At 73.1% G+C, this 56020-nt stretch carries 52 protein-coding genes and 2 pseudogenes (2 of these 54 only partly in view); 37 read left to right on the plus strand and 17 right to left on the minus strand.

Going from position 1 to position 56020, the window contains the following annotated elements; all coding sequences use genetic code 11:
- On the plus strand, positions 1-436 hold the 3' portion of the coding sequence (locus ACIQ6R_RS15480; RefSeq protein WP_404221649.1) for a hypothetical protein. It extends 23 nt beyond the left edge of the window; the window shows 436 of its 459 coding nt (coding positions 24-459); its start codon lies off the left edge, out of view; it ends in the stop codon at positions 434-436.
- Positions 437-448: 12 nt separating this feature from the next.
- On the opposite strand, the gene ACIQ6R_RS15485 is transcribed toward ACIQ6R_RS15480, so the two are convergent.
- Both ACIQ6R_RS15485 and ACIQ6R_RS15490 read right to left on the minus strand, forming a co-directional pair.
- The gene (locus tag ACIQ6R_RS15485; protein WP_404221651.1) at positions 449-2824 is read right to left on the minus strand and encodes a glycoside hydrolase family 65 protein; all 2376 of its coding nucleotides are present in this window, start codon (positions 2822-2824) and stop codon (positions 449-451) included.
- Positions 2821-5211: a phosphoketolase gene (locus ACIQ6R_RS15490; RefSeq protein WP_404221653.1), complete on the minus strand. Its 2391-nt coding sequence runs from the start codon at positions 5209-5211 to the stop codon at positions 2821-2823. Before ACIQ6R_RS15490 ends, ACIQ6R_RS15485 begins: the two co-directional genes overlap by 4 nt.
- A 787-nt stretch (positions 5212-5998) precedes the next feature.
- On the opposite strand from ACIQ6R_RS15490, the gene ACIQ6R_RS15495 reads away from it, so the two are divergent.
- Positions 5999-6736 (plus strand): TetR/AcrR family transcriptional regulator, encoded by a 738-nt coding sequence (locus tag ACIQ6R_RS15495; protein WP_404221655.1) that lies wholly within the window; start codon positions 5999-6001, stop codon positions 6734-6736.
- A gap of 93 nt (positions 6737-6829) precedes the next feature.
- Positions 6830-8404, plus strand: a complete 1575-nt coding sequence (locus ACIQ6R_RS15500) for an MDR family MFS transporter (protein ID WP_404222177.1) — start codon at positions 6830-6832, stop codon at positions 8402-8404.
- 125 nt (positions 8405-8529) lie between these two features.
- On the opposite strand, the gene ACIQ6R_RS15505 is transcribed toward ACIQ6R_RS15500, so the two are convergent.
- On the minus strand, positions 8530-9042 hold the full coding sequence (locus ACIQ6R_RS15505; RefSeq protein WP_404178520.1) for a GNAT family N-acetyltransferase: 513 nt from the start codon (positions 9040-9042) through the stop codon (positions 8530-8532).
- A gap of 500 nt (positions 9043-9542) precedes the next feature.
- Between ACIQ6R_RS15505 and ACIQ6R_RS15510 the strand changes: the two genes are divergently transcribed.
- From ACIQ6R_RS15510 to ACIQ6R_RS15530, 5 genes are all read left to right on the plus strand, one after another.
- Positions 9543-10127 carry a sigma-70 family RNA polymerase sigma factor gene (locus tag ACIQ6R_RS15510; protein WP_404178517.1) on the plus strand — a complete coding sequence of 195 codons (585 nt, stop codon included), beginning with the start codon at positions 9543-9545 and terminating at the stop codon, positions 10125-10127.
- Complete coding sequence (locus ACIQ6R_RS15515) at positions 10124-10882, plus strand: anti-sigma factor domain-containing protein (protein ID WP_404178514.1); 759 nt, start codon at positions 10124-10126, stop codon at positions 10880-10882. The genes ACIQ6R_RS15510 and ACIQ6R_RS15515 overlap by 4 nt, the downstream gene beginning before the upstream one ends.
- A 178-nt stretch (positions 10883-11060) precedes the next feature.
- A complete protein-coding gene (locus tag ACIQ6R_RS15520) occupies positions 11061-11219 on the plus strand; it encodes a hypothetical protein (protein ID WP_404221657.1) in 159 nt (52 codons plus the stop codon).
- A gap of 157 nt (positions 11220-11376) precedes the next feature.
- Positions 11377-11865 (plus strand): GNAT family N-acetyltransferase, encoded by a 489-nt coding sequence (locus ACIQ6R_RS15525; RefSeq protein ID WP_404221659.1) that lies wholly within the window; start codon positions 11377-11379, stop codon positions 11863-11865.
- Between the two features lie 165 nt (positions 11866-12030).
- Positions 12031-13626 carry a hypothetical protein gene (locus tag ACIQ6R_RS15530; protein ID WP_404221661.1) on the plus strand — a complete coding sequence of 532 codons (1596 nt, stop codon included), beginning with the start codon at positions 12031-12033 and terminating at the stop codon, positions 13624-13626.
- 48 nt (positions 13627-13674) lie between these two features.
- Here ACIQ6R_RS15530 and ACIQ6R_RS15535 read toward each other — a convergent pair whose 3' ends face one another.
- Positions 13675-14916, minus strand: a complete 1242-nt coding sequence (locus tag ACIQ6R_RS15535) for a phosphatidylserine/phosphatidylglycerophosphate/cardiolipin synthase family protein (protein ID WP_404221663.1) — start codon at positions 14914-14916, stop codon at positions 13675-13677.
- Between the two features lie 210 nt (positions 14917-15126).
- Between ACIQ6R_RS15535 and ACIQ6R_RS15540 the strand changes: the two genes are divergently transcribed.
- Positions 15127-15579 carry a flavodoxin family protein gene (locus ACIQ6R_RS15540; protein ID WP_404178503.1) on the plus strand — a complete coding sequence of 151 codons (453 nt, stop codon included), beginning with the start codon at positions 15127-15129 and terminating at the stop codon, positions 15577-15579.
- Positions 15580-16096: 517 nt separating this feature from the next.
- Here ACIQ6R_RS15540 and ACIQ6R_RS15545 read toward each other — a convergent pair.
- From ACIQ6R_RS15545 to ACIQ6R_RS15575, 7 genes and pseudogenes are all read right to left on the minus strand, one after another.
- Positions 16097-16756, minus strand: coding sequence for a fasciclin domain-containing protein (locus ACIQ6R_RS15545; RefSeq protein ID WP_404221665.1), 660 nt, complete (start codon positions 16754-16756; stop codon positions 16097-16099).
- Positions 16757-17169: 413 nt separating this feature from the next.
- Positions 17170-18102 carry a M56 family metallopeptidase gene (locus ACIQ6R_RS15550; protein ID WP_404221667.1) on the minus strand — a complete coding sequence of 311 codons (933 nt, stop codon included), beginning with the start codon at positions 18100-18102 and terminating at the stop codon, positions 17170-17172.
- Between the two features lie 6 nt (positions 18103-18108).
- Complete coding sequence (locus ACIQ6R_RS15555; protein ID WP_404221669.1) at positions 18109-18537, minus strand: BlaI/MecI/CopY family transcriptional regulator; 429 nt, start codon at positions 18535-18537, stop codon at positions 18109-18111.
- A 17-nt stretch (positions 18538-18554) separates the two neighbouring features.
- Positions 18555-20255, minus strand: coding sequence for a tetratricopeptide repeat protein (locus ACIQ6R_RS15560; RefSeq protein WP_404221671.1), 1701 nt, complete (start codon positions 20253-20255; stop codon positions 18555-18557).
- 120 nt (positions 20256-20375) lie between these two features.
- Positions 20376-21053 carry a lytic polysaccharide monooxygenase gene (locus ACIQ6R_RS15565; protein ID WP_404221673.1) on the minus strand — a complete coding sequence of 226 codons (678 nt, stop codon included), beginning with the start codon at positions 21051-21053 and terminating at the stop codon, positions 20376-20378.
- A 230-nt stretch (positions 21054-21283) separates the two neighbouring features.
- Positions 21284-23431, minus strand: coding sequence for a DUF1996 domain-containing protein (locus ACIQ6R_RS15570; protein WP_404221675.1), 2148 nt, complete (start codon positions 23429-23431; stop codon positions 21284-21286).
- A gap of 230 nt (positions 23432-23661) precedes the next feature.
- Positions 23662-23931 (minus strand): annotated as a pseudogene (locus tag ACIQ6R_RS15575) (ATP-binding cassette domain-containing protein); the annotation flags it as partial.
- A 408-nt stretch (positions 23932-24339) separates the two neighbouring features.
- Between ACIQ6R_RS15575 and ACIQ6R_RS15580 the strand changes: the two are divergent.
- From ACIQ6R_RS15580 to ACIQ6R_RS15680, 21 genes are all read left to right on the plus strand, one after another.
- Positions 24340-24789, plus strand: coding sequence for a hypothetical protein (locus tag ACIQ6R_RS15580; RefSeq protein WP_404178482.1), 450 nt, complete (start codon positions 24340-24342; stop codon positions 24787-24789).
- A gap of 10 nt (positions 24790-24799) precedes the next feature.
- Positions 24800-25600: an SDR family NAD(P)-dependent oxidoreductase gene (locus ACIQ6R_RS15585; protein WP_404178479.1), complete on the plus strand. Its 801-nt coding sequence runs from the start codon at positions 24800-24802 to the stop codon at positions 25598-25600.
- A gap of 99 nt (positions 25601-25699) precedes the next feature.
- Complete coding sequence (locus ACIQ6R_RS15590) at positions 25700-26407, plus strand: class I SAM-dependent methyltransferase (protein WP_404178476.1); 708 nt, start codon at positions 25700-25702, stop codon at positions 26405-26407.
- 83 nt (positions 26408-26490) lie between these two features.
- On the plus strand, positions 26491-26808 hold the full coding sequence (locus ACIQ6R_RS15595; RefSeq protein ID WP_404178473.1) for a gas vesicle protein: 318 nt from the start codon (positions 26491-26493) through the stop codon (positions 26806-26808).
- A 36-nt stretch (positions 26809-26844) separates the two neighbouring features.
- Positions 26845-27360 (plus strand): gas vesicle structural protein GvpA, encoded by a 516-nt coding sequence (locus ACIQ6R_RS15600; protein ID WP_404178470.1) that lies wholly within the window; start codon positions 26845-26847, stop codon positions 27358-27360.
- Positions 27357-28133, plus strand: a complete 777-nt coding sequence (locus tag ACIQ6R_RS15605) for a GvpL/GvpF family gas vesicle protein (RefSeq protein WP_404221677.1) — start codon at positions 27357-27359, stop codon at positions 28131-28133. The genes ACIQ6R_RS15600 and ACIQ6R_RS15605 overlap by 4 nt, the downstream gene beginning before the upstream one ends.
- A 4-nt stretch (positions 28134-28137) precedes the next feature.
- Positions 28138-28416 (plus strand): gas vesicle protein GvpG, encoded by a 279-nt coding sequence (locus ACIQ6R_RS15610; protein ID WP_404178465.1) that lies wholly within the window; start codon positions 28138-28140, stop codon positions 28414-28416.
- Positions 28413-28994 (plus strand): hypothetical protein, encoded by a 582-nt coding sequence (locus tag ACIQ6R_RS15615; RefSeq protein ID WP_404221679.1) that lies wholly within the window; start codon positions 28413-28415, stop codon positions 28992-28994. Before ACIQ6R_RS15610 ends, ACIQ6R_RS15615 begins: the two co-directional genes overlap by 4 nt.
- A complete protein-coding gene (locus tag ACIQ6R_RS15620; protein WP_404221681.1) occupies positions 28991-29926 on the plus strand; it encodes an SRPBCC family protein in 936 nt (311 codons plus the stop codon). Before ACIQ6R_RS15615 ends, ACIQ6R_RS15620 begins: the two co-directional genes overlap by 4 nt.
- Before the next feature lie 18 nt (positions 29927-29944).
- Positions 29945-30289, plus strand: a complete 345-nt coding sequence (locus ACIQ6R_RS15625) for a gas vesicle protein (RefSeq protein WP_404221683.1) — start codon at positions 29945-29947, stop codon at positions 30287-30289.
- On the plus strand, positions 30286-31323 hold the full coding sequence (locus tag ACIQ6R_RS15630; protein ID WP_404221685.1) for a GvpL/GvpF family gas vesicle protein: 1038 nt from the start codon (positions 30286-30288) through the stop codon (positions 31321-31323). The genes ACIQ6R_RS15625 and ACIQ6R_RS15630 overlap by 4 nt, the downstream gene beginning before the upstream one ends.
- Positions 31320-31568: a gas vesicle protein gene (locus ACIQ6R_RS15635; protein WP_375919495.1), complete on the plus strand. Its 249-nt coding sequence runs from the start codon at positions 31320-31322 to the stop codon at positions 31566-31568. The genes ACIQ6R_RS15630 and ACIQ6R_RS15635 overlap by 4 nt, the downstream gene beginning before the upstream one ends.
- Positions 31565-31858 (plus strand): gas vesicle protein K, encoded by a 294-nt coding sequence (locus ACIQ6R_RS15640; RefSeq protein WP_375919498.1) that lies wholly within the window; start codon positions 31565-31567, stop codon positions 31856-31858. Before ACIQ6R_RS15635 ends, ACIQ6R_RS15640 begins: the two co-directional genes overlap by 4 nt.
- A gap of 100 nt (positions 31859-31958) precedes the next feature.
- Positions 31959-33074 (plus strand): substrate-binding domain-containing protein, encoded by a 1116-nt coding sequence (locus tag ACIQ6R_RS15645; RefSeq protein ID WP_404221687.1) that lies wholly within the window; start codon positions 31959-31961, stop codon positions 33072-33074.
- Between the two features lie 126 nt (positions 33075-33200).
- Positions 33201-34532 (plus strand): ABC transporter substrate-binding protein, encoded by a 1332-nt coding sequence (locus ACIQ6R_RS15650; protein ID WP_404221689.1) that lies wholly within the window; start codon positions 33201-33203, stop codon positions 34530-34532.
- Between the two features lie 25 nt (positions 34533-34557).
- Positions 34558-35544 carry a carbohydrate ABC transporter permease gene (locus tag ACIQ6R_RS15655; RefSeq protein ID WP_404221691.1) on the plus strand — a complete coding sequence of 329 codons (987 nt, stop codon included), beginning with the start codon at positions 34558-34560 and terminating at the stop codon, positions 35542-35544.
- The gene (locus ACIQ6R_RS15660) at positions 35541-36404 is read left to right on the plus strand and encodes a carbohydrate ABC transporter permease (protein WP_404221693.1); all 864 of its coding nucleotides are present in this window, start codon (positions 35541-35543) and stop codon (positions 36402-36404) included. Before ACIQ6R_RS15655 ends, ACIQ6R_RS15660 begins: the two co-directional genes overlap by 4 nt.
- Complete coding sequence (locus tag ACIQ6R_RS15665; protein ID WP_404221695.1) at positions 36401-37432, plus strand: hydroxyacid dehydrogenase; 1032 nt, start codon at positions 36401-36403, stop codon at positions 37430-37432. The genes ACIQ6R_RS15660 and ACIQ6R_RS15665 overlap by 4 nt, the downstream gene beginning before the upstream one ends.
- Positions 37429-39324: a DUF2264 domain-containing protein gene (locus ACIQ6R_RS15670; protein WP_404221697.1), complete on the plus strand. Its 1896-nt coding sequence runs from the start codon at positions 37429-37431 to the stop codon at positions 39322-39324. Before ACIQ6R_RS15665 ends, ACIQ6R_RS15670 begins: the two co-directional genes overlap by 4 nt.
- A gap of 181 nt (positions 39325-39505) precedes the next feature.
- Positions 39506-39736, plus strand: a complete 231-nt coding sequence (locus tag ACIQ6R_RS15675; protein ID WP_404221699.1) for a hypothetical protein — start codon at positions 39506-39508, stop codon at positions 39734-39736.
- Positions 39737-39873: 137 nt separating this feature from the next.
- Positions 39874-42153 (plus strand): catalase, encoded by a 2280-nt coding sequence (locus ACIQ6R_RS15680; RefSeq protein ID WP_404221701.1) that lies wholly within the window; start codon positions 39874-39876, stop codon positions 42151-42153.
- A gap of 54 nt (positions 42154-42207) precedes the next feature.
- On the opposite strand, the gene ACIQ6R_RS15685 is transcribed toward ACIQ6R_RS15680, so the two are convergent.
- Together ACIQ6R_RS15685 and ACIQ6R_RS15690 are read right to left on the minus strand one after the other, a co-directional pair.
- The gene (locus ACIQ6R_RS15685) at positions 42208-43101 is read right to left on the minus strand and encodes a YegS/Rv2252/BmrU family lipid kinase (protein ID WP_404221703.1); all 894 of its coding nucleotides are present in this window, start codon (positions 43099-43101) and stop codon (positions 42208-42210) included.
- 72 nt (positions 43102-43173) lie between these two features.
- The gene (locus ACIQ6R_RS15690; protein WP_404221706.1) at positions 43174-44772 is read right to left on the minus strand and encodes an FAD-binding oxidoreductase; all 1599 of its coding nucleotides are present in this window, start codon (positions 44770-44772) and stop codon (positions 43174-43176) included.
- 104 nt (positions 44773-44876) lie between these two features.
- Here ACIQ6R_RS15690 and ACIQ6R_RS15695 point away from each other — a divergent pair, with 104 nt between their 5' ends.
- Positions 44877-45494, plus strand: a complete 618-nt coding sequence (locus tag ACIQ6R_RS15695) for a TetR/AcrR family transcriptional regulator (RefSeq protein ID WP_404221708.1) — start codon at positions 44877-44879, stop codon at positions 45492-45494.
- Positions 45491-47077, plus strand: a complete 1587-nt coding sequence (locus ACIQ6R_RS15700; protein WP_404221711.1) for a glycerol-3-phosphate dehydrogenase/oxidase — start codon at positions 45491-45493, stop codon at positions 47075-47077. Before ACIQ6R_RS15695 ends, ACIQ6R_RS15700 begins: the two co-directional genes overlap by 4 nt.
- A gap of 211 nt (positions 47078-47288) precedes the next feature.
- Here ACIQ6R_RS15700 and ACIQ6R_RS15705 read toward each other — a convergent pair whose 3' ends face one another.
- Entirely contained in the window at positions 47289-47543 is a 255-nt protein-coding gene (locus ACIQ6R_RS15705; RefSeq protein ID WP_404178413.1) for a hypothetical protein, read from the minus strand.
- 184 nt (positions 47544-47727) lie between these two features.
- On the opposite strand from ACIQ6R_RS15705, the gene ACIQ6R_RS15710 reads away from it, so the two are divergent.
- Positions 47728-48093 carry an STAS domain-containing protein gene (locus tag ACIQ6R_RS15710; RefSeq protein WP_404178410.1) on the plus strand — a complete coding sequence of 122 codons (366 nt, stop codon included), beginning with the start codon at positions 47728-47730 and terminating at the stop codon, positions 48091-48093.
- 6 nt (positions 48094-48099) lie between these two features.
- Here ACIQ6R_RS15710 and ACIQ6R_RS15715 read toward each other — a convergent pair whose 3' ends face one another.
- Positions 48100-48450, minus strand: coding sequence for an ATP-binding protein (locus tag ACIQ6R_RS15715; protein ID WP_404221713.1), 351 nt, complete (start codon positions 48448-48450; stop codon positions 48100-48102).
- Between the two features lie 401 nt (positions 48451-48851).
- Here ACIQ6R_RS15715 and ACIQ6R_RS15720 point away from each other — a divergent pair, with 401 nt between their 5' ends.
- From ACIQ6R_RS15720 to ACIQ6R_RS15730, 3 genes and pseudogenes are all read left to right on the plus strand, one after another.
- Positions 48852-51437, plus strand: a complete 2586-nt coding sequence (locus ACIQ6R_RS15720; protein ID WP_404221715.1) for a SpoIIE family protein phosphatase — start codon at positions 48852-48854, stop codon at positions 51435-51437.
- A gap of 232 nt (positions 51438-51669) precedes the next feature.
- Positions 51670-54276 carry a SpoIIE family protein phosphatase gene (locus ACIQ6R_RS15725; protein ID WP_404221717.1) on the plus strand — a complete coding sequence of 869 codons (2607 nt, stop codon included), beginning with the start codon at positions 51670-51672 and terminating at the stop codon, positions 54274-54276.
- A gap of 131 nt (positions 54277-54407) precedes the next feature.
- Positions 54408-55250, plus strand: a pseudogene (locus tag ACIQ6R_RS15730) (chitosanase).
- 100 nt (positions 55251-55350) lie between these two features.
- Here the strand turns inward: ACIQ6R_RS15730 and ACIQ6R_RS15735 are convergent.
- Complete coding sequence (locus tag ACIQ6R_RS15735; RefSeq protein WP_079160684.1) at positions 55351-55524, minus strand: CsbD family protein; 174 nt, start codon at positions 55522-55524, stop codon at positions 55351-55353.
- 153 nt (positions 55525-55677) lie between these two features.
- Here ACIQ6R_RS15735 and ACIQ6R_RS15740 point away from each other — a divergent pair, with 153 nt between their 5' ends.
- A complete protein-coding gene (locus ACIQ6R_RS15740) occupies positions 55678-55824 on the plus strand; it encodes a hypothetical protein (protein WP_121745416.1) in 147 nt (48 codons plus the stop codon).
- Positions 55825-55861: 37 nt separating this feature from the next.
- On the opposite strand, the gene ACIQ6R_RS15745 is transcribed toward ACIQ6R_RS15740, so the two are convergent.
- Positions 55862-56020, minus strand: the end of a protein-coding gene (locus tag ACIQ6R_RS15745; protein ID WP_404221719.1) for an MFS transporter. 1311 nt of this gene lie beyond the right edge of the window; 159 of the gene's 1470 nt are visible here — the last part of the coding sequence; its start codon lies off the right edge, out of view; it ends in the stop codon at positions 55862-55864.

Below are 56020 nucleotides of genomic sequence, written 5' to 3' on the forward strand. Positions count from 1 at the left end.
AGCGGTCACGCTCTGTGCCGCCGCCGCGCTCGCAGTACCCCTGGGCACGGCCTCCGCCGCACCGTCGACGGAACACACGACACTGACACAGCAGACGTCGGATCCCGTGCTGGTCAACTGCTCCTCGCAGCCGGAGGTGCGGCCCGAGGCGTTCCTGCTCGCCTGCGGGGACGGCAACAGCCGTCTGGTCTCGCTGCGCTGGTTCCGCTGGGACGCGAACGCCGCGGTGGGCCGGGGCAGCAACGCCATCAACGACTGCGACCCCTACTGCGCCGCGGGCACGTTCCGCTCGTATCCCGTGACCGTCCGGCTCGACCAGCCGCGGGCCTGGGAGAAGGACGCGGGCGAGCGGCACTACACCCGGATGACCCTGACCTACACCGACGGCAGGCCGGACGGAGCCCCCCGCGTCGTGAGCTACTCCCTGTGGGCCTGACGGTCCGGGCGGTCAGTCCGCGAGCGCGAGCCGGCAGGTGTCCCCCGGCTGGAGGCGCACCGCGCGATCCGGCAGCCGGACGTCGAACGGCAGGCTGCCGGACTCCGGCACGGCGATCTCCAGGCTGCTGTGCTCCAGCCGGAGCCGTACGCCCCAGTGGCCCAGGTAGCGGATGGAGAACCCGTACGACGACAACTCCGGCAGCGGCACCGGGTCCAGCCACAGGGCGCCCGCGCGGGTCTCCAGTCCGGTCAGGCCACGCTGGACGAGGTCCAGGGTGCCCGCCATGGCGCCGAGGTGGATGCCCTCGCCGGTGGTGCCGCCCTGGAGGTCGGCGACATCGCCCTTGAGCGCCTCCTGGCAGAACGCCCAGGCCTCGGCGCGGCGGGCCCGGGCCAGGATCCAGCCGTGGACGAGGCCGCTGAGGGTGGAGCCGTGGCTGGTGCGGGCCAGGTAGTAGTCGACGGTGCGCTGCCATGTCTCGTCGTCCAGGCGGTATCCCAACCGCTCGAAGAGCGAGCGGAGTTCGGCCGGGGAGAAGAGGTAGCCCAGCATCAGTACGTCGGCCTGCTTGGAGGCTTGGTAGTTGTTGACGCTGTCGTCCTCGGCCTCCAGGACGCGGTCGAGGCGCCGGATGTCGCCGTGCCGCTCGCGCAGGCCCTCCCAGTCGAGTTCGGCGAGGTCGCCGTACCCGTCGAACTGGCTGACGACGCCCTCGTGGAAGGGGACGTGGAGGGTGCGGGAGACGTCCTCCCACTGTTCGAGTTCGCCGTCGTCCAGGGCGGTGCGCTCGACGAGTTCGCGGCGGCGGGGCCCGGGCAGGTCCGCCAGGACCTCCAGGGTGCGGGTCAGGACCCAGGCGGCGGTCACGTTGGTGTACGCGTTGTCGTCGAGGCCCGGTCGCACGGCACCGGGGTAGGCCTCGTGGTACTCGTCGGGGCCGACGACGCCCCTGATGCGGTGCCTCCCCAGGTGCTCGTCCCAGGTGGCGGAGTCCGCCCAGAAGCGCGCGATCTGCAGCAGCATCTCGGCACCCTTGGTGTGCAGGAACTCCTCGTCGCCGCTCGCCTCGCAGTACTGCCACACGTTGTACGCGATCGCCGACCCCACGTGGTGCTGGAGGTGCGAGTGGTCCGGCAGCCAGCGGCCCGAGTGCGGGTTGAGGTGCAGTCGCTGGGTCTCCTCACGTCCGTCGCTGCCGCTCTGCCACGGGTACAGGGCGCCGCGCCTGCCGATCGCGCGGGCCGCGGCGCGGGCCCGTTCCAGTCGGCGGTGCCGGTAGTGGAGCAGGGCCCGGGACACCTCGGGGAAGTGCAGGTTGAGGTAGGGCAGGACGAACAGCTCGTCCCAGAAGACATGGCCGCGGTAGGCCTCCCCGTGCAGCCCGCGCGCCGGTACGCCCACGTCGAGGTCGGCGGTGTGCGGGGAGAGGGTCTGAAGTACATGGAAGAGGTGCAGGCGCAGGATGCTGCCCGCCTCGCCGGGCACGTCGAGTTCGGCGCGGCGCCACAGCTGTCCCCAGGCGGTCCGGTGCGACACCAGCAGCGCGTCGAAGCCGGGGGCGTCGGTCACCCGGTCGACGGCGGCCTGCAGCGGGTCGCTGATCGCCGGGTCGCGTGAGGTGTGCAGGGCCACGATCTTGTCGACGGTGACGGTGCGGCCCGGCTCCGCACGCAGGGTCGTGCGCTGTGTGACCCGCAGGTGCTCCCGTGCCGGTGCGACCGGCGCGTCGGCCGTCGTGCGGGCCGCCAGGCCGACCCGGATGTCCGAGGTGCGGGTGCGGCAGCGCAGCCACACCGTGCCGTCGTCGGCGCTGCCGGTGTGCACGTGGGTCAGGTGGCGGCCCTCCAGGTCCCGGTAGCGCGGCACCCCGGAATTGGTGACGCCGCCGTCGAGGGCCGCCTCCACGTCGAGGTCCGCCGTGCCCGCGTCGACCGTGAACTCCGTGCGCATCGCGGCGAGGTGGGGATCGGCCATGTGCACCAGCCGCAGCTGGCGCACGGACAGCACACGTCCCCCGCCGAGCCCGAAGTGGGTGCGGCGCTCCAGCACGCCCGAGTCAAGGTGCACGGTCTGGCGGTGGTCGAGCACGTCGGCGGTGTCCGGCGTGAGCCAGTCCCCTCCGGCGACCCGGAAGCGCAGCGGCAGCCAGTTCGGGAGGTTGACCATGTCCTCGTTCTCCACCTCTCGTCCCGCGACGGTGGAGGTGAGCCGGTTGTAGCAGCCGGCCGCATAGGTGCCCGGATAGTGCACGTCGTCCGCGGCGCACTCGGGCAGCGCGCCGCGGGTGGCGAAGTAGCCGTTGCCGAGCGTGCACAGCGACTCGCGCAGCCGCTCCTCCGCAGGGTCGTAGTGGTCGTAGTCCCAGGTCGAGGGCGTCGCGGTCACCGCGAGCCCTCCCACGACCAGTCGGCGACCTCGGGCAGGTCCACACCGTGTTCGCGGATCCAGTCGTGGTGGCGGATCCTGGTGTCCGCCATCCGCTGCCGCACGGCCGCCGCGCGCACGGCGAGACCGGGCACGCGGTCGATGACGTCCATGACCAGGCGGTAACGGTCCAGGTCGTTGCCGACCACCATGTCGAAGGGTGTGGTCGTGGTCCCGATCTCCTTGTAGCCGCGCACATGCAGATGTGCGTGGCCGGTGCGCCGGTAGGCGAGCCGATGGATCAGCCAGGGGTAGCCGTGGTAGGCGAAGACGACCGGCTTGTCGGCGGTGAACAGGCCGTCGTACTCGAAGTCGCTCATGCCGTGCGGGTGTTCCTCGCTGGGCAGCAGCCGGGCGATGTCCACGACGTTGACCACGCGTACGGCGAGATCGGGCAGGTGGCGGCGGATCAGCTGGGCGGCGGCCAGTACCTCCTGGGTCGGGACGTCGCCCGCGCAGGCGAGCACCACGTCGGGGTCGCGGCTGCTGTCCTCGGTGCCGGCCCAGTCCCAGATGCCGGCGCCGCGCGCGCAGTGCACCCGGGCCTGTTCCATGGACAGCCAGTCGAAGCAGGGCTGTTTGCCGGCGACGATCACGTTGACGTAGTCGCGGCTGCGCAGGGCGTGGTCGGCGACGGAGAGCAGGGTGTTGGCGTCCGGCGGCAGGTAGACCCGTACGGCCTCGGGGCTCTTGTTGAGGATGTGGTCGACGAAGCCGGGGTCCTGGTGGGAGAAGCCGTTGTGGTCCTGGCGCCAGACATGGGAGGTGAGCAGGTAGTTGAGGGAGGCGATGGGGGCGCGCCACGGCAGGCGGCGGGTCACGCGCAGCCATTTGACGTGCTGGTTGACCATCGAGTCGACGATGTGGACGAACGCCTCGTAGCAGGAGAACAGTCCGTGCCGGCCGGTGAGGAGGTAACCCTCCAGCCAGCCCTGGCAGGTGTGTTCGGAGAGGATCTCCATCACGCGGCCGTGCCGGTCGAGGTCCTCGTCGACGGGCAGCGTGCGGGCCTGCCATGCCTTGCCGCTGGCGCCGTAGACGGCCTGGAGGCGGTTGGATGCGGTCTCGTCCGGGCCGACGAGGCGGAAGTCGCGCCGGTCGGCGGTGGCGGCCATGACGTTCGCCAGCAGGTCGCCCAGGACCCGGGTGGGTTCGTGCGTGCTCGCGCCGGGTTCGTCGACGGGCACGGCGTACTTCTCCAGGGGCGGCAGGGGCAGCTCGCGCAGCAGCAGCCCGCCGTTGGCGAAGGGGGTGGCGCCGAGGCGGCGCGCGCCCTCGGGGACGGCGGCGAGGACGGCGGGGCGTGGCGCTCCGGCGTCGTCGAACAGTTCCTCGGGCCGGTAGGAGCGGAGCCATCGCTCCAGTTGCCTCAGGTGTTCCGGATCGGTCCGTACGGCGGGCAGGGGGACCTGGTGGGCGCGCCAGGTGTTCTCCACGGGCAGGCCGTCGACCTCGGCCGGCCCGGTCCAGCCCTTGGGGGTGCGCAGCACGATCACCGGCCAGCGGGGGCGGTCGCCGGCGCCGCCCTCGCGGGCGGCGCGCTGGATGGCGGCGATGCGGTCCAGGGCGGTGTCCATGGCGTGGGCCATCGTGCGGTGGACGGCGGCCGGTTCGTCGCCGGTGACGTGGATCGGGTCGTGGCCGTAGCCGCGCAGGAGTTCGTCGAGTTCGGCCTCGGGGAGGCGGGCGAGCACCGTCGGGTTGGCGATCTTGTAGCCGTTGAGGTGCAGGATCGGCAGGACGGCGCCGTCGTTGACCGGGTCGAGGAACTTGTTGGAGTGCCAGGAGGTCGCCAGCGGGCCGGTCTCCGCCTCGCCGTCGCCGATCACGCAGGCGACCAGCAGGCCGGGGTGGTCGAAGGCGGCGCCGTAGGCGTGCGAGAGGGCGTAGCCGAGCTCGCCGCCCTCGTGGATCGAGCCCGGCGTCTCGGGCGCGACGTGGCTCGGCACGCCGCCGGGGAACGAGAACTGCTTGAACAGCCGGCCCATTCCGCTCGCGTCCCGGGTGATGTCCGGGTAGGTCTCGGTGTACGAGCCCTCCAGCCACGAGTTGGCCAGTACGGCGGGCCCGCCGTGCCCGGGGCCCCAGACGCACAGGGCGTCGAGGTTCCGGGCCTTGATCACCCGGTTGAGGTGGGTGTGGACCAGGTTGAGGCCTGGTGAGGTGCCCCAGTGGCCGAGCAGGCGCGGCTTGACGTGCTCGGGGCGCAGCGGCTCGGTCAGGAGGGGATTGGCCATCAGGTAGATCTGGCCGACGGAGAGGTAGTTCGCGGCGCGCCAGTGGGCGTCCAGACCGGCGAGCTCGTCGTCCGTGAGCCCGGAGGGCGCCTGCTGCGTGTCACGGGACATCGGTGGTCCTTTCCGTGTCGGGACAGCGGCTCGGGCCGGGTGGGCACGAGGTGCCCCGTGCCCATCCCAACCCTGCGCGGCCCTGTCGGGTACCCGACAGGGCCGTTCGGGTCACGTCGGTTCCCGAACGGGGCCGCCGGCCGTCAGGCGCCGGCCGCGTACCCGGAGCCGCCGGACGAGCGGGCCGGCCACCGTGGTGCGGGCGAGCCGGGTCACGGAGCCTGGCCCCGCGTACGGCGCGCCCGCGCGGCTCGGCACGGGCGGCGTCTGGTCGTCGGGACGACGTACACGGCGAAGTCGTCGAGGGGCCAGGCGTCCGCCCGGGAGGACCGGTGCCACGGCGGACCACGGGCAGGGGCCGGTCCTCGTACCGGAAGGGTCGTGACGCGAACAGCGCGGCCGTCACCGGCGCCGACCCCGGTGCCGACCGCGCTTCCGCACCGCTTACCCCACCCTCTGTCTCACACACGGGGGTTGTTCGTGCCCTGGGACAGGAGCACGGGGCCGTGCGCCGCGGCTGCCCGAGGGTGGGCCGCGACGCCGCGCGCCTGCGGCCGCGCCGGCTCCCCGGCGGCGGGCCGTGTCCGGCGTCCCGCGCACTGGCTGTCCGGCGTGATCGGTGCGGGCCTGGGCTTCTCGGGGGTGACCAACACCTGCGGCCTGACCGCCGTGCCGGCCAGGCCGCCACACGACCGGCCCACCGCGGACGCCGTCCCGTCCGAGGAGACGCCGACCCGCCTGGAGAGCCGAGAACCCTAATTTTGCACGACGTGCATCTTTGCATACCATGCAACTTATGTCGGAGAAGAGTGCCGCGGGAGGCGGTCTGCGGGAGCGGAAGAAGCGGGCCACCCGGGCCGCCCTCACCGAAGCCGCGGTACGCCTCGCCGCCGAACACGGAGCGGAGAAGGTCACCGTCGAGGCCATCAGCGCCGCGGCCGGTGTGTCGGTGCGAACCTTCTTCAACTACTTCGACACCCGCGACGACGCCTTCGTCGTCATCGACGTCGACGCGGGCGTACGCCTGCGGCGCGCCGTACTCGACGCACCGGCCGGGCTCTCCCCGCTGGAAGCCCTGCGCGAGGCCATGGCGGCGGAGCTCGCCGAGGCGGAGCAGCACCACGAGCTGTGGCGGCTGCACGCCGAGGTGCTGCATGCCTCACCGCACCTCCTGGCACGCGGCGTCGGGGCGCACATGGCGGCCGAGGCGAACCTGGCGGAAGCCATCGCCGAACGCCTCCGCGGCGCCGGGGGCGATGAGGGACCCGGTTCCGGGCCCGGAGGCGGCAAGGGGCCGGGACCCGGGCCCGGAGGCGGCGGGGGGCCGGGACCCGGGCCCGGAGGCGGCGGGGGACGGCGCGCGGCGCCGGGCCTCTACCCGCGGCTGCTGGCCTCGGTGGCGAACGCCGCGGTGCGGACCAGCATGGACCACTGGTCCGCCCATCAGGAGGACGCCGCCTTCCTCGACGTGTTCCACGAGGTCTTCGCCCTCCTCGCCGCCGGACTCCCGGCACCCTCCGCGTAGTCCCCGCGCCGGAATCGCGCGACCCATCAGACCACCACCGAAAGAGATGCTGTGACCGCATCCCAGGCGCCCGCCGACGCGCCTCCCACCTCCATGACCCCACGGCAGATACTCCAGGCCATGTCCGGCCTGATGGCCGGCATGTTCGTCGCCATCCTGGCCGGCACCGTCGTCTCCAACGCGTTGCCCACGATCATCGCCGACCTGCACGCCAGCCAGTCCTCCTACACCTGGGTCGTCACCTCCGAACTGCTGGCGATGACCGCGACGGTGCCCCTGTGGGGCAAGCTGTCCGACCTCTTCAACAAGAAGCTCCTGCTGCAGCTCTCGCTGGCCATGTTCGTGGTCGGCTCGCTGCTGGCCGGCTTCTCCCACGGTGTCGGGCTGCTGATCTTCAGCCGGGTCGTACAGGGCATCGGCGCGGGCGGTCTGACCGCCCTCGCGCAGGTCGTGATGGCCTCCGTCATCCCGCCCCGCCAACTGGGCAAGTACGCCGGCATCTTCGGTGCCGTGTTCGCGGTGGGCACCGTGGCCGGCCCGCTGATCGGCGGTGTCCTGGTGGACACCTCGTGGCTCGGCTGGCGCTGGTGCTTCTTCATCGGCGTGCCGTTCGCGCTGCTCGCCATCGCGCTGCTGCAGCGCACGCTGCGGCTGCCCACCGTGTCGCGCAAGGTCCGCATCGACTGGCTCGGCGCCTTCCTGATCGTCGCCGGTGTCTGCGCGCTGCTCATCTGGGTGTCGCTGGCCGGCAACGAGTTCGACTGGGCGTCCTGGCAGACCGGTGCGCTCGCGGGGGGTGGCGTGCTGCTGCTGGTCGCCGCGGTCCTCGTCGAAGCCCGCACGCCGGAGCCGGTCATCCCGCTCGGCATCTTCCGCAACCGCACGGTCACGCTGGCCACCGTCGCCAGCCTCCTGGTCGGTGTCGCCATGTTCGGCGGAACCGTCTTCCTCTCGCAGTACTTCCAGGTCTCCCTGGGCAAGTCGCCGACCGTCGCGGGTCTGATGAGCCTGCCCATGATCCTGGGCCTGCTGGTGTCGTCCACCGTCGCCGGGCAGGTGATCAGCCGGACGGGCAAGTGGAAGCGGTACCTGGTGGCGGGCGCGGCCCTCATGGCCGTCGGCCTCGCGCTGCTCGCCACGATCGACGCGAAGACGCACTTCGGTCTGCTCAGCCTCTACATGGCGATCCTCGGCGTCGGCGTCGGCATGCTGATGCAGAACCTGGTGCTGGCCGCGCAGAACGACGTGCCCGCCGCCGACCTGGGCGCCGCGACCTCCGTACTGTCCTTCTTCCGCAGCATGGGCGGCACCATCGGCGTCAGCGTCCTCGGCGCGATCCTCGCCAACCGGGTCGCCGGTGAGATGGCCAAGGGCCTCAGCAACGCGGGCATCACCGTGCCCGGCGGCGAGGGCTCCGGCGAAAGCAGTGTCCCGGACATGTCGACGCTGCCCGCCCCGATGCGGGCCGTCGTCGAGCACGCCTACGGTGTCGCCACGGCCGACCTGTTCCTCGTCGCCACGCCGTTCGCGCTGCTGGCGCTGGTCGCCGTGGCGTTCCTGAAGGAGAAGCCGCTGAAGACCACCAGCGGCTTGGAACGCCTCGCCGAGGAGTCCGGCGAAGCCGCCGCCGTCCCGGCCGGCAAGGGCCCGGCGGCGCCGGTCGCCTGAACCGCCGGCAGGCGGATCGAACCGGCCAGGCGCTCCCCGCCTCGTGGATGACGGGGAGAATGCCGCACGGGCGGCGGGATGAATTCCCGCCGCCCGTGCGGCGTGGTGGCCCGGACCGGTTGCCGTCAGATGCCGAACGGTGCCGCGTAGCGGACGGTGCCGGCGGGCAGCGGGTGGGCGGCGTCCAGGGTGAGGGCCATCAGGGCCTCGTCCGGGACGTCGATGGTCAGGCCGATGCCGTGGGCGGAGGCCCGGCCGAAGCCGAACCGCGGGTAGTACTCCGGGTGTCCGAGGACGACGACATGGTGCTCGCCCAGACGCTCGGCCGCGGCGAGCGCCGCCCGGACGGCCGCCGAGCCTGCGCCGCCGTTCTGCCGGTCGGGCCGGACGGCGACGGGTGCCAGGCAGAGGGCCGGGCTGTCCCCGATGTGGCAGCGGGTCAGCAGGGCGTGGCCCACGGGGCGGTCGTGGTCGTCCACCGCGACGAGGGACAGACCGTCGATCCAGGCCTCGGGGTCGGCACGCAGGGCGTCCACGAGGGCGGCCTCTTCCGGGGTGGGAAAGGCGGTGCGGACGATGTCACGGACGGCGGGGACGTCGGCGCCGGTCTCGGCGCGCGTGTTCCAGGTGTGGGACATGACGGGATGAGGATCCGTTTCCTAGGTTGCGTTCGACTGGGTCAGGCCACGGCCCGGGACGCGAGGGAGACCCGGGCGCCGCGAAGAGCGGCTTCGAGCACGGTCATCAACCCCACCTCCCTTTCGTCCTGGTCCCAACGGTCCTGATCGAACGCGAACCGGTCTCAATCTACCCCGTACGAGGACCGGCGTTACCCCGTTGTACGAGGACCGGCGTTACCCCGTTCGAGAGCCGGTGGGGTCGCCGTGCTCACTCGCTGGGGGAAGGGCTGGAGTCGTAGAGCTCCGCGTCGGGACTGCCTGGGTTGCTCCGGGACCGGCGGTCGGCGCGGTGGTCCGCATGGGAGGGTGGGGATCCGGCGTGTCGTACGGGACCCCGTGCCCGGCCCCCGGCCGAGGTGACCCGGGCCTTCGGGAGGCGTCCCGACCAATCCGCGAGCCGCGCGGCCCCGGATTACGTGGGGACATCCCCGCCCGTCGCATTCTTTTGGAGAATCTTCGTGAAGGAAGCCGTACACATCGGCAGAAATCCATCGGCCCGGCCAGACCTGCAGAAGCTCATCCATGAGGTGGCCCTGGGCGATCAGAATTCCTTCGCCGCGCTCTACGACGCCGTGGCGGGGTCCGTTCTCGGTGTCGCCCGGGCCGTGCTGCGGGACCAGGCGCAGTCGGAGGAGGTCGCGCAGGAGGTGCTGGTGGAGGTGTGGCGCACGGCGCCCCGTTACCGGCCCGAGCGCGGCACGGTGGTCAACTGGATCCTGACCCTGGCCCACCGTCGCGCCGTGGACCGGGTGCGGTCGGTCGAGGCGGCGGCGGCCCGCGACCACAAGGCCGCGCTGCTCGACCGTACGCCCGAGTACGACGAAGTGACCGAACAGGTGGAGGCACGGCTGGAACGGGAGCAGGTGCGGCGATGTCTGCGCACCCTGACCGAGATCCAGCGCCAGTCCGTCACCCTGGCCTACTACCGCGGCCTGACCTACCGGCAGGTCGCCGAGGCGCTCGCGCTACCGCTCGGCACGGTCAAGACGCGACTGCGCGACGGTCTCGTCCGGCTCCGTGACTGCCTGGGGGTGAGCGCGTGACGCGCACCGAGGACCTGCACAGCCTGACGGGCGCCTACGCCCTGCACGCGCTGCCCGACGACGAGCGGGCCGCCTTCGAGCGCCATCTGACGGACTGCGGCTCCTGCGAGCAGGAGAGCATGGAGTTCGCCGCCGCGGCGGCGCGGCTGGGGCTGGCCGCCACGGTCTCGCCCGGTCCCGTGCTCAAGGACCGGGTGCTGCACCGCATCACGACCGTGCGCCAGGTGCCGCCGGGCGGCAGCGGCACGGTGGAGCGGGCGCGTCGCGTCGTGCCCCGGGCCCGCGGCCTGGCCCGGTGGGCGCTGGCGGCGTGTGTGGCCGCGGCGGCCGGGCTCGGTGGCACGGCGGTGTGGCAGTACGAGCGGGCGCAGGACGCCGGGGACCGGGCCGCGCAGGCCCAGCAGCGGGCCGAGGAACTGGCCGGAGTGCTGGCCGCGCCCGACGCCGCCTCACGCACCGTGCGCCTGGCCGGCGGGGCGAGCGGGACACTGGTCGTCTCCGACCGTCAGGGCCGCGCCGTCTTCCTGGCCTCGGGCATGGCCGAGCCGCCGGACGGCAAGGTCTACCAGCTCTGGTTCGACGACCACGGCACCATGCGGCCGGCGGGCCTGATGGAGCCCGGTCGTGGCAGCCAGGCGGTACTGATGGAGGGGGACGTGGACGGCGCGGCGGGTGTCGGCATCACCGTGGAGCCGGCGGGTGGCTCGGAGCAGCCGACCACCACGCCGATCGCGCTGATGAGCATGCCGGCGTGAGCGAGGGTGGGAGCCCACGGGCCCCCACCCTCCGGAGAGACCCGCTACGGGTTCCGACGCGGCGGGCGCGGGAAGAAGCCGCTGGTGCGTGCGGCGTACTCCGCCCAGCCGGGGCGGCCGGCCGTGTGCCGTTCCAGCAGCCGCTTCCCGCTGCCGCCGATCAGCAGACGACCACGCCATGCTCCGCCACCACGACGGCTGGCACCGCACCGCTTCCTCGGCCGTCGCCCATCTGGTCTCCCCCGAGGCGTCGCCCTCCCCTCTTTTCACGCTCGCCACTTCGGCCGTCGAACCGCCGGTGCCGCACCGGGGCCTCGTGATCGTCGCTCGCGAGTGACCGCCTGATAAGATCATCAGAGAAGTGACGCCTTCCCGCGCTCGGACACGTATCCGCCGGGGAGGCTTTTTTCATGCCCTGGAGGGCTTGCCCGCCGCCGAGCATCGCCGACGCGAGTGCGGCCGCCCGCCACGATCAGTCCCCGCGAAGGAGTCCCATGCCAGTCGTTGTGCGTCCCGCGACCGCCGCCGACCGTCCCACGGTGGAGCGGTTGTGGCTGATGTTCCGCCATGACATGTCGGAGACGGACGGCCTGCTCCCCGGCCCGGACGGAACCTTCCGCGCCGATCGGCTCCGGGCGGCCTTCACCGACGCCGACTGGGCGCCGTACCTGTTGACGAGTGGAGACCGCCCCGCCGGTTTCGCGTTCGCGCGCGGCCTGACCGGCCGGGTCCGCGTGCTGAACAGCTTCTTCGTCGTCCGTGGAGCGCGCAGGAGAGGGATCGGGCTGCGGGCCGTCCAGGAGGTCGTGGCCGGGCACCCGGGGCGGTGGGAAGTCGCCTTCCAGGACGCCAACCTCGGCGCGGCGCGTTTCTGGCGCCACGTCGCCGCCGAGATCGCGGGCGAGGCATGGACCGAGGAGCGCAGGCCGGTACCCCATCGCCCGGAACTGCCGCCGGACGTCTGGATCTCCTTCAGTTCCTAGGGCGGCAGGCCCGCCTGCCCGGCCGGGTGGGATGCGTCGACGTCGCTCCCCAACACCCTTCTGCTTCAAGGCGGTTGGCGCGAAAAGCAAGCTTGCGTCTCGCATAAACGTTCTGCAAACCTCCGTTCGACTCGGTTGTCGCATGACTAACGGAGGGGTCCCCACATGCCCGAACGTCGAATACGCCGCGCTCTGTTCACGGCAGCCGCCGCGGCCATGCTCGCGGTCACCGGCCTTGCGGCACCGGCCCAGGCGGAGGACCTTCCGCCGGATGTACCGGAGTCCTGGATCCAGGAACCCCGCGCGACGGAGGGCGCCCCCTCGCCGTACAGCGCCCGCGACTGGACAGCTCCCGGTGACGCGGCCTCACCCGGTGACTTCACGCTGTCGCCCGGCGGGATGAACGCCGAGACCACCGCCCGGGTCACCCGCCTGGACTCGGTACTGCCCAAATCCGGCGTACAGAACCTGCTGGCCGGGGCGAACCGCACCGTCCAGCCGTGGTGCTCACGCGACTCGTTCGGCACCGCCCCGGACCCCGACGTCAAGTACTGCCTGCAGAACGACGACTCCGTCTCCCGCGAGTGGGTCCCGCAGGGCTTCACCGGCGTCTCCGACGCCAAGAACAACGAGCTGTGGGGCTCAGCCGGCAACATCCAGCTGTTCGCCTCCTACGACAGCTGGGACCCGGGCCGGGAGGACGACCCGGACCCGTCGACCGGTGACTGCACGGCGAGCGAGACGGAGGCCAACGACGCCTGCAACCAGAAGGGCGTCCGGATCACCTTCGTACAGAGCCGGACCAACCCTGCCACGGGCAGCCCCGAGATCAAGTACCGGCACGTCCTGCTTGGCTGGACCTACGTGAACTCCGCCGACCACATCTCCTTCGACGGGCTGCACGCCGCCGAGTACCCGATCCAGAAGGGCGTCCACGCCGGCGGGATCGTCTGGTACGGCAACTACCTCTACGTCGCGGACACCCGCAACGGCCTGCGCGTCTTCGACATGCGCTACATCATGGACCTGGACCCGGACAGCGACCCCAGCACACACGACGCGATGGGATCCGACACCGACGGTGTGAAGACCACCGCCAACGTCCAGGACAAGACGAGGGTCGGCCGGCACAACAACGTCTGGTACAGCTTCGGTTACCGCTACGTGATGCCGCAGGTGGCCGCGTGGAGGTTCAAGGCGACGCAGAGCAACCCCAAGGGCTCGTACGCCTGTGTCGCCACCGGCGCCCCGAAGAGCTCCTACATCTCGCTGGACCGCAGCACCGTCCCGGACCGCCTGATCATGGGTGAGTACTGCCGTCCGGAGAGCGGCTATCCCTCCACCGGCCGCATCGCCTCGTACCCGGTCGCGGCCCTGGAGGGGCGTTCCGCCGACGTGACCGCGGAAGGCTGGGCCAACTACCTGCCGATGGCCAACGGCGGCGCCCAGGGCGCGGCGGCGTACAACGGCACGCTGTACGTGAACGAGTCCAAGGGCACGGACGAGCCGGGCAACCTGTGGCGCTACCGCTGGAGCGACGGCCGGCTGGTCCAGGACGGCCAGGCCGTCAAGACCGCGCGGGGCGCCGAGGACCTCTACGTCGAGCGGGGCGCGGGACGGCTCTGGTCCGTCTCCGAACACCGCCCGGGGGTGGCGTCCGACTGCACGGCGAACCGGGATCTCACCGATCCGCTGGGCACGGACTACTGCCAGCGGCTGCTCTACGGGCACGAGTTGAGCCGGCTGGACGGCCGGCCGTGACCCGACGGCATCGGCGAGTGCGGGAGGGGAGAGATCGGGGGGTGCGGGTCACAGGAACCGGCGGATGGGCCGGACGGCGACCTCACGCGCCCGCTGGACGGCGGAGCGTCTCTTCCAGCGGCCCGCCCGGATCTGTGTGCTGACCGCGATGTCCGCCTCGAAGTGCTCGTCCAGTGTCGCGGTGAACTCCGGGTTCAGCACGGCCAGCATGACCTCCTCGTCGTGGTCGAGGGAGCGGCGGTTGAAGTTGGTCGAGCCGATCAGGGCGGCCACGCGGTCGACGGTGATGACCTTGGCGTGCATCATCGTCGGCTGGTACTGGTAGATCCTGACCCCGCACGCGGTGAGGTCCTCGTAGTAGTGCTGTCCGGCCAGCTGGCAGACCCGCTTGTCGGTGTGCGGCCCGGGCAGCACGATCTCCACCTCGACGCCGCGGCGCGCGGTGGCGCACAGCAGCTCGACGAAGTACTCGTCGGGTGAGAAGTACGCGGTGGCCAGGCGGACGCGCTCCTCGGCCGACTCCAGCATCACGCGGAGCAGGGTCTGCATGTCCTGCCAGCCGAAGCTCGCCGAACCGCGCACCACCTGGACGACCGCGTCGCCCTGGCGTGGGTGTGTGACGAACCTGTCCCGGTCGTCGAAGAGCTCGTCGTGGCACTCCGCCCAGTTCTGCGCGAAGGCCGCGGCCACGCCGTCCACCGCGGGACCCCGGACCTCCACGTGGGTGTCACGCCACTCGTGCGGGTTGCGCGCGTCGCCGCACCACTCCTCGGCGATCCCCACCCCGCCGGTGAAGGCCGTCTCCTCGTCGACGACGAGGACCTTGCGGTGACAACGGTGGTTCTGCTTGAACGGCGACAGGTACAGCGGCTTGCGGAACCACGCCACCTGCACCCCGGCCCGCTCCATCGTACGAAGCTGTTCGGCCTCGATCAGCCTGCTGCCGAAACCGTCCAGCAGCAGCCGAACCCGCACCCCGGCACGGGCCCGCTCCGCGAGGGCCTCGGCGAACCGACGGGCGATGTCGCCCTTCCAGTACACGAACGTCATCATGTCCACCGTGTGCTCGGCACGGCGGATACCGGCCAGCATCGCGGCGAAGATCTCGTCCCCGTTGCGCAGGGCGGTGAGCGCGTTGCCCTCCGTCGCCGCGATCCCGATCAACCGCTCCAGACGCCGCCGTATCCGCGTGACGCGGGCATCGACCGAGGCAGAGGCCGTGGTGGTGGCCGACCCCGACGCCTTCGGAGCCGACGGGGTCATTTCGGGCGGTTCCTGCGTACTGGTCATGGTATTCCCTGGCCGGATCACGACGAGGAGACGTCGGGCCGCGGCGCCCGGTCCGGCGCGGGCTGAGCGGCGAGCCGACTGTACCCGGGGCCACCGGGCCGGCGCGGACCCCGCCCGTTCACCCTCCCCGGCCCGCGAGGGCCTGATCGGTGCGGCGGGCCGGGTGGTGCTTCTTGCGGTCGGCGGGTGCCGGACGGCAGGCTTCGTGGTGTGGCCACTTTGCTCATCGTGCATCACACGCCGTCGCCGAACTGCCAGGCGATGCTGGAAGCCGTCCTGTCCGGGGCGACCGCGCCGGAGATCGAGGGGGTGCGGGTGGTCCGGCGCGCTGCGCTGGCGGCCACCGCCGTCGACGTGCTGGAGGCGGACGGATACCTGCTGGGCACCCCCGCGAACCTCGGCTACATGTCCGGGGCTCTGAAGCACTTCTTCGACCAGGTCTACTACCCCTGCCTGGACCAGACCCGCGGCCGGCCCTTCGGCTACTGGGTACACGGCGGCAGCGACACCACCGGCGCGGTACGCGCCGTCGAGTCGGTCACGACGGGCCTCGCCTGGCAGCGCGCGGCGCCGGCGGTGAGCGTGGCCGGTGAGCCCGGCAAGGCCGATCTGGAGGCCTGCTGGGAACTGGGGGCCACGCTCGCCGCCGGGCTGATGGACTGACCCGCTGTCGGCCTGCGCGGTGATGCCGACTGGACGGTGACGCGCCCGCCCGACGGGACGGTGACGCGGCCGGCCGTCCCGACCGCGATGCCGAGGGGCCGGTCGAGCCCGGTCGCCCGGGTCCGGGAATTCCGGCGTGCGGGGTCGTACGTGGAGGCGCCGCCCGCACCAGGACGACCAGTAGCCCGCCAGCCGAAGCGTGCGCCGCGGCAGGGCCGCGGTGGGGTCGTCGCTGTCGGTGAGCGGGACGTGCGTACGCCCGCACGGCGTGCCGGTTCCCCGCCGTGGGACGCACGCGTACGGGTCGGCCGGGGCCACGGGGGCCCACGGCGGCTTGGGCATGCGCGCCGTCTTCGCCATCGCTCGCCATCGCTCGCGTTACTCAAGCAATGCGGTCGTTCTCGACCGCCCCGACGGGCGGGGTCGACCAGGCGACCCCGCCGGGGCGGCGTCCGGGAGCCCTGCCGGGGGCGGCCGTCTGCCCGACCGCCCCCGACGCCGTCCGCCCGCTCGTCCGTCAGCTCTTGGGCATCAGGACGGTGTCGATGATGTACACGTTGGCGTTGGCGGTCTTGACGTTGCCGCAGACGACCTTGGCCGAGTCGTCGACCGTGTAGGACTCGTCCGAGCCTGACGTGGTCAGCTTGGACTTCTGCAGCGTCTCGAAGGAGCCGTTCTCCAGATCCTTGGGGGCGAGCTTCTGGCCCACGACGTGGTAGGTCAGGATGTCGGTAAGCATCGCCTTGTCGCCCAGGACCTTGTCCAGGTCCGCCTTCGGGATCTTGGCGAAGGCGTCGTCGGTCGGCGCGAACACCGTGATGTTCTCGGCGTTGTTCAGCGTGTCGACCAGACCGGCCTTCTTCACCGCCGTCACCAGCGTGGACAGCGCCGGATTGTTCGAGGCGGCGGTGGCGACCGGGTCCTTGGCCATGCCGTCGAACGAACCGGCACCGTCCGTCGGCACCGACGAACACGCCGGACCGAACGGCTCGTCCGCGTCGGCCATGTCGGCGCCGCTGTCGGCGGACTGGTCGCCGGTGGCCGCGGGAGCCGAGGAGGCCGCCTGGGCGGAGTCCGACGAGCCGCTGTCGCCGTCGTCGGAGCAGGCGACCAGGGCCAGGGGCAGGATGGCGGCCGCGGCGACGGCGACGGCGGAACGGCGAATACGGGCGTTCATGGATTCTCCAGGATAAAAGGGCAGCACCAAGGCTGCGTCGGTACGGATCACGTCGGTGAAGTAGTGGTCGGTCGACGGGGTGCGCGGCCCCGGTCGTCGTCAGTCGTCGGACCCGCGCCGGTCCCGGTCGGTATCCCTCGTCGCGGCGAGCACGCTCGGAGAATCCGTGCTCGCCGCGGGGGCGTCCCCGCTCGACCGGGGGCCCGGCGCGGGCGTGTGGGGGTCGAGCCGTCCCGCGCCTGTGGACAGCGGAGTACCTGGGCGGGCGGGCCGCTGTCGGTTTGTCCTCGGTTCTTCCCTCACATGGGGAATCCGGAGCCGGCCCGGCTCCGGATTGGCCGATCACCCGATTGAGTGAAGGTGTTTCACAAGTACGCCTGTGAACTGCGGTTTTACCCGGCGGTGGAGGGTGCCTAGAGGGGTGTCGCGGCGCGGAGGATGAGGAACATCGTGACGGCGGCGTTCGCGGACGACATCGCCGACACGGCGGTCCCGGCGGCCGCGGCCCAGGCCGCCAGGCCCACCGAGGTGAAGACCGAGGGCCAGGTGCGGACCGCGGGAGCGGGACCCAGCAGGGCCGCCACCCGGCGCGGTACCGGGCCGGGGGCCGCCAGGCCGGCGAGGGTGGCGACCGGGGTGCCCCGGGAGACGAGGGCCGCCTTGCCGATCGCGGTCGCCACCGCGCGGCGGCTGCCGACCGCCCGCGCGGCCGCCTCGTCCGCCCACCGCTCCGCCGTGAAGGAGACGGCGGTACGCAGGGGCCGCAGGAACGGGTTGGCCAGGGCGGCGAGCCGGACGGCGAGCAGGAAGCGATGGTGCCGGGCGGTCAGATGGGCCCGCTCGTGGGCGAACAGCGCGCGCCGCTCGGCCGGTGCGAGGCGGTCGAGCAGGCCCGTGGTCACCACCACACGGTCCCGGCGTCCGCCGGGCAGCGCGTACGCGTAGGGCACGTCGTCCGGCAGTACAGCCACCTCGGTGCCCGGCAGGCCGGCCAGCGCGCGGTGGGCACGGCGGCGCACCCTGCCGTGCCGCCACAGGGCTCGTGCCGAGGCCATGACCACCGCGCACAGCGCGGGGATCGCCGCCTTGCCGACGACCTCGTCGTACGGCACCGCCGCCCGCACCTCCGGGTCGGACCAGCCGTCCGGCAGGGGGTTGCCCGGGAGCTGGGCGGTGCCGACCACCATCACCAGGGCCAGGCACACCGAGCTGCACAGGGCCATCACCGCGGCCACGGCGGTGAGCAGCCGGGTCGCGGTCCGCGGGTGCAGACGCTGTTCCGCCAGCCGGGCGATCGGCCATGCCGTCAACGGCAGGACCAGCGGCAGAAAGACGAACATCCCCATGCGGCGTCAGCCGTCCACCGCGTCACCCGCGTCACCCAGCAGTTCGCGCAGCAGCCGCTCGTCGTCCGGGTCGAGGCCGGTGACGAAGCTGGCCAGCACCGCTTCCCGGTCGCTCTCGGCGTCCAGGACCTTGCGCATCTTCCGGGCGGCCAGGCCGGCCTGGTCCGAGGCGGGTGTCCAGGCGAAGGAACGGCCCACGCGCTCGCGACCGACCACGCCCTTCTCCAGCAGCCGGGTCAGGATCGTGATCACCGTGGTGTAGGCGAGGTCGCCGCCCAGGCGCTCCTGCACCCAGCCGGCCGTCGCGGGGCCTTCCGCCTCGCGCAGCGCCGACAGCACCAGCGCCTCCAGCTCGCCCTGCCCCCGCCGCCGCGGACGCCGGTGATCGGTCACGGCCCGTCTCCTTCCGCCGCTGTGCGTCTTCCGAGGCCACATCGTATAGAAGGCCTGCTTCAGCGGTCCGTGGCGCAGCAACCGCCCGTCCCTCCGCTGGCCGGCGCGGGGTCGAGGCGGCAGTAGCAGGAGGCCTCGACCGGGACGTCCGCCAGCGCGGTGGCGAGCTTCAGCTGTTGTGCCACGATCCGCGCCTCCCCCTCCTTGCCCAGGCGCACCAGGCACTCGTGGAGTCCGTGCAGGGCCCAGACGTTGCCGGGGTGCTGCAGGGCGCGGGGCAGGGTGTCGTCCAGGCCGAGGTCGGCCCGGTAGACCGCCTCGGCCTCCGCGACCCGGCCCTGTTCCAGGAGCAGGGCGCCGTAGGCGTGCCGGGTGGGCTGCATCCAGCCCCACGGTTCGTCGTAGGGGAGGCTGTCGTCGAGTGCGATCGACCGCTCCAGGGCGGCGAAGGCGGCGGTGTGGTCGCCCTTGCGGTACTCCAGTTCGCCGTCGAGCATGGCGGAGGCGATGGCGAGGATGTCGGCGCAGGTGTTGTTGTACAGCGTGCGCGTCTCCGGCACCCGGGCGACCGCCTCGCGGAACAGGACGCGTTCGGCCTCCGCCTCGGCGACCTTGCCGGTGGCGGAGAGGGCGACCCCGCGGGCGTAGTGGAGCATCGCGGTCGTCACGCAGTACAGGCGCGGGTCGGCGGGCAGCGGCAGCCCGAGGATGTCCGCCCAGCGGCCGAACCGGATCAGGACATGCACCCGCATGGCCACGAAACCCTCCAGCCAGTCGGCCATCGGCGGGCTTTCGACGCGCAGCAGTTCCTCGGGGACGGACGACTCCAGCTGTGCCGCGGTGTCCAGGGCGATCTCGTACCGGCCGAGGAACATCGCGCCGTAGATCCGGAAGTGGTAGTTGTGCGAGCGGTAGAGGGAGTAGAAGTTCATCACCCCGGCCCGCGCGCGGTACTTCTCGTCGGCGGCGATCGCGGCGCTGTTGTCCGACACGACGCGCCGGTAGTCGCCGCACAGCACTTCGAGGTGCGACGGCATGTGGTTGAGGTGCCCGGCGTCGGGGACCAGGCCGCGCAGCCGGTCGGCGACATCGAGGGCCGCCTCGGGGGTGGCGGACATCTCCATCAGGTGGACGTACAGGTGCAGGACACCGGGGTGCTCGCGTCCGCCGTCGGTGGCCAGGGCCCGGTCGAGGACGTCCTTCGCCTCCAGGGTGCGGGCGCCCTCGGCGGGCAGTCCGGTGCGCAGGTCCCAGAGCTGCCAGGGCGTCAGGTTCATGAGGGCGTCAGCGTAGAGGGCGGCCACGTCCAGGTCGTCGGGGGCGAGCTGGTGGACGGCCCGCATGCTCTCGGCGTACGGCCCGTTCCACACCGAGCAGTCCTCGACGGCGCGCGCCTGCGGGTAGCGGGCGCGCAGGGCGCCGATCAGGGCGCGTTCGAGCGGGGTGGCGGAGCGGGCCGCCTTCTCGTGGGCGCGTTCGACGGCGGCGTGGGTGCGGTCGACGGTGCGCGTCAGCTCCGCGGCGTCGAAGACCTCCCACGGCTTGTTGTAGTTCGGTCCGAGGGCGTAGGCGATGCCCCAGTGGGCCATGGCGCAGTCCGGGTCGGCCGCGGCGGCGGCCTCGAAGCAGGCGACGGCCTCCTCGTGGTGGAAGCCGTACGTCCACACCAGCCCGCGGTCGAACCAGCGCTGGGCCTCTGGGGACGCTGTCGTCACCGGACGACCGTGGGTGCCGAGGTCGTAGTAGTCCGTGGGGTCCATGAGGGGACGTATACCGCACTTCGGGACGGCCACGAAGTACTTCGCGGGACGGTCACACCGATCGGTGTCCCCGCCGGACACGGCGCGCCCGGCGGGGGTGGGGGGACGGGATGGCGCGGATCAGCCGAAGTCGACGTCGCTGCACAGGAAGTACGTCTGGTCCATGTGCGACGCCTGCCAGATCGTGTAGACGACGTGCCGGCCGCTCAGGCCCGAGGTGCTCACCGGGATCTCGTAGTTCTGGCTGGGCGCGTACCTGCCGGTGGTCGCGACCAGCTGGAGGTCGTCCCAGCCCATGGGCTGGGTGGCGGGGTCGAAGCCCTGCCGGGTGACGTAGACCCTGAAGTAGTCGGCGCCGTGGCTGGCCTGGTCGTACAGCTTGACGGTGAAGTTGTCGGTGACGTCCGTGGTCTGCCAGGAGCCCACGGTGTCCAGGGAGTTGTAGCGCCCGCCTTCGGTCCGGCCGCCGCTGCACAGCTGGCCGTCGGGAACGACGGCCTCGAAGTTGCCCGCGGAGCCGTTGCGGTACAGGCCGTTCCAGTTCCACATGGCGTTGGGGTTGTCCTGCCAGGCCTGCCAGCACATGGGGTCTTCCTGGGCCATGGCGGGGTTCTGGAAGTCGTCGCCCCAGCGCTGCCAGCAGCCGTAGTTGCGGGAGGCGGGGTCGACGACCGAGCCGTGGGCGACGGCCGTGCCGCTCCAGGGGATCAGGGTGAGCAGTGCCGCGGCCAGGGTGCCGACGGCGACGGTCGACGCACGCCGGACCCGCTCGGGCTTGTTGTGATCATGACAAGTCATGATGTCCTTCTTTCGCATGGGGGGACTGCGATGGAGGATCGGGAACCGGAAGCACCAATGGGAGCGCTCCCAGAGTCTTTCGGTGAACAGGCTGCGCCCGGGGAAACGGAATGGCAATAGTTGAAATGCGCCAGTTCCCGCCGGGCGATGGCGTGTTCGCCGCGGTCGTGACGACGGGCGGACCGGGCCCGGCCCTGCCCGCCCGTCGTCACGACGACGTCATGCCGGTGTCACAGCGCACGCCGCCTGGAGCGGATCAGCAGCACACAGCCGCCGGCGAAGAGAACGCCTCCGACGGCCGCGGGCCACAGACCGAGGCCGGAACCCGTCTCCGCGAGGCCGCCCTGCGTCGTCTGGGGCTCGGTCGCCGACCCGGCCGCGACGTCGTCACCGCCGCCCGTGCCCTGTGTCGCCGCGGGTGCGGACGAGGCGCTGCTCACGTCGGCCGGTGTGTCGGCGGCCGGTGTCGTGGCGGCCCTGGGCTCGGCGCGCGGGGAGGCGGCGTCGTCCTGTTCCCGGGCTGGGGGCGCGGCCGCCTCCCCGTCGTTCTGTCCGGCGTCGTTCCCTCCGGTCCTCTCTTCGTCCTTGCCTGCGTCCTTGCCTTCGTTCTTTCCTGCGTCCTTGCCTTCGTTCCCTCCGTCGTCCCTGCCGTCCCGGCCGTCCTGCCCGGAGTCCACGGGTGCCGAGGCGGTGGCGGTCTGCCCGGCCGGGGGCTCGGAGGCGTCAGGGTTCTCGGTCGGCTGCTCCTGCGGAGCCTTCGTGGGGTTCTCGGTCGGCTGCTCCTGCGGGTCCTCCCCCTGGCCGGGGTCCGATCCCGGGGGCGTGTCCGGACCGCACTCGCGGCCGCTGTTGATGCAGTCGGCCATCTCCCGCATCAGGTCCTCGTCGAAGACGTTGATGAAGTCGCTGTGGTCCGTGACCGGCTTGTGCAGCTGCTCGGGGAAGGAGTCCACGGCGAACAGCGGAACGGTCCTGCCCCCGTCCTGGAGGCTGGGCGCGTCCACGTCGTACACGACGCGCTGGACCAGCCGCGGGATGGCCCGGAACCCGTCGGGGCAGCTGCCGTCGGCGGCGGCGAAGGCCACGTGGGTGCGGTGGTTGGCGCTGTCGATGTTGCGGCCGTCCCAGCAGCTCTGGAAGGTGAAGGTGCGCACCACGTCACTGCCGGACGGACAGAGCGGGTACTTGTCCTTGAGCTGCCGGTCCTCGAAACCGGTGCAGCTCCAAGAGGCGTTCGCGTTGGTGTTGCCGTTGACGAACGCCTTGGCGTCGCCGGTGATGATGCGCAGCAGCCGCGGCATCTCCGTGACCTTGGCACGCTCGTTGCCCTCGAAGGTCAGCGTGACCTCGGCGGGCGTGACGATCTCGCCGGCGTTGCCCTCGATGCCGCCGCCGGGTGACTCGGCGTCCTGTTCGACGGTGCCGTTCTGGAGCCGGAGCACGGGCCAGTAGTACGAGGACTTGTCGCCCTGGTCGGCGCAGCTCGTGTCGGCGGCGGCCAGGTCCTCGTCGCTGGAGAAGGCGTCGTTGTCCTGGTTGCCGACGTAGTCGTGGAAGTGGTGGGCTCCGTTGCCGACGCCGGGGGCGGCGATCAGGTTGTCCGAGTTGAACAGTCCCTCGGCGTTGACGCCGCAGCTGGTGGCGAAGGAACCGGTCGAGGCGTTCTTCTGCCGGGGTGCCTTCACGACGTTCGGCTTCACGGAGTTGATGTCGACGTAGTCGGCGGCCACGGGTCCGTTGCCCGCCTGTCCGCCGTTGCCGGGCGGCTGCTGCCCCTCACCGGGCTGACCGCCGTCCCCGCTGCTTCCGCCGTCCCCGCTGCTTCCGCCGTCCCCGCTGCTTCCGGGTTCTTCGCCCTTGCCGTCCTGCTGCTGTCGCTGCTCGTCGGGGCTGCCGCTCGGTGCGTCCGCCGTGGCGACCTCGGTGCGGCGCAGCGTGCATTCGGCCAGGGTGTCCAGGCCCTCGGGGCGATCGCCGGCCTTGCCGATGGCGGCGGCGATGCGCTCGATCGTCCCGGCCCGCTCCTTCCTCAACGGGCCGAGGATGGCGCCCTCGTCGAGCTTGCCGTCGTCCGCGGTGCGGGCGGCTTCCTGGAGTTGCCGGTAGGCCGCGGCGATCTGCTCGTCGAGGCGCGCGAGTTCGGTGTCGACGTCCGGCCTCGCCTGCTCCGGAACCGTCGTCAGCCGCTCGCTCAGGTCGGGGCAGTCGACGGTGGCCGCCACACCGGAACTGCCCAGGGGAACAGCGGTGTCACCGGCTTCGGTCGCCGAGGCGAACACGTTCGCGGCCACCAGGCCGCCGCCTCCCAGTATCAGCGCGAATGCTCCGAAGGTCGCGCGGCGCGCCCCGGTCGGGCGTCTGCGCCTGTTGTGTCCCAAGACGTGCTCCTGTGTCGTGGCGGACTCGGACAAGAAATGCCCCCGGCTTCATACGGAGTCGGGGGCCGGAGCGTTCAAACGCCTCGCGGATTCTCAGGGATCCCTCACCTCACGGGCGCAGGATCAGCCGGATCGGGGCGCCCTCCTTCTTCTCCAGCCGTGCGGCCGTCTCGGCGGCCCCTGGACGACGCGCTCGTGCCGAGGCTGGTCGATCCGGCCCTGGACGGGGCCCGGGGCCGCTCGCGGCGCGGTGCGTGCGGGGGCCTGGTGCGACCGTCGACCGTGACCGTGCCGGCGTCGGGGCGCACCAGGCCGACGAGCATGCGGGCCACGGTCGTCTTCCCCGACCCGGACTCCCCCACGATGCCGAGGGAGCCGCCCGCCGCCACGGCGAGCGACACGTCGGCGGCGGCGGTGAGCCGTCCGCGCCCGGGGAGGCGGCAGGTCTTGCGCAGCCGCTCGACGACGAGCAGGGCACCGTCGCCGTCGGAGACGGGGATCTCGCTCAGGGGGGACGCGGGGCGCCCACTCACTGGGTCCTCCTCTTGGCGGTCAAGGACCGGGCGGATACCGACTCGGCGGTCACGGACGGGGGGATTCCGGGCACGGAGGCGCTCACGGCCCTCGTCCTGGCGGACGTGCTGCTGCTCGCCCTCACGACGCTCGAGGAGACGGGTGCGGTGGACGCCTCCCACCGGCTGACCCTGTTGCGCGACAGTCGCTGTCACCACCGGAAGCAGGCGGGCGCAAGGGCCGAGGGGGCCGGGGGTCGACGCGGGGCGCGAGGGCTGAGGGACCAGGGGATCGACGCGCGGCGCGAGGGAGGCTCTGTTAGGAGCCGGGGTTCGGGGAACCCGGGGCCCGCCGTATCCACCGCGCGCCAGCGCCCACGCCGAGGGAGTCACCGGATGTCACTGACCAAAGGCCTCGTCGCCGGAGCGGCCGGCACCGTCGCGCTGAACCTCACCACGTACGGCGACATGCTGCTGCGCGGCCGGGGGTCCAGTGACATGCCGACCCAGGTCGCTGACCGGTTCGTCAACCGGGCGGGCCTGGACCTGGGCGACGAGGAGACCACGTCCAACCGTGAGCAGGCCGCCGGGGCGCTCCTCGGCTACGTCACCGGCCTCGGCGTCGGGGCCGCCTACGGGCTGCTGCGGCGCGGGCGCGGCGCGCTGCCGGACTGGGTGGCCGGTCCGCTGCTGGGCGCGGCCGCCATGGCGGGCAGCGATCTGCCGGCCACGGTGCTCGGGGTGACCGACCCGGCATCCTGGGACCGGACGTCGTGGGTGTCGGACATCGTGCCGCACCTGGTGTACGGCTTCACGACGGCATCGGTCTACCAGGCACTGCGTTGACGGAGGAACCATGGCCGGCAGCAGGCCGCTCGCCCTGGTCACCGGGGCGTCCAGCGGAATCGGGTACGAACTCGCCGCACTGTTCGGAGAACACGGCTACGACCTCGTGGTCAACGCCGAGGACGACCGGCTGGAGCACGCCGCCCAGCGGCTGCGGGAGACCGGCGCCGAGGTACGGGCGGTACGCGCGGATCTGCGCACCGCCGAGGGCGTGGACCGGCTGGTCGCCGCCCTGACCGGGCTCACCGTGGACGTCGCGGCGCTCAACGCGGGGGTGGGGCAGGGCGGCGCCTTCGTCGACACCGACCCGGCCGACGACCAGTCCGTCATCGACCTCAACGTGACGTCGACCGTGCGGCTCGCCAAGCCGCTGCTGCGGGACATGGTGGCGCGCGGGGTGGGCCGGCTGATGTTCACCTCGTCGGTGGCCGCCACGATGCCGGGCTCCTTCCAGTCGGTGTACAACGCGTCGAAGTCGTTCGTGCAGTCCTTCGCCCAGGCGTTGCAGGAGGAGGTCGAGGACACGGGCGTCACGGTCACCTCCTTCATGCCGGGCCCGACGGAGACCGACTTCTTCCGGCGCGCCGGGATGCAGGACACCAAGGTCGGCACCATGGACAAGGACGACCCCGCGCAGGTCGCCCGGCAGGCGTACGACGCCGTCATGAAGGGCCGCGGGAAGCTGGTGACCGGCTCGGCGAAGACCAAGGCGCAGGGCGTGGCGGACAAGGTGCTGCCGGACCGCGTCAAGGCCGCCGTGCACCGCCGGATGGCGGAGCCGGGGACGGCGCCGGACGACGACGGGCGGTAGGACGGTGGCGGGCGGTAGGACGGCGCGCAGGCCGGTCGTCCGGCGGGCGGGCCGGTCGCCCGGAGGGCCCCTTGTCGGTGACTCGTTTCCGGTGGAACGATGCTCGCGGCACCGGCTCACCCCACCGGCTCGCCCACCGAAGGGACCGTCGTGACCGACGAGCAGCAACGGCCGCAGGCCGCCGTCACGTTCGACGCGCTGGGCGCCGAGTACGAGAAGGCGTTCGCCGGCTCCAAGACGCACCGGCACTCGCTGGAGTGGCTGCTCGGGCGGCTCGCGCCGGGCAGCAGGGTGCTGGACGTGGGCAGCGGCACGGGCCGGCCCACCGCCGAGACCCTCGCGGCGGCCGGGCACGACGTGCTGGGCGTCGACGTGTCCCCCGTGATGGTGGACCTGGCGACGCGGCAGGTACCGGCCGCGACCTTCCGGTGCGCCGACGTCCGTGACGTACCGCTCGCGGACGGCTCGTTCGACGCGGTCTGCGTGTACTTCTCGCTGCTCCAGCTGGACCGGCGGGAGCAGGCGGACCTGGTCCGGCTCCTGGCACGGGCGCTGAGGCCGGAGGGGTACCTGGTCCTGGCCACCGTGCCGTTGGACGTGGAGGGCGTCGACGCCACCTTCATGGGACAGCCGGTGCGCGTGACCAGCTTCACCGCGCAGGGCCTCACCGCCGTGGCCGAGGAGTCCGGCCTGGAGGTACTGGCGCAGGAGGCGACGCTGTTCACCCCGGCCCACCCGGACGCACAGCCGGAGCCGCACCTGTTCCTGCACTGCCGGCGCCGGTCCGCCGGCGCGCCGGGCGCCTGACTCCCGCGGGCGGGCGGCCTCCCCAGCCCCGGATGGGGTAACTGCGCACGCGCCGGCCCGGGTCCGCGGCAAGAGTGGGCAGCATGACAGAACCTGGCGAGCGACGGCGCGGCACGACTTCCACGACCACGCGCGCGCGTGCCGTGCGGGGCGCTCGGGATGCCGCCCAGCGCGCCGCGGACGCCCTGTCCGAGCTGATCCGGCACCGCCTGGAGGGAGTCTCCGCGGTGTGCCGGAGCGAGGACGACGGCTGGATCGTCCACGTGGACGTGCTGGAGGTGTCCCGTATCCCCGACACCACGAGCCTGCTCGCCACCTACGAGGTCGAGCTGGATTCGGCGGGCGACCTGCTCCAGTACCGCAGGGTCGCCCGCTACCGGCGCGGTGCCCAGGACCAGTGAACGGGCCGCGCGGCCCGCACCCGGAAGGACCACCGCATGATCACCTACGACGACGAGGTCGTCTGCGCGCCCCGCGCCGGAACCCTCTACGACGTCCTCGAACTCATCCTCGACCGCGGCATGGTGATCGACGTCTTCGTACGCGTCTCGCTGGTCGGCATCGAGATCCTCAAGGTGGACGCCCGCATCGTGGTCGCGAGCGTCGACACGTACCTGAGGTTCGCCGAGGCCTGCAACCGCCTGGACCTGGAGCACGACGTGCGTTCCAAGACCGTTCCCGAGCTGTTCGGCGGCCCGGTCGCCAAGACCATAGGCAGGGCGGGCGCCAAGCGGACGGCGCGCTCACTGACCGACAAGGTGCGGGACGTCCTCACGCCCGAGGAGGAGGCGGTGGAAGAGGTGGAGGCCCTCCCCCGCGAACACACCCGTGAGCGCGCGGAACGCGGCCGGAGCCCGCAGCGGTCCCGTAGCCGACCGACCGCACGACCCCGTGACGAGGACGACCGTCCGCGCAGCCGCCCCCGCCGGCGCACGGAGACGGAGGACGAATGACCGCGCCCACCACCGCCGCCGGCCCCACCGGCACCACCACTCCCGCCCCGGAGGCCCTGTACGTCTACGGCATCACCCCCGCCGGCGCCCGTGCTCCCCGCTTCCCCGGGGTCGGCGGCGCCTCCGTACGGCTGCTGACCGAGTCCGGCCTGTGCGCGGCGGTGTCGGCCGCGCCGCCACGGCTCCGGCCCCGGCGCCGCGACCTGCTGGCCCACCAGGCCGTACTGGACGAACTGGCGGCACAGGGACCGCTGCTGCCCATGCGGTTCGCGGTGCTCAGTCCCCGGCCGGATGTCCTGCTCTCCCAACTGCGTGCCGACGCTGTCCACTTGTCACGGCAGCTCGACGAGGTCCAGGGGTGCGTCGAACTCAACGTCAAGGGAGCGGTCGTGCCCGGCCACTTCGCCGATCTGGTGCGCCGGGACGAAGGCCTGCGGAACCTGGCCCTGCGGACGCGGCGCCGTCCGGACTACGAGGCCAACGTCCGGCTGGGCGAGGCGATCGCCCGCGGGGTCCGCCGCGAGGCGCGGCGCGCGGCCCGTGAGGTCCTCGACCACCTGACGCCGCTCGCCGTTCGCACGGTGCAGGGCGTGACCGACGACGAGCAGGTGCTGAGCGCGTCATTCCTGCTGCGCTCCGCCGACGAGCGGCGGTTCCGGCAGGCGGTCGACGTGCTGGCACGTGACCGCGGGGACCGGTTGGCACTCAGCGTGACCGGCCCCCTGCCGTGCTACAGCTTCGTCGACTCCCGTCCCGCGCCGGCCGGGCGGTGACGCGGTGGGCATCGTGAGCGGTCTCCTGCTGCTGCCCCTCGCCCCGGTGCGCGGCACGGCGTGGATCGCCGACCACCTGCTCCAGGAGGCCCGGCGCCAGGCCCACGACCCGCGCGCGGTCCAGGCGCGTCTGGCCGCACTCAACCGGGCCCTGGACGAGGGCGCCATCGACGAAGCGGCCTTCGAGCGGGAGGAGGAGCGCCTGCTCACCCTCCTCGAACGGCCGCACCGGCCCACCGGCCGCACCACCACTACGGATCGAGCGCAGAGAAGGCACGTATGAGCGACAGCAAGGCGGTCATGGCGGCGGCCGTGGCGGGCGGATATCTCCTGGGCCGCACGAAGAAGGCCAAACTCGCCTTCGTGGTCGGCTCGTACCTCATGGGCCGGCGCATCGGCGTGTCCCCCGGCCAGGTGCTGTCCCAGGGCCTGGCCGGCCTCCAGCGGACACCGCAGCTCCAGGAACTGACGGACCAGGTGCGCGGCGAGCTGCTGACCGCCGGACGCACCGCCGTCACCGCCGCGGCGAACCGCAGGCTCACCGGCCTCGCGGACACCCTTCGCGACCGTACCGACGCGCTCACCGGCGCGGGCCGACGGAGCGACGGCGGCTACGACTACGACGGCGACCACGAGGACGATGACGCTCCGGACGAGGACGTCCACTACGACGACGAGGCCCGGGAGGAGGCCCGGCGGGCCGCTCCGGCGCCGCCCCGGAAGACGGCCAAGAAGGCTCCCCCGCGCAAGGCGGCACCTCCCCCGAAGACCGCGAAGAAGGCGGCCAAGAAGACGGCCAGGAAGACGGTGCCCGCGAAGAAGACCATGGGCTCGGGCCGGCGCGGAGGTGAGCGCGGATGAGCCCCGACCGGCAGGGCAAGGGCGGAGCGTCCCCTTTGGACGATCTCAAGGACGCGCTCGGCGGCTACCTCGCCGCCACGGGGCACAGCCTCGTCGGCAAGGCGGGGGAACGGATCGGGGACCTGACGGACCGTCTGGCCGGATCCGCCGACGACGGTGGCTCCGGCGGTGGCTCCGGCGGTGAAGGCGGTTCCGGTAGCGGGGGCGATTCCGGCGGTCGGGGCGGTTCCGGGAGCAGCGGCGGCAGTGTCAAGGCGACGCACATCATGGAGACCGTCGACATCGGCGTCCCCCTGCGCACCGTCTACGACCAGTGGACGCGGCTCCAGGACTTCAGCGGCTTCACCAAGGGCGTCCGAAGCGTCAGCGCCAACGACGAGGTGACCTCCGACTGGAACGTCAAGGTCGGTCCGTCGAGTCGCAGTTGGAAGGCGACCGTCCAGGAACAGGTACCCGACGAACGGATCGTCTGGACCTCCGAGGGCGCCAAGGGCAGTACCCGCGGCGCGGTCACCTTCCACGAACTGGCGCCCCGGCTGACCCGGGTCGTCGTGGTCGTCGAGTACTACCCGGCGGGCTTCTTCGAGAAGACCGGAAACCTCTGGCGCGCCCAGGGGCGGCGGCTACGGCTCGACCTGAAGCACTTCGCCCGCCACGTGACCCTGATGGGTGACGAGGAGGTGGAGGGCTGGCGCGGCGAGATCCGTGACGGCGAGGTCGTGCGGAGCCACGAGGAAGCGCTGGAGGAGGAGAACGCCTCCGACGACGAAGCCGAGTACGAGCACGACGAGGAAGGCTCCGAGTACGACGAGGACTACGAGGGCGACGAGGAAGGCTCCGAGTACGACGACGAGGGCGACGACGAGGAAGGTGAGTACGACGACGAGGACGAGGCGTATGAGGACGACGAACGTGCCCGCCCGCATCGCTGACGCCCCCGGGAGCGCCCGGTGACCGACGTCGACCACCGGTTCGCGAGCCCGGAGACACAGCCCTACGCGCCTGTCACCGGCAACCTCGCCGACCTCCTCGAACGGGTCCTCGACAAGGGCATCGTCATCGCCGGCGACATCAAGATCGACCTGCTCGACATCGAACTGCTCACCATCCGCCTGCGCCTGTTCATCGCCTCGGTGGACACGGCGAAGAAGGCGGGCATCGACTGGTGGGAGACCGACCCGGCGCTTTCGTCCAGGGCCGCGCGGGACGCGCTCGCCGAGGAGAACGAGCGGTTGCGGGCCCGACTCGACGCCCTGGAGGGGGCCGCCGAGGAGACGCAGGGAGCCGTCCGGTGAACGCGTCCCCGGCCGGACCGGCGGCCCCCGTCCTCGTCTGCGCGTTCGCCGTCACCCGCACGCCACCGGACCTCGCCGCGTCGGCCGCGGTGGTCGGCCACGAGGAGGGCGGTCCGCTGCGCGTGCTGCGCGCGGGCGGCCTGTGCCTGGTCGTCCAGGACGTCCCCGCGGCGCTGTTCGACGAGGCGGCGCTGGCGGAGCGGCTCAACCGGCCCGACGACCTGGAACGCTGCGCCCGTGCCCATCACCGGGGCGTCGAGGCCGCGGCCCGGCGGGGCCCCGTCGTTCCGCTGCCGATGGCGACCCTGTACCGCGGGGACCGGAGCGCGGAGCAGGCCGTCGCCGCCCGGGAAGCGGTACTGGGCGCGCTGCTCGACCATCTGCGGGGCCGTACGGAATGGGCCGTGAAGGTGCACGCCACCCACGGTGCGACCAACCCCGCCGCCGGTGCCGACGCCCCCGTCGGCTCCGGAACCGGCGCGGGCACGCGTGGGCGTGCCTATCTCAGCCGGGCCAGCGCACGGCGGCGCGACCGGCAGGACGCGCACGGGAGGGCCCTGGCCGAGGCGGAGGCCGTCGACGCGGAACTGCGGCGGTACGCCGTCGACGCGACGCGGCACCGCCCGCAGAGCGAGCGGCTGACGGGCCGGCGCGCCCCGCAACTGATCAACGCCGCCTACCTGGTGGAGGACGCGGACACCGCTGCCTTCAAGCGCGCCCTGGCCCGGCTCGCCGCCGACGGCCGGCACACGGCCGTGGAGGTCAGCGTTTCGGGCCCGTGGATCCCGTACTCCTTCGCCCGCTGGGACGAGGACCCGGCCACCATGGATACGGACGCCGTGGACCCGGCCGCCCTGAGTACGGACGTCGAGAACCCGGACGCCACGGCACCGGACACCACGGTTCCGAGCACCACGGTTCCGGACACCACGGCACCGGACGCCACGGAACGACGCCGCACGGAACCACCCCGCACCGGGCCGGACCGCACGGCACGGGAACGGCGCCCCATGGAGCAGGAGGCGCGCGCATGACCGCCCCGGACACCCGTACGCCGGGCCCGGCCGCCGTACCCTGGGGCGGGCCGGAGCCGTACGCACCGGTCGGTGTGCCCCTGGTCGACCTCCTCGACCGGGTGCTGGCGACCGGTGTCGTCGTCAGCGGGGACCTGGTCCTGGCGATCGCCGACGTGCCGCTGGTGCGGATCTCCCTGCACGCCCTGCTGTCGTCGGTGAACGAGCGGGTGCCCGCCCCCTGGCCGGACAGCGGGCCGCTGTGACCGCGCCCCGGGCCCACGCCCTCGACCTGGACCCCGAACGGGTCACGAACGACCTGGCCGCCCTGGTCCTCACCGTCGTGGAGCTGCTGCGCCAGCTCATGGAGCGCCAGGCCGTGCGCCGCTTCGACGAGGGCACACTGAGCACGGAGCAGGAGGACCGGCTCGGCACGGCGCTCATGCTGCTCGACGAGCGCATGGACGACCTGTGCGCGCAGCACGGCCTGAGCCGCGGCGACCTGAACCTCGATCTGGGCCCGCTGGGACCGCTCCTGGCGGACCCGGAGCCGTAGGGGCCGCCCGCGGGGCCGCGAGAGGGCGCACACCCGGGACGAGCGATCGCTATGATGGCGGCGAATCGCTCAAACGAACATTCTCGGGTGGGGAGACCTGATGCGGGAGCCGGTCGATCTCAGGCGCCAGCGGATCCTGGCGGCGGTCCAGGCGCGCGGTACCGCGCGGGTGCGCGATCTCGCCGACGAGTTGCAGGTCTCCGTGGTGACGGTGCGCCGTGACGTGGAGGAGCTGACGCGCGAGGGCAGGCTGCGCCGCGGGCACGGAGTCGTCCGCTCCACACTGCCCGCCCAGGAGGTGCCCGCGAGGGAGGCCGCCGACGGGGACCGGGTGGCCGTGGTGGTGCCGGAGCGGCACTCGTACCTGACCGAGACGCTGCACGGCGCGCGTACGGTGCTGGAGGAGGCCGGGGTGCGCCTCGCGCTGCACATCGCGCCCCAGGCGGCCGGCGCCGAACGGCCGTTGGTCGAACAGGCCCTCGCGGACGGCGCGCGCGGTCTGCTGCTGGCGCCCCGGTGGAACAGTCTCGCCGCCGAGGAGGCCGACTACGGGTGGCTGTCCGCGCTGGAGGTGCCGACGGTCCTCATGGAACGGCGCCCGCGCCGGGGCAGCGCGCCGCACGTGCTGGACTCGGTGTGCTCGGACCACTGGTACGGCGCGCACCTCGCGGTGGAGCACCTGGTGGGACTCGGACACCGGCGCATCGTGTTCGCGACCCGGGACGACAGTCCGACCGCGCGTACGCTGCGGTCCGCGTCGGCCGAGATCGCCGACGCGCATCCGCTGGTGGAGGAGTGGGCGTGGGCGCTCAGTACGCCGGAGTCGGGGCCCGAGGGGCCGTACTCCGCGGACGAGACGGCGGAACTGCCGGTGCTGCTGCGCAAGACGGGGGCGACCGCGGTGGTGCTGCACGGTGACGTGGACGCGCTGATGATCGTGCAGCGGCTCGCGGCCGACGCGGTGCGGGTACCGCAGGACTGCTCGGTCGTGGCGTACGACGACGTGGTGGCCGGGCTCGCCACCCCGCCGCTGACCGCCGTGTCCCCGCCGAGGGCCGAGGTCGGCCGGGTGGCCGCCGAGCTGCTGCTCGAACGCCTGAAGGAGGCCGGCGGCCGTCCCGCGCGGCACGTCGAGCTGCTGCCGCGGCTGATGGTGCGGGGCTCGACCCTGCGGGTGGACGGGGCCCGGGGCGCCATGATCGATCCGAGCGAATGAGCGTTTGAACGCTTTATTTTCTTCTGATCGATCTATTGACCGTTTCGGATGGAGCAATCAGGATTCCCGTGTCCCGAACAGTCGCGTCCGCATCCACGCGGACCCGCAGGAGCCGCGGGAGGCGCCATGCCCGGACGACCCAGCCGTCGGTCCGTGCTCGCCGCGATGGCCGCCGTACCCCTGACAGGAGCCGTGAGCGCCTGCAGCGGGGGGAACGGCGCCTCGTCGGCCCGCACGAGCACCACCACACGCGTCACCTTCTGGTCCGCCCTGCGCGGCAGCCAGGAGGTGGTCGACGCCTTCAACCGCACGCACCGGCACATCCAGGTGGAGTTCCAGCAGATCCCCTCCGGCGGGCAGGGCGGCTACGCCAAGCTCAGCAACGCCGCCCGGGCCGGGAACGCGCCCGACGTCGCCACCATCGAGTATCCGCAGGTGCCGGGGTACGCCATCGACGGCGTCGCGCGTGACATCACCGACCTCGTCAGCGACGGCCTGCGCCGCAAGCTGCTGCCGCAGGCACTCGGGCTGACCACCTTCGAGGGCCGGGTGTTCAGCGTGCCGCTGGACGTCGAGCCCATGGTGATGCACTACCGCGCCGACCTGTTCGACCACTACGGCCTGGAGGTCGCGCGCACCTGGGACGAGTTCGCCGAGCAGGCCGCGACCGTGCACCGCGAGGCACCCGGCCGGCGGTTGGTGCTGTTCCCCTCCGACGGGATGACGCAGTTCGCCTGCTACGCCTGGCAGGCGGGCGCCCAGTGGTTCGACACCTCGCGGGGCGCCTGGAACGTGTCCCTCGCCGACGCTCCCTCCCGGCGGGTCGCGGACTACTGGCAGGGGCTCATCGACCGGGACGACGTCTTCATGAACGCCGTCGAGAGCAGGCAGTCCGACGCGCAGATCGGCGACGGCCTGGTCCTCACGCGGCTCAGCGGCGCCTGGGACGCCGGCGCGCAGATGAACGCGCGGCCCGGACAGAAGGGCCAGTGGCGGATCGCGCCGCTGCCCCAGTGGGACACCGCCAACCCGTCCACCGGCACGCACGGCGGTTCGACCTTCGCGGTCACCAAGGACAGCCGCCACCCCGAGGCGGCGATGGAGTTCATCGAGTGGCAGGTCTCCCACCCCGACGCCCTGCGCGCCCGCCTCTCCAGCGGCACCAGCAGCCAGTACCCGGCCGCTCCCGGCCTGGTCTCCGTGGGCCGCGACGCCTTCGACCGGTCGTACTACGGCGGGCAGGACATCTACACCCTGTTCGAGCGGGAGGCCGAGAAGATCGGCGAGCAGTGGCTGTGGGGGCCGCGGATGAGCGCCACCCAGAAGGTCATGCAGGACTCCTTCGCCCGCGTCGGCGCCGGCCAGGGCTCCCTCGTCGAGTCGCTGCGCACCGCGCAGGAGGGCACCATGCCCGACCTCAAGGCCCTCGGCCTGTCCACCACCCAGCACAGCACCTGAGCCGACGAAAGGCAGGTGACACCCCATGACCACGACCGCCCAGCCCCGGATGCCGACCGGCGCGTCCCGCACCACCGCCCCGGCGCCCTCCGCGTCCGGCCTGCGCGCCCGCAGAGCGGCGAAGCGACGGCAACTGACCGCCGCCGGCGTCCTGATGACGCCGTTCTTCGCCCTGCTGGTCACCGTCTTCCTGATCCCCGTCGGCACGGCCGTCTACCTGAGCTTCTTCAGTGACGACCAACCCGGCCTCGGCTTCGGCCCCGAGCGCCAGGTCTTCGTCGGACTGCGCTCCTACACGGCCGTACTCACCGACCCGACCTTCCTCGGCGGGCTCGGCACGGTCGCGCTGTACTGCCTGATCTACATCCCGCTGATGGTCGTGGGCGCGCTCGCCCTCGCCCTGCTGCTGGACTCCGGCGTGGTCCGGCTGCGCGCCTTCGCCCAGCTCGGCCTGTTCCTGCCGCACGCGGTGCCCGGCATCATCGCCGCGCTGATCTGGCTGTACCTGTACACGCCCGGTATCAGCCCGGTCATCGAACTCTTCGCGCAGGGCGACATCACCATCGACTTCCTCGGCGTGCACACGGTGATCCCGTCCATCGTGAACATCGCGCTGTGGAGCAACCTCGGCTACAACATGGTGGTCTTCTACGCCGCCCTGCAGGCCGTGCCCCGCGAGGTGATCGAGGCGTCCGTCGTCGACGGCGCCGGGCCGGTGCGCACGGCGCTCCAGGTGAAGACGCCGCTGGTGCGCGCCTCGATCGTCATGGTCGCCATCTTCACCCTGATCTGGGCGCTCCAGCTCTTCACGGAGCCGATGCTGCTCAACCAGTCCTCCCCCATGGTCAGCTCCCGTTTCTCGCCGAGCATGTACATCTACGACGCGGCCTTCACCCGCAACAACTACAGCCTCGCGGCGGCCGCCTCGGTGGTCCTGCTGGTGTGCACCATCGCCCTGTCCTACGGCGTCACCCGCTTCACCGGCCGCGCCGACTCCGAGGAGGCCCGATGAGCGCCACCGACAGCTCCCCGCTCCGCCCGAAGCTGCTGGGCCGGGCCACGGTCAACGTGGTCGTCGCGATCTCCGTCCTCTACACGCTGCTGCCCGTACTGTGGCTGGTGCTCGCCGCGACCAAGGACCGGGACGCGCTGTTCAGCAGCGACCTGCTGTCCCTGGACGGCTTCTCCTTCGGGCAGAACCTCACGGACCTGTTCGCCATGGACGGCGGGCTGTACGGCCGCTGGTACGTCAACAGCCTGCTGTACGCGGTGCTCGGCGCCGCCGTCGGTGCGCTGGTGAGCGTGGCCTGCGGCTACGCCTTCGACAAGTACCGCTTCCGGCACAAGGAGAAGCTGTTCGGCCTGGTGCTGGCGGCGGTCATGGTGCCGCAGACGGTCCTCGCGCTGCCGCTGTACCTGATGGCCTCCGAGGCCGGCCTGGTCAACACCTTCTGGGCGGTGTTCATCCCGGTGCTGTTCAACCCGTTCGGCGTCTACCTCGGCCGTATCTTCGCGCGGGGCTATGTGCCCGACGAGGTGCTGGAGGCGGCGCGCGTGGACGGGGCGGGCGAGCTGACCACGTACGTCCGGGTGGCGCTCAGGATGCTCGGTCCCGGCCTGATCACTGTCTTCCTCTTCCAGCTCACCGCGATCTGGAACAACTTCTTCCTGCCCATGGTGATGCTGTCCGACCAGGACCTGTATCCCGTCAGTCTCGGCCTGTACCAGTGGAACAGCGCGGCGTCCGTCTCGCCGGAGTACTACCCCGTGGTGATCATGGGTTCACTGCTCGCCGTACTGCCCCTCATCCTCGCCTTCGTCCTGCTCCAGCGCTTCTGGCGGAGCGGGCTGACCGCCGGAGCCGTCAAGTGACCCCGTACGCCCCCGGTCCCGGCTTCCGGCCCCGTGCCGCCGTGGCCATGTCCCCGGACGCCGCCTCGGCCGTCCTCGACCCGCAGTCGCTCGGCGCCTTCCGCCGGGTCTGCGACCTGGCGCCCTTCCCGGTGCTGGACGACCTCACCACACCGCGGGCCGGGTCCGTACTGGCGGACGTCGACCTGCTCATCACCGGCTGGGGCTGTCCCCGGCTGGACGCCGACGTGCTGCGGGCGGCGCCCCGGCTGCGGGCGGTGGTGCACACGGCGGGCAGCGTCCGCGGGCATGTCACCGACGCGTGCTGGGACCGGGGGATCGAGGTCTCCTCGGCCGCCGCGGCCAACGCGCTGCCGGTGGCCGAGTACACGCTCGGGATGATCCTGCTCACCGGCAAGCGGGTGCTGGAGCGGGCCCGTGACTTCGAAGTGTCCCGGACGCGCGGCAACTGGCTGCGCACCCCGCGCGGCATCGGCAACTACCGCCGCACGGTGGGCATCCTGTCGGCCTCGCTGATCGGCCGCCGGGTCGTCGAGCTGCTGCGGCCGCACGACATCGAGGTCCTCCTGCACGACCCGTACGTCAGCGACGCGGACGCCGCCGAACTGGGCGTCGAACGCGTCGAGCTGCCGGAGCTGTTCGCGCGCTGCGACACCGTCAGCGTGCACACGCCGCTGCTGCCCACGACCCGCCATCTGGTCGGCCGCTCGCTGATCGACGCCATGCCGGCGGACGCCGTGCTGATCAACACCTCCCGCGGGGCGGTCGTCGACCAGGGGGCGCTCACCGACGCCGTCCTGGCGGGCCGGATCCGGGCGGTGCTGGACGTCACCGACCCCGAGGTGCTGCCGCCGGACCACCCGCTGTGGGAATGCGAGAACGCGCTGATCACCCCGCACCTCGCCGGCTCCGAGGGCAACGAGTGGCGCCGCCTGGCCGACCTCGCGCTCGCCGAGACGACCCGCTGGGCGTCAGGTGCCGGTTTCCTCCATCCCGTACGACGCGAAAGGCTGGCGTTCCTGGCATGAGCATCCCGTTCGAACTGCCCACCGAGGACCGTGCGCTGAGCCCGTACACCGGTTACACCCGGGCCCACTGGGAGGCCGTCGCGGATGGGCTCCTGTGGGCCGCGTGGCGCTGGGGCACCCCGGGCTGCGCCCTGCTCGACCTGCCGGGACGCCCCTCGCGCTCGGGCCCGCGCTCCGACGGGCTGGAGGGGTTCGCCCGGACGTTCCTCGCGGCGGCCTTCCGCGTCGCGGGCGCCGACGGCGAGGACCCGCACGGCTGGCTGGACCGCTACGCGCGCGGCCTGGCCTCGGGCACGCTCGCTCCCGGCCGCGACGACGCCGAGTCCTGGCCGCTGATCCTCGACCACGACGTGCAGGGCCAGCCCATGGTCGAGTCGGCGTCGGTCGCGCTCGGGCTGCGGCTCACCGCGCCGTGGCTGTGGAAGCACCTCGACTCCGGGGTCCAGGACCGGGTGGAGGAGTGGCTGCGCGGGGCGCTGCGGCACGTGCCGGCGCCGAACAACTGGTACCTGTTCCCGTACACGGTCGCCGGGTTCCTGGAGTCGGTCGGCCGCGGCGACGACGGGACGGCCGCCGTCCGGGAGCGGGCGCTGGAGCTGATGGAGGGCTGGTACCGGGGTGGGGGGTGGTACGCCGACGGCGACGGACGCGCCTTCGACCACTACAACGGCTGGGCGCTGCACCTGTACCCGGTGCTCGACGCCCACCTCTCCGACGACACCGGGCAGCTCTCCCGGTACGGCGACCGGTTGCGCGCGCACCTCGACGGCTTCGGTCTGATGTTCGGCGGGGACGGGGCGCCGCTGCACTACGGCCGTTCGCTGTCGTACCGGTTCGCCGCCTCCGCCGCTGTGAGCCTGGGCGCGGTCACCGGGCACACGCCGCTGACGCCGGGTGCCTCGCGGCGGCTGGCGAGCGGCAGTCTGCGCTACTTCGTGGAGCGCGGCGCGCTGACCGACGACGGGCTGCTGAGCCTCGGCTGGCACGGTCCGCACGAGGCCACCCTGCAGTCCTACTCCGGCCCGGCCTCCCCCTACTGGGCGTCCAAGGCCTTCGTCTCCCTCCTCGCCCCCGCCGGCCACCCACTGTGGACGGCCGCCGAGGAGCCGGCGCCGGTGGAGGAGGCCGACCGGGTGCTGGCCCTGCCCGCGCCCGGGCTGCTGGTCCAGGCGACGCGCGGCGACGGGATCGTACGGCTGCACAACCACGGCAGCGACCATGTCCGTCCGCACGAGGGCGAGTCGGCCGCCGAGGACGACCCGCACTACGGGCGGCAGGCCTACTCCACCCGGACCGGCCCCACGGCGCCCGGAAACGTCGCGGACAACCACCTGTCGGTGGAGGTGAACGGCCGGCGCAGCGTCCGGCGTCGCGTCCACCCCCTCGGCGCGGGGCACGGCGACGGCTGGGGCTGGGCGGCGTCCTGGCACCGGCCCGCCTTCGCAGGCGGGCCCCCGATGGTGCCGGGGCTGCGAGTGGAGAGCGTGACGGTGGCGCGAGGGGCGTGCGAGCTGCGGGTGCACCGGGTGGTCGGGGCACCGGCCAAGGCCCGCGTCACGCACACCGGGTGGGCCACCGGCCCGCAGGAGCCCCTGGTCTCGGCACTGCACGGCCTGCACGGCTGGCGCCCCGGGCCGGAGACCGTCCGCGCCCCGCAGGGCACCGCCTTCGCGCCGTGGGCCGAGCTGCCCCGCCTGTCCGGCGACGCGGGCGGTACCTCCCTGCATGTCTGCCTGGCCGCGCTCACGGGTGAGCCCGGTCCCGGCCCGCTCGCGGAGGCGGTCACGGAGGTCGTGGCCGCTGACACCGGCGTCGAGGTGGTCTGGGCGGACGGCGGGGGGCGCACCCGGGTCTCGTTCGAACCGGTAGAAGTGACGCACGCGGCGAACTAGAGCGTCCGGCGCACGTCAAGCCGCCGAGGGCCCCGACCGGTACTCCACCGGCCCGGGGCCCTCCCTCGTGTGCCCTCCCCCGGGACGCTCTCCCGTGGCCCTCCCCCGTGCGCGCTGCTCCGGTGGCGCGGCGCCCCCGGCCCGGTGACGCTGGTACGGCACCGGTGAGAAGGAGTCCCCCATGCGCAAGTCGTCGTGGGCCGCGGTCGCGGCCCTGGCCCTGTCGGTACTGTGCGCCGCTCCGGCGGAGGCCGCCGTCTCCCGCGCCGCGCGCCTTCCGGTCGACGTGACGGCGACCGAGTGCATCCAGGGCGGCGGAGTGATCATCATCTCGGTGGACGGGTCGTCGGGGACAGGCTCCTTCACGAAGCGCTGTCAGGGCGGCACCCACGACGGGGAGACCGTCACCTGAGACGGCCGGCTCCGTTCCCCCGCGCCCATGCCTTGAGTCCCGCTCGCTGGGTACGCGGTCACGGCCCATCACGGCAGTCGGTACTCGAACACGACCGGCCGCGTGCAGCGGCCCGCCCAGAACGGAGAAAGAGGCTGATGAGCGAGGCCAACCCCCTCAAGCGGGTAGCCCACAAGGTCACCGAGAGCCTGCAGGGCGACGGTGGCGGACCGGCGGACGGTATTCCCGGTAAGCCCGGCCCCGAGTCGCCCCCCGTCGCCGAGCCCACCGAGCCCCGGGAGCCGCTGCCCCCGAAGCCGGACCAGAGCGGTCCGGACACCGTGTCGCCGACCGGTCAGCCCACGGGAGCCGACCAGGCCCGGGTGGCGCAGTCCGGCAGCTACCTGACGAACGCTCAGGGCACCCGGCTGTACGACACGGACCACTCGCTGAAGGCCGGGCCGCGCGGGCCCGTGCTGCTGCAGGACCACCACCTGCGCGAGAAGATCATGCACTTCGACCACGAGCGCATCCCGGAGCGCGTGGTGCACGCCCGGGGCGCGGGCGCCCACGGGGTCTTCCAGAGCTACGGCACGGCGGCCTCCGTGACCAAGGCGGGGTTCCTCGCCGCGGACGTGGAGACGCCGGTGTTCACGCGGTTCTCCACGGTGGTCGGCTCGCGGGGGTCGTCGGACACGGTGCGGGACACCCGCGGTTTCGCGACGAAGTTCTACACCAGCGAGGGCGTCTTCGACCTGGTCGGCAACAACATCCCGGTCTTCTTCATCCAGGACGCCATCAAGTTCCCGGACGTCGTGCACGCCGCGAAGCCGCACCCCGACCGGGAGATCCCGCAGGCGCAGAGCGCGCACGACACCTTCTGGGACTTCGTCTCGATGCACACCGAGGCGACGCACCACACCATCTTCTTCATGGGCGACCGGGGCATTCCGCGCTCCTACCGGATGATGGAGGGCTTCGGCGTCCACACCTTCCGGCTGGTGAACGCCGCGGGCGAGACCACGCTGGTCAAGTTCCACTGGAAGCCCAAGCTTGGCGTGCACTCCCTGGTGTGGGACGAGGCACAGATGATCAACGGCATCGACCCGGACTTCCACCGCCGGGACCTCGCCGACGCGATCGAGGCGGGCGCGTACCCGCAGTGGGAGCTGGGCATCCAGACCTTCCCCGACAACCCGGAGCAGACCTTCGAGGGCATCGACCTGCTGGACCCGACGAACATCGTCCCGGAGGAGCTGGCTCCGGTGCAGCCGGTCGGACTGCTGACCCTGAACCGGAACCCGTCGAACTTCTTCGCCGAGACCGAGCAGATCGCCTTCCACGTCGGCCACCTCGTCCCCGGCATCGACGTCACCGACGACCCGCTGCTCGCGGGGCGGCTGTTCTCGTACCTGGACACGCAGATCACGCGTCTGGGCGGCCCCAACTTCCCGCAGCTGCCCATCAACCGCCCCCAGGCTCCGGTCAACGACATGCTGCGCGACGGCATGCACCAGACGGCCGTGCACCGGGGCGTGGCGCCCTACCGGCCCAACTCCCTCGACGGCGGCTGCCCGTTCACCGCCGGGGCGGACATGAGTGCCTTCGTCGAGGCGCCGGTCCGGGTCCCGGAGGCGACCAAGGTCCGTCAGGCGCCGGAGTCGTTCGCGGACCACTTCAGTCAGCCGCGCCGCTTCTGGCTGAGCATGAGCCCGGTGGAGCGCGAGCACATCATCGGGGCCTACACCTTCGAGCTGGGCAAGTGCTACGAACAGGCCATCAGGGAGCGGACCCTCCAGGTCCTGGCCAACATCGACCCGGAGCTCTGCGCGGGCGTCGCCGAGGGTCTCGGCCTGCCCGCCCCGGCACCGACCGTGCCACTGGCCGACGTCGAGCCCAGCCCGGCGCTGTCCCAGGTCGGCGGGACCTGGCCCCTCGACGGCCGGGTCGTCGGCATCGTCACCGGGGGCGCGGACCTGGAGGGCGTGACGGCCGTACGGGAGGCGGTGCTGAACGCCGGCATGGTGCCGCTGGTCGTGGCGCCGACCGGCGGCACCATCGGCGCGGGCGACGGGGCGCTGACCGTGCAGCGCAGCTACGTCACCGCACGGTCCGTCGAGTTCGACGCCGTTCTGGTGGCGGGGACGCCCGACATGGGCGGCGACGCCCACACCCCGCGGGACTACAAGGCCACTCCGCCGCCCGCACGGCCGGGGACGATCGACCCGCGGGTGAGCCTGCTGGTGTCGGAGGCGTACCGGCACGGCAAGGCGATCGGCGTGTGGGCGGGCGGCGAGGCCGCGCTCGACGCGTCGGGGGTGCCCGCCGACGCCGCCGGCGTGGTCGTCGCGGCGTCCGGCACCGCGGCCCTGGAGCAGGTCACGGAGTTGATGGGCGCCCACCGGGTGTGGGAACGCTTCACCACGCCCCGCGGCTGATCCGCGTACCCGCCGGGCCGGTCGCCGAAGTCGGTGGCCGGCCCGGCGGCGTGCTCAGTCGCGTGTTGGGCACAGGACGCGCAGCGCCCCCGGCAGCACTCTCGCAGTGACGGGGACGACGGCCTCGACCTCTCCGTCGGCGCCGTAGGGTATCGCCCGGTCGGCCTCGATGCGGATCTCCCGGCCCCGCAGGACGCGCACCTGCGGCCTGCGGACGTGGGCGCCCGAGCCCAGCTCGTTCATGAGGGCGAAGAAGAGCCGCCGCGGCGCGTGGTGGATCATCACGACCTCCAGCAGGCCGTCGTCCACCCGGGCGGAAGGTGCGATGAGGCGGTTGGACCCGTAGTAGCCGGAGTTGGCGGCCACGGCGGTGTAGCCGGTGAACGCGTGCTCCTCGCCGTCGACGGTGACGCGGTAGCGCGTCGGACGCCAGGTGGTGATCGCGCGCAGTGCACCGGCGTAGTAGGAAGCGGTGCCGCGCAGCAGGCGCGCGTGGTTGGCGTGGTGGTTGGCGAGCGCGTCGACCCCGGCGTAGACGCTGCCGAGCACGACGGTGCGGTCGTGGACGGCCGAGGTGACCTCGATGGTGTCCACGGGGCGCGCCTCGCCCCGCAGCAGCACCTCGGCGAGGGCGGCGGGCTCGGTGGGCAGCTCCAGCGCGCGGGCGAAGTCGTTGCCGCGACCCGCCGGGACCAGGCCGAGAAGGGCCCCGGTGCCGCTGAGGGCGCCGCCGATCCCGCCGGCCATCCCGTCGCCGCCGACGGCGAGCACCACCCGGCCCCGCTCCCCGGCGTGCCGGGCGAGTTCCCGGGCGTGCGCGAGGCTGCTGCTGTACTCCGTCTCCAGCTCCGCCCCCGCCTCCCGCAGCAGCCGCGCCACCCCGAGCAGCGCGGCGGCCGAGGTGGCGCCGCCCGCGGTGGGGTTGACGACGGCGGTGAACTGTCGCATCGATGTGCCTCCGGGCTGACGGGTGGTGCCGGACTGTTGTCCCACGGGGTCGCTGCGCGCTGTCGTGCGGGGTCAGTCCTCGGGCAGGAGGACGCCCGGGCTGAGGAGTCCGGCGGGATCCAGGGTCCGCTTGACGGCGCGCAGGGCCTCGACGCCGAGGGGGCCCGCCTCCCGGACGTACCAGTCGCGGTGGTCGGTGCCGACGCCGTGGTGGTGGGTGATGGTGCCGCCCGCGGCGAGGATCGCCTCGTTGGCGGCGTGCTTGGCCCGGGCCCAGTGCGCCAGGACGTCGTCGCCCTGGGCCGAGACGACGGTGAAGTACAGGGAGGCGCCGTTCTCGTAGACGTGCGAGATGTGGCACATGACCAGCGGCGGGGTGCCGGCCTCGGTGAGGGTGCCGGTGAGCGCGTCACGGACGGCGGCGTACAGCGCGGGGAGGCGGGACCAGTAGGTCGCCGTCTCCAGGGTCTCCGCGAGCGCCCCGGCGTCCAGCAGGGAGTCGCGCAGGTACGGCGCCGAGTAACGGCCGTGGGCCCAGCGCTCCCCCGGTTCCTGGCCGGCGAAGGTGCCGCCGCTGTCGCGCAGTACGGCGGCGGCGCCGTCGCGGCGGCGCGCGGTGTCCTCCTCGGTGCCCTCGAAGCCGACGACGGCCAGGCATCCGGCGTCCTGCCGGTCGAGTGCGGCACCGATGGCGTCGGGCTGGGCGAGGCCGATCAGCGTCTCCGTCTCGTCGGACAGCCGCAGCACCGTGGGGCGCGGGCCGTCCTGGGCGAGCCGGCGCAGGGCCGCGGCGCCCTCGTCGAAGGAGGCGAAGCGCCAGCCCTCGTAGCGGCGGACCCGCGGCACCGGCTTCACCCGCACGGTGACGGAGGTGATGACGCCGAAGGCGCCCTCGGAGCCCAGCACCAACTGGCGCAGGTCGGGGCCGGCCGCCGAGCGCGGGGCGCGGCCCGTGTCGAGGGTGCCCTCGGGGGTGGCGAGGGTGAGGCCGAGGACCATCTCGTCGAAGCGTCCGTATCCGGCGGAGGCCTGTCCGCTGGAGCGGGTCGCGGCGAAGCCGCCGATGGTGGCCCACTCGTAGGACTGGGGGAAGTGGCCGAGGGTGTAGCCGTGCTCGGCGAGGAGCGCCTCCGCCTCGGGGGCGCGCAGGCCGGGTTGCAGCGTGGCGGTCCGGGAGACCTCGTCGAGGTCGAGCAGGCGGTTCATGCGGCGCAGGTCGAGGGCGACGAAGGCGCCGTCGCGGCCGGGGGCGAGGCCGCCGACCACGGAGGTGCCGCCGCCGAACGGGACGAGGGTCAGACCGTGCGCGGCGCAGGCCTCCAGTACGGCGAGCACCTCGTCGTGGCCGTCCGGGAGGACGACGGCGGCCGGGGTGTCGGCGGTGTCGCCGGTCCGCATGCGCAGGAGGTCGGGGGTGGACTTGCCGCGGGTGTGGCGTACGCGGGTCACCGCGTCCGTGCACACGCCGTCCGCGCGGTCGCCGACGGCGGCCTCCAGCGCGCGGCGGGCGGCCTCGTCCAGCGGCGAGGCGGGTACGTCGATCTCCTCCAGCGGGACGGAGGCGGCGTCGCGCGGCTTGACGCCGAGCAGCTCGCGCAGCAGCCCGGTCACCGTGTCGGGCAGCGGGGTCGCCCGGGCCGGGTCGCCCCAGCCGTTCCACAGCATGTCCATTGCCTGTCGTCCTCACGGTCGGTTCGGGGAGGTGCCTTCGGGACGCCGCCGGGATACGGGCGGGACGCCGTCCGCACGGCCCCACTGGCGTTACACTGTTACACATGACGCCTATTCGTCACAACAACTCGGGCCGACCGAACACCTCGGACAACGACGCGGTGCTGGACGCCGTGCGCGACTGCGTCCTGGCCGTCGGGGTCCGCCGTACGACGATGACCGACGTCGCCCGCCGCGCCGGCGTCTCCCGGATGACGCTGTACCGGCGCTATCCGGACGTGCGGACCCTGGTCGGCGACCTGATGACCCGCGAGTGGATCGCGGTGGCCACCGGCGCCATCCCCGAGCCCGGGCCGGGGGTGGACACGCGCCCGCGCATCGTCGAAGGGCTCGTGACCGGGGTGGAGGCGTTCCGCGCTCATCCGCTCTTCCGCAAGATCGTCGACGTCGACCCCGAACTGCTCCTGCCCTACGTCCTCGACCGGCGCGGGGCGAGCCAGGAGGCCCTGCTGGGACTGCTGGCCGAGGCGCTCGGCGAGGGCCACGCCGACGGGTCGGTGCGCCCGGCCCACACCGGGCGGCAGGCACGCTCCGTGCTGCTGATCGTCCAGTCCTTCGCGCTGTCGCTGCGCACCATGACCGACGAGGACGACGCCGAGCTGACCCCCGCGGCCTTCCTCGGGGAGCTGCGCACGATCCTGGAGAGGACCCTCACACCATGAGCACCGTCAGCAGCGCCCCCGCCGCCGGGGCCTCCCTGTCCGCCGGGCGGCGCTCGCGCGAGCTGACCGACACCGTCGGCGGCCCCGTCGTGGACGTCCTGGTCGTCGGTCTCGGCGCCACCGGCGCCGGCGCGGCCCTGGACGCCGCGGCCCGCGGGCTGAGCGTCGTCGCGGTGGACGCCCACGACCTGGCCTTCGGCACCTCACGCTGGAGCTCCAAGCTCATCCACGGCGGCCTGCGCTACCTCGCCTCCGCCCAGTTCGACGTCGCCCACGAGAGCGCGGTGGAGCGCGGTGTGCTCATGGAGCGCACCGCACCCCATCTGGTGCGCGCGCAGCCGTTCGTGCTGCCGCTGACGCCCATGGTCTCCCGCGGTCAGGCCGCCCTGGCCTGGGCCGGGTTCCGGGCCGGCGACACCCTGCGGCTGGCGGCGCGCACCGCCCGGGCCACGCTGCCCGCGCCACGCCGGCTGTCCGCCGTGGAGGCCCGCCACCTCGCGCCGGCGCTGCGCTCCGACCGGCTGCGCGGCGGCCTGCTGTCCTGGGACGGACGGCTCACCGACGACGCCCGGCTGGTGACCGCGCTCGCCCGGACCGCCGCCGCGCGCGGTGCCCGGATACTGACCCGGGTGAGGGCCCTGGAGCTGGCCTCGTCCGGCGCCCGGATACGCGACGAGCTCACCGGCGAGGAGGGCGTGATCCGTGCCCGAGCGGTGGTCAACGCCTCCGGCGTGTGGGCCGGTGACCTCGTGGACGGCATCCGGGTCCGGCCCTCCCGCGGCACGCACCTGGTCATGCGCTCCGACCGGCTCGGCCCGCTGCCCGCCGGCCTGCACGTGCCGGTCCCCGGGGAGACCAACCGCTTCGTCCTCGTCCTGCCCCAGGGCGACGGCCGCGTGTACGTCGGCCTGACCGACGAGCCCGTCGACGGAGGGATCCCGGACGTGCCCGAGGTGCCCGAGACCGACGTCGGTTTCCTGCTCGACGTGCTCGGCTCCGTGCTGGACGTGCCGGTCCACCGGGAGGACGTGGTGGGCGCCTTCGCGGGCCTGCGCCCCCTGCTGGACACCACGTCCGAGGACCGGCCCGGCAGCGGGGCCCGCACGGCGGACGTCTCGCGCCGGCACGCCGTGCTCACCTCGTCCGAGGGCGTGATCACGGTGGTCGGCGGCAAGCTCACCACGTACCGCCGCATGGCCGAGGACGCCGTGGACGCCGCCGTCGCCGCCCGCCGCCTCGGCGCCGGCCCGTCCCCCACCGCCGCGCTGCCGCTGGTCGGCGCCGCCGCACCGCACGCCCTGGCCGCGCTGCGGGCGCCGCGCCGCCTGGTGCGGCGCTACGGCACCGAGGCACCGGCCGTGCAGGCGCTCGCCGACCGCGACCCCCGGCTCGGCGAGCGCGTCCTCCCGGACCACCCCGTCACCGGGGCCGAGCTGCTCTGGGCGCTGCGCCACGAGGGAGCCCTGGACGAGGCCGACCTGCTCGACCGCCGCACCCGCATCGGGCTGGTACCCGAGGACCGGGCGGCGGCCCTGGAGACCGCGCGCGGCCTCCTCGGCGAGACCACGGCCCGACGGGACTGAAACCCGGCCCGAACCGGTACCGGCCGGGTCGGATGCCGGCCCGGCTTTGTGCCGACCCCGCCCGGCGCCGGCCCCGCCCGGCGCCGGGCCCGCCCGGTGCCGGGCCCGCCGGTTGCCGGGCCCGCCGGTTGCCGACCCGGCCCCGCACCGACTCCGCAGACGCATGCCTGCGGACAACGGCCGGTCCGGTGCCGGTCCCGTCGCGGGCCGGTCAGGTGCCCTGTCCGCCGTCCTGGACGGCCTTGCGGACCTTCGCCTCCAGCTTGTGCCGGGACTGACCCCCCTCCTTGACGTACTCCGTCATCGCGGTCTGCGCGTCCCTGTCCAGGTCGCGCCAGGCCCGTACGGCGGTCTCGTACGTATGGGACTGCCGTTGGGTCCACCGATGCTGCGTGGGAGGCCCGTACGAGTCCCGCAGCTCCTCGACCCGGTGCCGGGCCAGGTCCGCCGCGCGACGCTTGTGCACGAGCTCTTCGAATGTGTGAGCCACCACCATTCGACCGTAGTCAGAGGAGCGCCGTCGCGCGCGTCGAGCGCTCGACGGCCGGTCCGGGCGCAGCCGGTCTGCGCAAGTGGCCCCCGCGAGCCTCCAAGAGCCTTAGCATCAAGCCACCGACGACGGCCGGGCATATGCGAGAAGTGAGGGAAGCGTGGCGGACATCGAGGGAGCTGCGGTACCGGAGCGGCTGCTGATCACCCGTACCACCACGGGCGACGGCGTCAGCCTCGTCCTGCTCGCCGGAGAAGTCGATCTCGACGGCAGCAGTCAGCTCCACGACGTCCTGCTGTCCTGTGTGCAGACGGCGCCGGGCACGGTGGTCGACTTCGGCGAGGTGGCCTTCCTGGACTCCAGCGGCATAAACGTGCTCATCTCCGCGCACCGGGCCGCCGAGTCCCGCGGCGTCTGGCTGCGACTCGCCGCACCGCAGCACGCCGTCGAGCGCGTGCTGCAGCTCGTCGGCGTGGACACACTCATCGGCTGCTACCCGACCGTCGAGCAGGCCCTCGCGGCCTGACCCGGGTCAGCGCAGCGGCAGGCGCGCGTACACCGTCTTCCCCGTCGCGTGCGGCTTGGTGATGACCTCGTCGCACAGGCGGGTCACGATCTCCAGACCGTGCCGGCCGACCCGTAGGGGATCGCGGGGCAGGAACGTGGGGAACGCGTCCCCCGTGTCCGACACCGCGATCTCCACTCCGTCGTCCAGCAGGGTCAGTTCCAGGCGGCAGGGACCGGGCGCGTGCCGGAGCGCGTTCGTCACCAGCTCGCTGGCGACCAGGCGGGCGGCGTCCGGGAAGCTGTCGGCCAGGTCCACGCCCCTCTCGCCCAGTCGCGCGACGAATCCGTGCACGACGTCCCGGGAGGCCGGGATCATCGCCGATCCTCCCCTGAACTCCACCGCCGTGGACACGACCGAGGCGTCCGTGGCATCGGGTCTGTGCGCCGGAGTCATACAGAGCCTCACCGTCCGGTCCGGGTCCGACTAGGGGGAGCACATGTCCCCGGCCCTTCACGATACGCACCGGGGCGGATTCCACGATCCCTTTGCCCCAACTTCCGCCGGACGCGCCGTTCTTCGGACAGGTCCGGGCCGGGAGCGCCGGTAAGGACGCCGTCCCGGTCCGCGACGGGCACGGCCGGGTTGCCCGACGATCCCTTCCACGAGTCGACGCCCGTCGCGGTCACCCGTGCGGCCCGACCGCGTGCGCGACCCGGGTGTCGTGGCGCATTCTTGCTGTGTCGCCCGCGTGACGGCGCACGGACGAGGTGGGGCCGATGAGTGCAGGCGCCGAGGACGCAGACCGCATGCCCGGGCGGCTGGCGGCGCTGCTGATCGACGCCTGCGCCCAGGCCGTCGGCGCGACCGACGGCCGTGTGGGCGGGATCTACCTGCGCTCGCGCACCCCCGGCCTGCTGCGGCTGGCCGTCCTCGCCGGACTGCCCGGGCCACTGTTCCGGCCCTGGTGGCGACTGCACTCCGACAGCCCGTTCCCGGTCGCCGACGCCTATCGGCTGGGCGTCCGGGTGGTGCTGCCCAACGCGACGGAGACGATGCGCCGGTATCCGCAGTTCGCGGCCGGTCTGCCGTTCCCGTTCGGGTCCCTGTACGTGCCCGTCACCGGCGCGGCGGGGACGTACGGCGTCCTGACCGTCCTGCGCCCCTCCGCCTCCGACACCGCGGAGGCGCTGGACGGCCTCGACCGGATGGAGCGGCTGGCGCAGGAGCTCGGCTCGGCCCTGGAACGGCTGGACGAGGACCCGGGCGCCCCGCCGGTCGTCTGGGACGGCGAACCGCTGTGCCTGAGGCCGCCCCCGGCCGCACGACACGCGGCGCGTGCCGGAAGCTTCGCCTGGGATCCGGCCTCGGGTGCCGTCACCGTCGACGGACCGCTGTGCGACCTGCTCGGCGTGGCCGCGGCCACCAACGCACCCGCCGCCGACTCGCTCACCGGCGTACCCGCCGCCACGTCACTGGGCACACTCACCGACGCCCTGGCGCCCGACGACGGGCACCGGCTCGCCGCGGCGCTGCGTCAGACGGCCGCCGGCCGGCCTCCCCCGCTGCCCCTGCACGTACGCGCCGCGGACGGTGCGCTGCTCCTGGTGGAGCTGTGGAAACCGCAGGCCGCGCCACCCGTCGGCGGCCCGGTGCGCGGCGTCGTACGCGACACGTCCGCCGGCGCCGTGGCGGACGCGGCCGCCGACCTGCTTCCGGACGGCGTGTTCTGCGTGGACCGGCTGGGCACGATCGTCTACGCCAATCCGCGCGCCGCCGCGCTGCTGGGGCAGCCCCGGGCGCGGCTGCTCGGCCACTCCCTGTGGGAGGCCGTGCCCTGGCTGGACCAGGCGGCCTACGAGGATCATCTGCGCGGTGCCCTGCTGTCGCCCGAGCCGGTCCACTTCCATGTCCGGCGCCCGCCCGACGGCAGCCTCCGGACCACGCCGCAGCCCTACGAAGGGGACTGGCTCGCCGTCTCCATGCATCCCGGTCCGGATTTCCTGACGGGCACGCTCCGCCCCGCCAACCGGGTGGCCGACGCGTCCGCCGGTCTCACGCCCGAGCACGGCGCACCGCAGACGGCGTCCAACACCGGCGATCCCGGCCCGGCCGTCGTCGCCACGGCGGCGCCCGTGTACCGCCCGATCGTCCTGGCCGTGGCCCTGACCGAGGCGGTCACCGCCCGCCAGGTGGCCGCCGTGGTCGTGCGGGAGCTGCTGCCGGCGTTCGGGGGCCGCCGGCTCGCCCTCTACCTGCTCCAGGACCGGCATCTGTACCTGGCCTGGGAGACCGGCTTCCCGCCGGGCTTCCTCGCGCCTTTCGAGGGGGTTGCCCTGGATGCCCGGCTGCCCGGGGTGGAGACGCTGACCAGCGGCCGGCCGCTCTTCTTCGACTCGATGCAGGCACTGGCCGCCGCGTACCCGGGCATCCCGCTGGACGCCACGGAGGGCGCCCGCGCCTTCCTGCCGCTGATCGCCTCCGGACGACCGGTCGGCTCCTGCATCCTCGGCTTCGACCGTGCCCGCGGCTTCGGCACCGAGGAACGCGCGGTCCTCACCGCCCTCGCCGGCGTGATCGCCCACGCCATGGAGAAGGCGCGGCGCTACGAGACCGAGACCGCGCTCGCCCGCGGACTCCAGCGGGCCCTGCTCCCCCGCCGGCTGCCCGTACATCCCCTGCTGGAGACCGCGGGGCGCTATCTGCCGGGGACCCAGGGCATGGACGTGGGCGGCGACTGGTACGACGTCGTCGCCTCCGGGAGCGGCATGGCCCTGGTCATCGGCGACGTGCAGGGGCACGGTGTGCAGGCGGCGGCCACGATGGGGCAACTGCGCAGCGCCGTGCGCGCCTTCGCCCTCGGCGACCGTCCGCCCGACGAGGTGCTGAGCGGCGTCAACCACCTGCTGACCGATCTGGACCCGGGTCTGTTCGCGAGCTGCTGCTACATCCGGCTCGACCCGGCCACCGGACAGGCGTGCGCGGCCCGCGCGGGGCACCCGCCGCCGCTCCTGCGCCACCCGGACGGACGCACCGAGGCACTGGACCTGCCCGGCGGGGTGGTGCTCGGTGTGGACCCCGGCGCGCCGTACCCGCTGACGGAGTTCCGCGTCGAGCCCGGCGCCGTCCTCGCCCTCTACACGGACGGGCTGGTGGAGCGGCCCGGCACCGACATCGACGACGGCATCACCGCCCTGCGGCTGGCCCTGGCCAGGGCCGGTGCGCCCGCCGCACGGCCGGGAAGCCGTTCGCTGGCGGGCGTCGCCGACCGGATCGTCGTCACCGCCCGCCACGCCACGGACCGTCCCGACGACATCGCCCTGCTGCTCGCCACCCGCCGCCACCGGCACGGGAATCCCCGGTGAGGGCCGCTCCGGGCCCGGTCCGGTGGGCCCCTCCGTTCACCGGGAGTGCCCCTCGCCTCCTCGGGCCCGGCAGTGTAGACATGGGCACATGGTCCGACTGATGGGTCGATCGGGAGAGCGGTCACCCCGTCGTCCCAGCGGCCCGCTCGCCCGGCATCTGCGCGACGCGGACCGGTCGCGGCGGGGGACGGGCAAGGGAGGGCGGCGGCGCGCCGCGGCATTGCGCTCGGCCATGTCCGGACGCAGCGTCGCCGGCCAGGTCTTCGCCATGAACGTGGTCATCGTGCTGCTGCTCGTCGTGGCCGCGGCCATCGCGCTGGTGCTCCAGGTACGGCACGACAGCACCGTCGAGGCCCGCAACCGGTCCGTCGCCGTGGCCGCGACGCTCGCGAACTCCCCCGGCATCCGCGAGGCCCTGCGCGCTCCCGACCCCACGGAGCTGCTCCAGCCCCGGGCCGAGGCGGTGCGCAAGGCGACGGGCGTGGACTTCGTCGTCGTCATGAACACCGACGGCATCCGCTACACCCATCCCAAGCCCGACCGCATCGGCAAGGAGTTCGTGGGGAACATCGCCCCCGCGCTGGCCGGGGAGACGGTGACCGAGGAGATCGAGGGGACCATCGGCCCGCTGGTCCAGGCCGTCGTGCCCGTCGAGGCGCCCGACGGGACGGTCGTGGGCCTGGTGTCGGCCGGCATCACCACGGAGAACGTGGGCGGCGCCGCCGACCGGCAGCTGCCTCTGGTGCTGATCGTGGCGGGCGTCGGGCTGGCCCTGGCGACGGCGGGCACGGCGCTCGTCAGCCGGCGGCTGCTGCGCCAGACGCACGGCCTGGGACCGCACGAGATGACCCGGATGTACGAACACCACGACGCGGTCCTGCACAGCGTCCGGGAGGGCGTGCTCATCGCCGGCGGGGAGGGCAGGCTGCTGCTCGCCAACGACGAGGCACAGCGCCTGCTCGACCTGCCCGACGACGCGGAGGGACGACACGTCCTCGACCTCGGGCTCCCGGACGACACGGCGGAGCTGCTCGCCTCCGGACGGGTCGCCACCGACGAGGTGCACCTGGTCAAGGACCGGCTGCTGGCGGTCAACCAGCGGCCCACGGACGTACGGGGCGGCCCGGCGGGCAGCGTCGCCACGCTCCGCGACTCCACGGAGCTGCGCGCCCTGTCCGGCCGGGCCGAAACCGCCCGGGAACGCCTGGACATCCTGTACGCCGCCGGCGTGGGCATCGGCACGAGCCTGGACGTCACCCGTACCGCCGAGGAGCTGGCGGAGCTGGCCGTACCCAGGTTCGCGGACTACGTCAGCGTGGACCTGTTCGACACCGTGCTGGCCGGCGGCCAGCCGGGAGGCGTGACCCCGCTGCGCCGCGCCGCGCTCGGCGGCATCCGTGAAGAGGTCCCGCTCTACCCCGTGGGGCGTCAGATCCGCTTCGTCACCTCCTCTCCGCAGGGCCGCTCCCTGCAGACCGGCCGGCCCGTGCTGGAGCCCCGCCTCGGCGAGGCCCGGGGCTGGCAGGCGCAGGACCTCGAACGCTCGGCGCAGGTGGTGGAGTACGGCGTCCACTCCCTGATCACCGCACCGCTGCGCGCGGGCACCCTGGTGCTCGGGGTGGTCAGCTTCTGGCGTTCGGAGAAGCCCGAGCCCTTCGACGAGGACGAGCTGGTGCTCGCCGAGGAACTGGTCGCGCGCGCCGCGGTCTCCATCGACAACGCGCGCCGCTACACCCGCGAACACAGCATGGCGGTGACCCTCCAGCGCAGTCTGCTGCCCCGCAGGATGCCCGAGCAGAACGCCCTGGACATCGCCTACCGGTACCTGCCCGCGCAGGCCGGGGTCGGCGGGGACTGGTTCGACGTGCTGCCGCTGTCGGGTGCCCGGGTGGCGCTCGTGGTCGGTGACGTCGTCGGCCACGGACTGCACGCCGCGGCCACCATGGGGCGGCTGCGGACGGCGGTGCACAACTTCACCGCCCTCGACCTGCCGCCCGACGAGCTGCTCGGTCTGCTGGACGAGCTGGTCGGCCGCATCGACCAGGACGAGGCCGACGACGGTACCGCCCCGGTCACCGGCGCGACCTGCCTCTACGCGATCTACGACCCGGTCTCCAGCACCTGTGTGATCGCGCGGGCGGGCCACCCGCCGCCCGCGCTGATCCGGCCGGACGGAGGTGTGGAGTTCCCCGAGGTGCCCGCGGGGCCCCCGCTGGGCCTGGGCGGCCTGCCGTTCGAGACGACCGAGCTGCGCCTGGCGGAGGGCAGCCGGCTGGTCCTGTACACCGACGGGCTCGTCGAGGACCGGGAGCACGACATCGACGTCGGCCTCGAACACCTGCGCCAGGCGCTGGAGACGGCCGGCGAGTCGCCCGAGGAGACCTGCCGGACCGTCCTGGACGCCCGGCTTCCGGACCGGCCGGGCGACGACATCGCCCTGCTCGTCGCCCGCACCCACGCGCTCGGTCCGGACCGGGTCGCCGAGTGGCAGGTGCCGAACGACCCGGCGGCGGTCGGCGAGGTACGCGCCCAGGTCACCCGGCGACTGGCCGAGTGGGGGCTGGACGAGCTGGCGTTCACGACGGAGCTGATCCTGAGCGAGCTGGTCACCAACGCGATCCGGTACGGCGGCGAGACCGTCCATGTCCGGGTGCTGCGCGACCGCAGCCTGGTCTGCGAGGTCTTCGACAGCAGCAGCACCTCGCCCCACCTGCGCTACGCGGCCATGACGGACGAGGGCGGGCGGGGACTGTTCCTCGTCGCGCAGCTCGCGGAGCGCTGGGGCACCCGCTACACGCCGGGCGGGAAGGTCATCTGGGCGGAACAGCCGGTGCCCTGACGGACTCGGGCGTCCGCCCTCGCTCCGTACCGATACCGCGCACGGTGGGTGCCCAGCGGGCCGATTTTCTGGTAGGAAACTTTCCTATCAGTGCCCGGTACTTCCACCCCCCACCATCACCTGGAGATCCCGTGAGGCACCCGCCCCCCGACCCGGCGCGCCCGTCAGGCCCCTCGCGCCGTACCGTGCTCGCCATGGCATGTGCGTCCCTGGCGGCAGTCCCCCTCATCAGCCCCTCACGCGCCACGGCGACACCCGTGCGCGCGGCGGGGCTGGACGACCCGGCGAAGAAGGACATCGCCATGCGGCTGGTGTCGAGCGCGGAGAACTCCTCGCTCGACTGAAAGGCGCAGTACCAGTACATCGAGGACATCGGTGACGGCCGCGGCTACACCGCCGGCATCATCGGCTTCTGCTCCGGCACCGGCGACATGCTCGACCTGGTGGAGCGCTAAACCGACCGCGGCCCCGGCAACGTGCTCGCGCGCTACCTGCCGGCGCTGCGCGAGGTCGACGGCTCCGACTCGCACGAGGGGCTCGACCCCGGCTTCCCCGGCGACTGGCGCCGGGCCGCCCGCGACCCGGAGTTCCGCCGGGCGCAGGACCACGCGCGCGACCGCGTCTACTTCGGTCCGGCCGTACGGCGGGCGAAGGCGGACGGGCTGCGGACGCTCGGGCAGTTCGCGTACTACGACGCGATCGTCATGCACGGCGACGGCGGCGACTCGGCGAGCTTCGGCAGCATCCGGGACCGGGCCCTCGGCCGGGCCCGGCCCCCGGCCCGGGGCGGCGACGAGGTGACGTACCTGCACGCCTTCCTCGACGCACGGGTGTGGGCCATGAGGCAGGAGGAGGCGCACAGCGACACCAGCCGGGTCGACACCGCGCAGCGCGTCTTCCTGCGCGAGGGCAACCTGGACCTCGACCCGCCGCTGGACTGGCACGTGTACGGGGACGCGTACCACATCGGCTGACCCCCGCGTCCCCCAGAGGCGGCCCCACCGGCACGGCGCGGGCCGCGGAACCGGCCTGTGCCGGGTTCCGCGGCCCGTGTGCCGCCCGTCGGTTCCGGAGTCAGTGCCGGAACGCGTCCTTGCCCTTCTCCTTGGCCTGCCGGGCGTCGCCCTTGGACTGCTCGGCGCGTCCTTCGGCGGTCATCCGCTCGTTGCCGACGGCCCGGCCGGCCGCTTCCTTGGCCTTCCCCTCGGCCTGCTCCATCTTGGCCTTGGACTTCTGATTGCCGGCCACAACTGCTCACCTCACGGGGTTCGCTTCCGATGTCCTGCACAGCGGGTCGCCCGTGACGGCGGGATCAAACCCGGCGACGGCCGCCGGGGTGAGCGGAGGGCCGCGGGGTAGGAGGACGGACAAGCAGGACCATCGTCGACTCGGAGGAACGTCATGGCCGGAATGCTGGACCGGATCAAGCGCTTCGCGCGCAGCCCGCAGGGCCGCAGGGCGACGGAGCAGGTGCGCCGGGCCGCCTCGGACCCCCGCCGCCGCGCGCAGGCCCAGCAGATGCTGCGAAAGTTCGGCAAGCGCCGCTGAGCGCGCCGGGCCGGTACGCCGTCGTGTCGGGAGCGTCTCAGCCCTGCCCCGCGTGGGTATGGCCGTGGGGCGCCTCCGACGGGCAGCGTCCGGCGCTCTCGGAGCGGTCCCGTCGCCAGTCGAGGACCGCGACGGTCAGCGCGCACAGCATGACGGCGACCCCCGACCCGACCGACAGGGCCACGGCCTCGCGGTA

Origin of the sequence: Streptomyces sp. NPDC096048 (genome assembly GCF_044763415.1) — a bacterium.
Lineage (GTDB): Bacteria > Actinomycetota > Actinomycetes > Streptomycetales > Streptomycetaceae > Streptomyces.

Bases quoted from the DNA above. Each gene is read 5' to 3' on its own strand.
- ACIQ6R_RS15655 (WP_404221691.1), top strand. From the start codon at position 34,558: ATGACCACGACCGCCCAGCCCCGGATGCCGACCGGCGCGTCCCGCACC.
- ACIQ6R_RS15495 (WP_404221655.1), top strand. From the start codon at position 5,999: ATGCAACTTATGTCGGAGAAGAGTGCCGCGGGAGGCGGTCTGCGGGAG.
- ACIQ6R_RS15590 (WP_404178476.1), top strand. From the start codon at position 25,700: ATGCTCGCGGCACCGGCTCACCCCACCGGCTCGCCCACCGAAGGGACC.
- ACIQ6R_RS15685 (WP_404221703.1), bottom strand. From the start codon at position 43,101: ATGCGACAGTTCACCGCCGTCGTCAACCCCACCGCGGGCGGCGCCACC.
- ACIQ6R_RS15595 (WP_404178473.1), top strand. From the start codon at position 26,491: ATGACAGAACCTGGCGAGCGACGGCGCGGCACGACTTCCACGACCACG.
- ACIQ6R_RS15690 (WP_404221706.1), bottom strand. From the start codon at position 44,772: ATGGACATGCTGTGGAACGGCTGGGGCGACCCGGCCCGGGCGACCCCG.
- ACIQ6R_RS15505 (WP_404178520.1), bottom strand. From the start codon at position 9,042: ATGTCCCACACCTGGAACACGCGCGCCGAGACCGGCGCCGACGTCCCC.
- ACIQ6R_RS15670 (WP_404221697.1), top strand. From the start codon at position 37,429: ATGAGCATCCCGTTCGAACTGCCCACCGAGGACCGTGCGCTGAGCCCG.
- ACIQ6R_RS15715 (WP_404221713.1), bottom strand. From the start codon at position 48,450: ATGATCCCGGCCTCCCGGGACGTCGTGCACGGATTCGTCGCGCGACTG.
- ACIQ6R_RS15650 (WP_404221689.1), top strand. From the start codon at position 33,201: ATGCCCGGACGACCCAGCCGTCGGTCCGTGCTCGCCGCGATGGCCGCC.
- ACIQ6R_RS15565 (WP_404221673.1), bottom strand. From the start codon at position 21,053: ATGACTTGTCATGATCACAACAAGCCCGAGCGGGTCCGGCGTGCGTCG.
- ACIQ6R_RS15615 (WP_404221679.1), top strand. From the start codon at position 28,413: ATGAGCGACAGCAAGGCGGTCATGGCGGCGGCCGTGGCGGGCGGATAT.
- ACIQ6R_RS15645 (WP_404221687.1), top strand. From the start codon at position 31,959: ATGCGGGAGCCGGTCGATCTCAGGCGCCAGCGGATCCTGGCGGCGGTC.
- ACIQ6R_RS15660 (WP_404221693.1), top strand. From the start codon at position 35,541: ATGAGCGCCACCGACAGCTCCCCGCTCCGCCCGAAGCTGCTGGGCCGG.
- ACIQ6R_RS15700 (WP_404221711.1), top strand. From the start codon at position 45,491: ATGAGCACCGTCAGCAGCGCCCCCGCCGCCGGGGCCTCCCTGTCCGCC.
- ACIQ6R_RS15635 (WP_375919495.1), top strand. From the start codon at position 31,320: ATGACCGCCCCGGACACCCGTACGCCGGGCCCGGCCGCCGTACCCTGG.
- ACIQ6R_RS15600 (WP_404178470.1), top strand. From the start codon at position 26,845: ATGATCACCTACGACGACGAGGTCGTCTGCGCGCCCCGCGCCGGAACC.
- ACIQ6R_RS15675 (WP_404221699.1), top strand. From the start codon at position 39,506: ATGCGCAAGTCGTCGTGGGCCGCGGTCGCGGCCCTGGCCCTGTCGGTA.
- ACIQ6R_RS15740 (WP_121745416.1), top strand. From the start codon at position 55,678: ATGGCCGGAATGCTGGACCGGATCAAGCGCTTCGCGCGCAGCCCGCAG.
- ACIQ6R_RS15580 (WP_404178482.1), top strand. From the start codon at position 24,340: ATGTCACTGACCAAAGGCCTCGTCGCCGGAGCGGCCGGCACCGTCGCG.
- ACIQ6R_RS15530 (WP_404221661.1), top strand. From the start codon at position 12,031: ATGCCCGAACGTCGAATACGCCGCGCTCTGTTCACGGCAGCCGCCGCG.
- ACIQ6R_RS15500 (WP_404222177.1), top strand. From the start codon at position 6,830: ATGACCCCACGGCAGATACTCCAGGCCATGTCCGGCCTGATGGCCGGC.
- ACIQ6R_RS15605 (WP_404221677.1), top strand. From the start codon at position 27,357: ATGACCGCGCCCACCACCGCCGCCGGCCCCACCGGCACCACCACTCCC.
- ACIQ6R_RS15620 (WP_404221681.1), top strand. From the start codon at position 28,991: ATGAGCCCCGACCGGCAGGGCAAGGGCGGAGCGTCCCCTTTGGACGAT.
- ACIQ6R_RS15535 (WP_404221663.1), bottom strand. From the start codon at position 14,916: ATGACCAGTACGCAGGAACCGCCCGAAATGACCCCGTCGGCTCCGAAG.
- ACIQ6R_RS15560 (WP_404221671.1), bottom strand. From the start codon at position 20,255: ATGGACCCCACGGACTACTACGACCTCGGCACCCACGGTCGTCCGGTG.
- ACIQ6R_RS15545 (WP_404221665.1), bottom strand. From the start codon at position 16,756: ATGAACGCCCGTATTCGCCGTTCCGCCGTCGCCGTCGCCGCGGCCGCC.
- ACIQ6R_RS15725 (WP_404221717.1), top strand. From the start codon at position 51,670: ATGTCCGGACGCAGCGTCGCCGGCCAGGTCTTCGCCATGAACGTGGTC.
- ACIQ6R_RS15555 (WP_404221669.1), bottom strand. From the start codon at position 18,537: ATGTGGCCTCGGAAGACGCACAGCGGCGGAAGGAGACGGGCCGTGACC.
- ACIQ6R_RS15525 (WP_404221659.1), top strand. From the start codon at position 11,377: ATGCCAGTCGTTGTGCGTCCCGCGACCGCCGCCGACCGTCCCACGGTG.
- ACIQ6R_RS15680 (WP_404221701.1), top strand. From the start codon at position 39,874: ATGAGCGAGGCCAACCCCCTCAAGCGGGTAGCCCACAAGGTCACCGAG.
- ACIQ6R_RS15720 (WP_404221715.1), top strand. From the start codon at position 48,852: ATGAGTGCAGGCGCCGAGGACGCAGACCGCATGCCCGGGCGGCTGGCG.
- ACIQ6R_RS15550 (WP_404221667.1), bottom strand. From the start codon at position 18,102: ATGGGGATGTTCGTCTTTCTGCCGCTGGTCCTGCCGTTGACGGCATGG.
- ACIQ6R_RS15585 (WP_404178479.1), top strand. From the start codon at position 24,800: ATGGCCGGCAGCAGGCCGCTCGCCCTGGTCACCGGGGCGTCCAGCGGA.
- ACIQ6R_RS15695 (WP_404221708.1), top strand. From the start codon at position 44,877: ATGACGCCTATTCGTCACAACAACTCGGGCCGACCGAACACCTCGGAC.
- ACIQ6R_RS15520 (WP_404221657.1), top strand. From the start codon at position 11,061: ATGCTCCGCCACCACGACGGCTGGCACCGCACCGCTTCCTCGGCCGTC.
- ACIQ6R_RS15490 (WP_404221653.1), bottom strand. From the start codon at position 5,211: ATGTCCCGTGACACGCAGCAGGCGCCCTCCGGGCTCACGGACGACGAG.